At 66.5% G+C, this 56,068-nt stretch carries 51 protein-coding genes (1 of these 51 cut by a window edge); 30 read left to right on the top strand and 21 right to left on the bottom strand.

Annotated elements, in window-relative coordinates; genetic code table 11:
- A protein-coding gene (locus AC58D2_RS03960; protein ID WP_497387548.1) for a YoaK family protein crosses the window boundary here: on the top strand, nt 1–148 show its end. Its footprint begins 491 nt before the window's first position; only the last 148 of its 639 coding nucleotides appear in the window; its start codon lies off the left edge, out of view; its stop codon occupies nt 146–148.
- On the opposite strand, the gene AC58D2_RS03955 is transcribed toward AC58D2_RS03960, so the two are convergent.
- The 3 genes from AC58D2_RS03955 to AC58D2_RS03945 form a co-directional block, all read right to left on the bottom strand.
- Complete coding sequence (locus AC58D2_RS03955) at nt 145–465, bottom strand: DUF2218 domain-containing protein (protein WP_497387547.1); 321 nt, start codon at nt 463–465, stop codon at nt 145–147. The genes AC58D2_RS03960 and AC58D2_RS03955 overlap by 4 nt on opposite strands.
- A gap of 11 nt (nt 466–476) precedes the next feature.
- On the bottom strand, nt 477–1,085 hold the full coding sequence (locus tag AC58D2_RS03950; protein WP_497387545.1) for a PadR family transcriptional regulator: 609 nt from the start codon (nt 1,083–1,085) through the stop codon (nt 477–479).
- An 83-nt stretch (nt 1,086–1,168) separates the two neighbouring features.
- On the bottom strand, nt 1,169–1,597 hold the full coding sequence (locus AC58D2_RS03945) for a helix-turn-helix domain-containing protein (RefSeq protein ID WP_497387543.1): 429 nt from the start codon (nt 1,595–1,597) through the stop codon (nt 1,169–1,171).
- Between the two features lie 69 nt (nt 1,598–1,666).
- Here AC58D2_RS03945 and AC58D2_RS03940 point away from each other — a divergent pair, with 69 nt between their 5' ends.
- On the top strand, nt 1,667–2,506 hold the full coding sequence (locus tag AC58D2_RS03940; protein ID WP_497387541.1) for a class I SAM-dependent methyltransferase: 840 nt from the start codon (nt 1,667–1,669) through the stop codon (nt 2,504–2,506).
- Nucleotides 2,507–2,509: 3 nt separating this feature from the next.
- On the opposite strand, the gene AC58D2_RS03935 is transcribed toward AC58D2_RS03940, so the two are convergent.
- Complete coding sequence (locus AC58D2_RS03935) at nt 2,510–2,851, bottom strand: DUF4440 domain-containing protein (protein WP_497387539.1); 342 nt, start codon at nt 2,849–2,851, stop codon at nt 2,510–2,512.
- 45 nt (nt 2,852–2,896) lie between these two features.
- Nucleotides 2,897–3,343: a MarR family winged helix-turn-helix transcriptional regulator gene (locus tag AC58D2_RS03930; RefSeq protein WP_497387537.1), complete on the bottom strand. Its 447-nt coding sequence runs from the start codon at nt 3,341–3,343 to the stop codon at nt 2,897–2,899.
- Between the two features lie 77 nt (nt 3,344–3,420).
- Here AC58D2_RS03930 and AC58D2_RS03925 point away from each other — a divergent pair, with 77 nt between their 5' ends.
- The 3 genes from AC58D2_RS03925 (at nt 3,421) to rplL (ending at nt 5,091) form a co-directional block, all read left to right on the top strand.
- Complete coding sequence (locus tag AC58D2_RS03925) at nt 3,421–3,819, top strand: nuclear transport factor 2 family protein (protein WP_497387535.1); 399 nt, start codon at nt 3,421–3,423, stop codon at nt 3,817–3,819.
- Between the two features lie 320 nt (nt 3,820–4,139).
- On the top strand, nt 4,140–4,655 hold the full coding sequence (gene rplJ, locus AC58D2_RS03920) for a 50S ribosomal protein L10 (protein ID WP_089215026.1): 516 nt from the start codon (nt 4,140–4,142) through the stop codon (nt 4,653–4,655).
- Nucleotides 4,656–4,716: 61 nt separating this feature from the next.
- Entirely contained in the window at nt 4,717–5,091 is a 375-nt protein-coding gene (gene rplL / locus AC58D2_RS03915) for a 50S ribosomal protein L7/L12 (protein ID WP_089215025.1), read from the top strand.
- A 108-nt stretch (nt 5,092–5,199) separates the two neighbouring features.
- Here rplL and AC58D2_RS03910 read toward each other — a convergent pair whose 3' ends face one another.
- Complete coding sequence (locus AC58D2_RS03910; protein ID WP_497387532.1) at nt 5,200–6,255, bottom strand: hypothetical protein; 1,056 nt, start codon at nt 6,253–6,255, stop codon at nt 5,200–5,202.
- A 124-nt stretch (nt 6,256–6,379) separates the two neighbouring features.
- Nucleotides 6,380–7,882 (bottom strand): hypothetical protein, encoded by a 1,503-nt coding sequence (locus AC58D2_RS03905; RefSeq protein WP_497387530.1) that lies wholly within the window; start codon nt 7,880–7,882, stop codon nt 6,380–6,382.
- 134 nt (nt 7,883–8,016) lie between these two features.
- Between AC58D2_RS03905 and AC58D2_RS03900 the strand changes: the two genes are divergently transcribed.
- Both AC58D2_RS03900 and AC58D2_RS03895 read left to right on the top strand, forming a co-directional pair.
- Nucleotides 8,017–9,048, top strand: a complete 1,032-nt coding sequence (locus AC58D2_RS03900; RefSeq protein ID WP_497387528.1) for a D-alanine--D-alanine ligase family protein — start codon at nt 8,017–8,019, stop codon at nt 9,046–9,048.
- Nucleotides 9,045–9,905 (top strand): NTP transferase domain-containing protein, encoded by an 861-nt coding sequence (locus AC58D2_RS03895; RefSeq protein ID WP_497387526.1) that lies wholly within the window; start codon nt 9,045–9,047, stop codon nt 9,903–9,905. The genes AC58D2_RS03900 and AC58D2_RS03895 overlap by 4 nt, the downstream gene beginning before the upstream one ends.
- Here the strand turns inward: AC58D2_RS03895 and AC58D2_RS03890 are convergent.
- Nucleotides 9,826–11,268, bottom strand: a complete 1,443-nt coding sequence (locus tag AC58D2_RS03890; protein WP_497387524.1) for an 8'-apo-carotenoid 13,14-cleaving dioxygenase — start codon at nt 11,266–11,268, stop codon at nt 9,826–9,828. The two genes, AC58D2_RS03895 and AC58D2_RS03890, sit on opposite strands and share 80 nt — an antisense overlap.
- Before the next feature lie 81 nt (nt 11,269–11,349).
- Here AC58D2_RS03890 and AC58D2_RS03885 point away from each other — a divergent pair, with 81 nt between their 5' ends.
- Both AC58D2_RS03885 and AC58D2_RS03880 read left to right on the top strand, forming a co-directional pair.
- A complete protein-coding gene (locus AC58D2_RS03885) occupies nt 11,350–11,964 on the top strand; it encodes a TetR/AcrR family transcriptional regulator (protein ID WP_497387522.1) in 615 nt (204 codons plus the stop codon).
- A gap of 86 nt (nt 11,965–12,050) precedes the next feature.
- Nucleotides 12,051–13,838: a sensor domain-containing diguanylate cyclase gene (locus tag AC58D2_RS03880; protein WP_497387520.1), complete on the top strand. Its 1,788-nt coding sequence runs from the start codon at nt 12,051–12,053 to the stop codon at nt 13,836–13,838.
- A 62-nt stretch (nt 13,839–13,900) separates the two neighbouring features.
- Here AC58D2_RS03880 and AC58D2_RS03875 read toward each other — a convergent pair whose 3' ends face one another.
- Nucleotides 13,901–14,740, bottom strand: coding sequence for a hypothetical protein (locus AC58D2_RS03875; RefSeq protein ID WP_497387518.1), 840 nt, complete (start codon nt 14,738–14,740; stop codon nt 13,901–13,903).
- Nucleotides 14,741–14,917: 177 nt separating this feature from the next.
- Between AC58D2_RS03875 and AC58D2_RS03870 the strand changes: the two genes are divergently transcribed.
- The 4 genes from AC58D2_RS03870 to rpoC all read left to right on the top strand — a co-directional run bounded on the left by AC58D2_RS03870 (nt 14,918) and on the right by rpoC (nt 25,026).
- Nucleotides 14,918–15,580 (top strand): DUF4197 domain-containing protein, encoded by a 663-nt coding sequence (locus tag AC58D2_RS03870; RefSeq protein ID WP_497387516.1) that lies wholly within the window; start codon nt 14,918–14,920, stop codon nt 15,578–15,580.
- 195 nt (nt 15,581–15,775) lie between these two features.
- Nucleotides 15,776–15,976 carry a hypothetical protein gene (locus tag AC58D2_RS03865; RefSeq protein ID WP_497387514.1) on the top strand — a complete coding sequence of 67 codons (201 nt, stop codon included), beginning with the start codon at nt 15,776–15,778 and terminating at the stop codon, nt 15,974–15,976.
- Nucleotides 15,977–16,436: 460 nt separating this feature from the next.
- Nucleotides 16,437–20,615 (top strand): DNA-directed RNA polymerase subunit beta, encoded by a 4,179-nt coding sequence (gene rpoB / locus AC58D2_RS03860; protein WP_497387512.1) that lies wholly within the window; start codon nt 16,437–16,439, stop codon nt 20,613–20,615.
- 130 nt (nt 20,616–20,745) lie between these two features.
- Nucleotides 20,746–25,026, top strand: a complete 4,281-nt coding sequence (rpoC, locus tag AC58D2_RS03855; protein ID WP_497387510.1) for a DNA-directed RNA polymerase subunit beta' — start codon at nt 20,746–20,748, stop codon at nt 25,024–25,026.
- A 215-nt stretch (nt 25,027–25,241) separates the two neighbouring features.
- Here rpoC and AC58D2_RS03850 read toward each other — a convergent pair whose 3' ends face one another.
- Both AC58D2_RS03850 and AC58D2_RS03845 read right to left on the bottom strand, forming a co-directional pair.
- Complete coding sequence (locus AC58D2_RS03850) at nt 25,242–25,421, bottom strand: PspC domain-containing protein (RefSeq protein WP_497387508.1); 180 nt, start codon at nt 25,419–25,421, stop codon at nt 25,242–25,244.
- Nucleotides 25,422–25,481: 60 nt separating this feature from the next.
- Nucleotides 25,482–25,610 carry a hypothetical protein gene (locus tag AC58D2_RS03845; protein ID WP_497387506.1) on the bottom strand — a complete coding sequence of 43 codons (129 nt, stop codon included), beginning with the start codon at nt 25,608–25,610 and terminating at the stop codon, nt 25,482–25,484.
- 239 nt (nt 25,611–25,849) lie between these two features.
- Here AC58D2_RS03845 and recF point away from each other — a divergent pair, with 239 nt between their 5' ends.
- A complete protein-coding gene (recF, locus tag AC58D2_RS03840) occupies nt 25,850–26,959 on the top strand; it encodes a DNA replication/repair protein RecF (protein ID WP_497387504.1) in 1,110 nt (369 codons plus the stop codon).
- Here recF and rsmA read toward each other — a convergent pair.
- From rsmA to AC58D2_RS03820, 4 genes are all read right to left on the bottom strand, one after another.
- Nucleotides 26,948–27,823, bottom strand: coding sequence for a 16S rRNA (adenine(1518)-N(6)/adenine(1519)-N(6))-dimethyltransferase RsmA (gene rsmA, locus AC58D2_RS03835; RefSeq protein WP_497387502.1), 876 nt, complete (start codon nt 27,821–27,823; stop codon nt 26,948–26,950). The genes recF and rsmA overlap by 12 nt on opposite strands.
- Complete coding sequence (gene pdxA / locus AC58D2_RS03830; protein WP_497387500.1) at nt 27,820–28,839, bottom strand: 4-hydroxythreonine-4-phosphate dehydrogenase PdxA; 1,020 nt, start codon at nt 28,837–28,839, stop codon at nt 27,820–27,822. The genes rsmA and pdxA overlap by 4 nt, the downstream gene beginning before the upstream one ends.
- Entirely contained in the window at nt 28,839–30,182 is a 1,344-nt protein-coding gene (locus tag AC58D2_RS03825; RefSeq protein ID WP_497387498.1) for a peptidylprolyl isomerase, read from the bottom strand. Before AC58D2_RS03825 ends, pdxA begins: the two co-directional genes overlap by 1 nt.
- 202 nt (nt 30,183–30,384) lie before the next feature.
- Complete coding sequence (locus tag AC58D2_RS03820; RefSeq protein ID WP_497387496.1) at nt 30,385–32,709, bottom strand: LPS-assembly protein LptD; 2,325 nt, start codon at nt 32,707–32,709, stop codon at nt 30,385–30,387.
- Nucleotides 32,710–32,853: 144 nt separating this feature from the next.
- On the opposite strand from AC58D2_RS03820, the gene AC58D2_RS03815 reads away from it, so the two are divergent.
- The 4 genes from AC58D2_RS03815 to ndk all read left to right on the top strand — a co-directional run bounded on the left by AC58D2_RS03815 (nt 32,854) and on the right by ndk (nt 35,964).
- Nucleotides 32,854–34,308, top strand: coding sequence for a leucyl aminopeptidase (locus tag AC58D2_RS03815; RefSeq protein ID WP_497387494.1), 1,455 nt, complete (start codon nt 32,854–32,856; stop codon nt 34,306–34,308).
- Between the two features lie 148 nt (nt 34,309–34,456).
- Nucleotides 34,457–34,906: a DNA polymerase III subunit chi gene (locus AC58D2_RS03810; protein WP_497387492.1), complete on the top strand. Its 450-nt coding sequence runs from the start codon at nt 34,457–34,459 to the stop codon at nt 34,904–34,906.
- A 19-nt stretch (nt 34,907–34,925) separates the two neighbouring features.
- A complete protein-coding gene (locus AC58D2_RS03805) occupies nt 34,926–35,441 on the top strand; it encodes a hypothetical protein (RefSeq protein WP_497387490.1) in 516 nt (171 codons plus the stop codon).
- A gap of 100 nt (nt 35,442–35,541) precedes the next feature.
- Nucleotides 35,542–35,964, top strand: coding sequence for a nucleoside-diphosphate kinase (gene ndk / locus AC58D2_RS03800; protein WP_497387488.1), 423 nt, complete (start codon nt 35,542–35,544; stop codon nt 35,962–35,964).
- A gap of 58 nt (nt 35,965–36,022) precedes the next feature.
- Here ndk and cls read toward each other — a convergent pair whose 3' ends face one another.
- The 3 genes from cls to purM form a co-directional block, all read right to left on the bottom strand.
- On the bottom strand, nt 36,023–37,468 hold the full coding sequence (gene cls, locus AC58D2_RS03795; protein ID WP_497387486.1) for a cardiolipin synthase: 1,446 nt from the start codon (nt 37,466–37,468) through the stop codon (nt 36,023–36,025).
- A 66-nt stretch (nt 37,469–37,534) separates the two neighbouring features.
- Nucleotides 37,535–38,485, bottom strand: a complete 951-nt coding sequence (gene purN / locus AC58D2_RS03790) for a phosphoribosylglycinamide formyltransferase (protein ID WP_497387484.1) — start codon at nt 38,483–38,485, stop codon at nt 37,535–37,537.
- Nucleotides 38,486–38,599: 114 nt separating this feature from the next.
- Nucleotides 38,600–39,706: a phosphoribosylformylglycinamidine cyclo-ligase gene (purM, locus tag AC58D2_RS03785; RefSeq protein WP_497387482.1), complete on the bottom strand. Its 1,107-nt coding sequence runs from the start codon at nt 39,704–39,706 to the stop codon at nt 38,600–38,602.
- An 84-nt stretch (nt 39,707–39,790) separates the two neighbouring features.
- Between purM and AC58D2_RS03780 the strand changes: the two genes are divergently transcribed.
- The 4 genes from AC58D2_RS03780 to AC58D2_RS03765 are packed head-to-tail and all read left to right on the top strand — an operon-like array spanning nt 39,791 to nt 45,379.
- Nucleotides 39,791–41,077 carry a heavy-metal-associated domain-containing protein gene (locus AC58D2_RS03780; protein WP_497387480.1) on the top strand — a complete coding sequence of 429 codons (1,287 nt, stop codon included), beginning with the start codon at nt 39,791–39,793 and terminating at the stop codon, nt 41,075–41,077.
- A gap of 2 nt (nt 41,078–41,079) precedes the next feature.
- The gene (locus AC58D2_RS03775) at nt 41,080–41,739 is read left to right on the top strand and encodes an HdaA/DnaA family protein (RefSeq protein ID WP_497387478.1); all 660 of its coding nucleotides are present in this window, start codon (nt 41,080–41,082) and stop codon (nt 41,737–41,739) included.
- 6 nt (nt 41,740–41,745) lie between these two features.
- Nucleotides 41,746–43,917 (top strand): RNA degradosome polyphosphate kinase, encoded by a 2,172-nt coding sequence (locus AC58D2_RS03770; protein WP_497387476.1) that lies wholly within the window; start codon nt 41,746–41,748, stop codon nt 43,915–43,917.
- Nucleotides 43,910–45,379 carry a Ppx/GppA family phosphatase gene (locus AC58D2_RS03765; RefSeq protein WP_497387474.1) on the top strand — a complete coding sequence of 490 codons (1,470 nt, stop codon included), beginning with the start codon at nt 43,910–43,912 and terminating at the stop codon, nt 45,377–45,379. The genes AC58D2_RS03770 and AC58D2_RS03765 overlap by 8 nt, the downstream gene beginning before the upstream one ends.
- An 8-nt stretch (nt 45,380–45,387) precedes the next feature.
- Here the strand turns inward: AC58D2_RS03765 and rnd are convergent, their stop codons facing one another.
- Nucleotides 45,388–46,575 (bottom strand): ribonuclease D, encoded by a 1,188-nt coding sequence (rnd, locus tag AC58D2_RS03760; protein ID WP_497387472.1) that lies wholly within the window; start codon nt 46,573–46,575, stop codon nt 45,388–45,390.
- A 123-nt stretch (nt 46,576–46,698) separates the two neighbouring features.
- On the opposite strand from rnd, the gene AC58D2_RS03755 reads away from it, so the two are divergent.
- Both AC58D2_RS03755 and AC58D2_RS03750 read left to right on the top strand, forming a co-directional pair.
- Nucleotides 46,699–47,028: a hypothetical protein gene (locus AC58D2_RS03755; RefSeq protein ID WP_497387470.1), complete on the top strand. Its 330-nt coding sequence runs from the start codon at nt 46,699–46,701 to the stop codon at nt 47,026–47,028.
- Nucleotides 47,028–48,539 carry an FAD-binding protein gene (locus AC58D2_RS03750; protein WP_497387468.1) on the top strand — a complete coding sequence of 504 codons (1,512 nt, stop codon included), beginning with the start codon at nt 47,028–47,030 and terminating at the stop codon, nt 48,537–48,539. The genes AC58D2_RS03755 and AC58D2_RS03750 overlap by 1 nt, the downstream gene beginning before the upstream one ends.
- A gap of 9 nt (nt 48,540–48,548) precedes the next feature.
- Here AC58D2_RS03750 and AC58D2_RS03745 read toward each other — a convergent pair whose 3' ends face one another.
- Nucleotides 48,549–48,749, bottom strand: coding sequence for a hypothetical protein (locus AC58D2_RS03745; RefSeq protein WP_497387466.1), 201 nt, complete (start codon nt 48,747–48,749; stop codon nt 48,549–48,551).
- Nucleotides 48,750–48,924: 175 nt separating this feature from the next.
- On the opposite strand from AC58D2_RS03745, the gene aspS reads away from it, so the two are divergent.
- The 4 genes from aspS to AC58D2_RS03725 all read left to right on the top strand — a co-directional run bounded on the left by aspS (nt 48,925) and on the right by AC58D2_RS03725 (nt 53,048).
- Nucleotides 48,925–50,706 carry an aspartate--tRNA ligase gene (gene aspS / locus AC58D2_RS03740; protein WP_497387876.1) on the top strand — a complete coding sequence of 594 codons (1,782 nt, stop codon included), beginning with the start codon at nt 48,925–48,927 and terminating at the stop codon, nt 50,704–50,706.
- A 2-nt stretch (nt 50,707–50,708) separates the two neighbouring features.
- Nucleotides 50,709–51,596, top strand: a complete 888-nt coding sequence (locus AC58D2_RS03735; RefSeq protein ID WP_497387464.1) for an alpha/beta fold hydrolase — start codon at nt 50,709–50,711, stop codon at nt 51,594–51,596.
- Nucleotides 51,597–51,655: 59 nt separating this feature from the next.
- Nucleotides 51,656–52,441, top strand: a complete 786-nt coding sequence (locus AC58D2_RS03730) for a polyphosphate kinase 2 family protein (protein WP_497387462.1) — start codon at nt 51,656–51,658, stop codon at nt 52,439–52,441.
- 70 nt (nt 52,442–52,511) lie between these two features.
- On the top strand, nt 52,512–53,048 hold the full coding sequence (locus AC58D2_RS03725; RefSeq protein WP_497387460.1) for a J domain-containing protein: 537 nt from the start codon (nt 52,512–52,514) through the stop codon (nt 53,046–53,048).
- On the opposite strand, the gene ispG is transcribed toward AC58D2_RS03725, so the two are convergent.
- Nucleotides 53,045–54,196, bottom strand: a complete 1,152-nt coding sequence (gene ispG, locus AC58D2_RS03720) for a flavodoxin-dependent (E)-4-hydroxy-3-methylbut-2-enyl-diphosphate synthase (RefSeq protein WP_497387458.1) — start codon at nt 54,194–54,196, stop codon at nt 53,045–53,047. The two genes, AC58D2_RS03725 and ispG, sit on opposite strands and share 4 nt — an antisense overlap.
- 116 nt (nt 54,197–54,312) lie before the next feature.
- On the opposite strand from ispG, the gene AC58D2_RS03715 reads away from it, so the two are divergent.
- Entirely contained in the window at nt 54,313–55,059 is a 747-nt protein-coding gene (locus AC58D2_RS03715) for a TorF family putative porin (RefSeq protein ID WP_497387456.1), read from the top strand.
- A gap of 224 nt (nt 55,060–55,283) precedes the next feature.
- A complete protein-coding gene (locus AC58D2_RS03710; protein ID WP_497387454.1) occupies nt 55,284–56,012 on the top strand; it encodes a TorF family putative porin in 729 nt (242 codons plus the stop codon).
- The last annotated feature ends 56 nt before the right edge of the window (nt 56,013–56,068 follow it).

The following is a 56,068-nucleotide window of genomic DNA, read 5'->3' as shown; positions in this document are numbered from 1 at the left end:
CCACTTGCTGTTGTGGGCGGGCCTGGTGCTTGGCGCGGTTGCGGGCGCGTGGACGGTGCTGCGCGCGCCCGCGATCGGCTATGCGCTCGCGGTGGCGTTCGCGGCCGCGCTGACGCTGCGCGCGGCCACGAACGGCGCACCAGCCTAAACCGCCCGCCAGTCGAAGGTCAGCGGCGCCTCGCGAAAGGCGAAGCGGTCGAGGTGACGGGCGAGAACGCCCTTCAGCCCCTCGAGCTGCGCCTCGCTGCTCGCGTCGAGCCGCACCGCGAGCGCCTCGGCCCCCGCGTCGAGCGTCGCCAGCCCGTCGCCCGGCCAGTCGGCCCCGCGCGCATCCTTGGGGAAGGTCACGGTGCCGTGCTCCGGGGTGAATTCGACCGCCAGATTATGCTGCCAATGTTTGCAAAGCTGTTGGAGATATTTGCTCGCGTGCGCGGTCGGCACGTCGGCGATGGCGGAAATCGTCATTCGTCGTTCCCTTACAGCCGTTCGATTTTCTGGGCGGCTTCGTCGATCAGCGCGACGATCCGGTGCAGCACCTCTTCGTCGACTTCGCGGCGACCGAGGCGGTTGACCAGCACGTTGCGCAGATTGCCCATCGCGCGGCGTACCGATACGGCATCGGTGCGCTGCTGCTCCTCGCCCAGCGCGGCGAGACGCGCGAGGAGGGCCTCTATCCCGTCGGCGTTCGCGGCGAGTTCCGCCTCGCCGTCGGGGGTGATCGCGAACAGCTTTTTCGCGCCCTCGCTCTGTTGCGCCTCGATCTGACCCATGTCGTCGAGCATGGTCAGCGTCGGATAGATGACCCCCGGGCTCGGCGCGTAGGCGCCCCCGGTCAGTTCCTCGACCTGGCGGATCAGGTCGTACCCGTGGCGCGGTTCGTCGGCGATCAGCTTCAAAAGGACGAGCCGCAGCTCGCCGCTGTCGAACATGCGCCGTCGCCGGCCGCGCCCGTCGCCGTCGTGGCCGTGCCGGCCGCCGAAGCCGCGCCCGCCGCCGGGTCCGAAGCCGAACCCGCGTCCGCCGCGGTGCATCGCATGGCGCCGGCCGCAGCCGCGATCGCCATGCTCGTGGTGATGATAATGCATAAAAGCTCCTGTGAGTGAATCAAGATAGCTTTAAGATATATCTTAGATGCAATTTGGCAAGAGGCATTTTTTGCTGTCGGGCGTCAGCCGCGTCGCGGCGGTCGCCTGGGCGGTTCGAATGCGCCCTTTTGCGCGGCTCTCAGGATGCGGCGGAAGGTCGGGCATTCCATATGGCTGGGCGCGCGGCACGCCGCGGCGTGGCGCAATCCGTCGCGCATCGCCGCCAGGCGGGCGATGGTGCGATCGATGTCGTCGGCCTTTTCCGCCAGCGCGCGCCGGTCGATGCGCGGGGAGCCTTCGGACGTGAACATCGCCGCGATTTCGTCGAGCGTGAAGCCCGCCGCACGCCCGAGCGCGATCAGCGCGAGCCGGTCGAGAATCGCAGGACCGAACAAGCGCCGCAGCCCCCGCCGCCCGATCGACGCGATCAATCCTTTTTCCTCATAATAGCGCAGGGTCGAGGCGGGGAGTCCCGACCGCTGCGCGACCTCGGCTATATCGAGTACAGACATGGCTTGACCTCAAGTTGACTTGAAGTGGCAGACTGCCGCTATCGACTCGCGAAGACAAGGATATGCGCAATGATCGACAAAATTGCTTCTCCCACCCAGACCGAACTCTGGAACGGGCCCGCCGGCGAAACCTGGGTCGCCAAGCAGGGGCTGCTCGATGGGCTGTTCGAGCCGGTCGCCGCCTATCTCGCCGATGCGGTCGAGGCGGCCGGGGCGTCGCGCTTACTCGACGTGGGGTGCGGTACCGGCGCGACGACGCTCGGGGCGGCCCGCCGGCTCGGGCCGACAGGTTCGGCGCTCGGCATCGATCTTTCGGCGCCGATGATCGCGCGCGCCCGCGAACGCGCGGCCGCCGAGGCGCTATCGGCGCGGTTTGCGGTCGGGGATGCCGAAACGCACGATTTCGCCGCGAGCGCTTTCGACATGGCGATCTCGCGCTTCGGAGTGATGTTCTTTGCGGACAGCGTCCGCGCCTTCGCCAACCTCCGTCGCGCCATGGTGCGCGGCGGGCGCCTGCATGCAATCGCATGGCGCAGCGCGGAGGAAAATCCCTTCATGACCGCCGCCGAGCGCGCCGCGCGCCCGCTGCTGCCTGCAATGCCGCCGCGCGATCGCGACGCGCCGGGCCAGTTCGCCTTTGCCGACAGCGAGCGGGTGCTGGGTATTTTACGGGACGCTGGCTGGTCCGACAGCGCCCTTACACCGATCGATTTTGCCTGCAGCTTCCCGAAGGAGGCGCTCGCCGGCTACGTTGCCCAAATGGGGCCGCTCGGATTGCTTCTGGCGCAGATGGAGCGGGCCGAGCGTGACCGAATCGTCGCCGCGGTGCTGCCGGCGTTCGGCCGCTATGTCGACGGGGACGTCGTGCGCATAACCGCGGCATGCTGGTCGATCACCGCGCGCGCCTGATCGTCAGAGCGGCGTTTGCTGGTGCTGGACGAGTTTCCAACCCTCTTTGGTGTCGCGATAGGTCGAGGAGCACCAGCATCCATAGGCGTGACCTCCGTCGCGGTGCGCGGCAGCCTTGTATGCGAGGACGCAGATATCAGCGGCGGGGCGCGACAGGTGGTGCTCGCTCAGGTCGACCTCGGCCCAGCGCGGCGCTTGCCCGACTTCCTCGACGATCGCGCCATATTCCATCGCGCCGATCCCCGGAAACACCATCACGCAGCCGCGATCGACCGATCGCTCATATTGATCGGTGCCGCCAAGCCAGAGAGACTTTTCGATTGTCCATGCGGCATCCTCGTCCATGCCAACCTCCTGCTTTGCCAACCCGTCGCGGCAAGCAGGGTTGCGTCATATTTCGCGAACAGCCTCAAGCGCTTCGCAGAGATCGGCGCGCAACGCGGCGAGGCGCGCGGGGCTCAGGCGCGCAGAAATTTTCGCCTCCGCGTCCCAGCTTAACCGTTCCAGCAGCGCCACCGCGCCGCGTCCGCGCGTCGTGAGGGCGACGCGCTTGGCGCGGCGATCGTCGGGGTCGGGGCCGATCGCGACATAGCCGAGCTTGGTCAGGCTGTCGGTCAGATACGCCATGCTCTGCTTGGTCATCCCGGCGCGCTCGGCGAGCTGGACGACGCGCGATCCTGCGGGATCGATATGGCGCAGCACCGCCGAATGCGCCGGCCGCAGGTCGGGAAAGCCCTGCGCGGCGGCCTCGGCATAAACATGGTCGCGCAGCCCCTCGTACAGCGAACGGCAAAGGCGGGCGATGCGGTGGTCGGCGGGGATATTGTTGCGCGGCATGGGCACCCTCTTGACATAAGACAGTCTATCTGTCTATTGCCTCAATAGACAGTTAATCTGACTATTGAGGCAAGGCCATGAATATCGTCGAACGCAATCTCGCCGTCGCGGCCGAACATATCGAGAATGAGGGGCGCGATCCCGCGTCGGTGATGCCGCTCTATACCGATGACATCGTGCTGGAAATTCCGGGGCGCGGACTGATGTTCGAAGGGCGCGCGGCGATCGAAGCCAATTATCGCGCGATGTTTTCCTCGCTCGACGAGATCGCGATCGAACCGCTCGATCGTTTCGCGACCGAGGACCGGGTTGTCGACGACATGATCGTGCGCTTTCGCCTGGTGGGCGAAGGGATGGTCAACGCCCCGATGCCGGTTGGTTCGCGCGTCGCGCTTCGCCTGCTGCACGTGTTTCACATGCGCGAGGGCAGAATCGCGCGCGAGATCGTCCACGAACAATGGACGCGGCTCGGCTGATCCGCCGCACGCCTGCTTGACTTTGCGCGCCGCGACGCTATGAGCGCCCGCGTGTTGTCTGGGTTTCGGCCCCGGCAATTCCGTCCGAGACAGTTGGTGAAGGGGATTTGCCCTTCTTAATCTCCAACCGAGACGGGGAACAGTCTTTCTCGGTCGCCCGCCTGGCGTTTCAGGCGTTCGCGGCTTGACCGACCCCATCGGACATCGTTGCGCGTGGCACAGGCGGGATACGTCCCATGTCTGTCCGCGCGTGTGTTAGCCGCCCGGCGGCGTGCGTGCCTCGTGCGCGCTCGCATCCGGGCAAGAGTGGAGAAACAGGCATGGATCGTGCTGAAAAGGCCGAAGCCGTATCCGCGCTGAACGCTACGCTGTCGAATGCAGCCTCGGTTGTGATTGTTCGCAACCTTGGCCTTACCGTCGCCCAGTCGACGGTGCTTCGCCAGCAGATGCGCGACGCCGGCGCGAGCTTCAAGGTCGCGAAGAACCGCCTGGCCAAGATCGCGCTCGATGGCACCGCCTACACCGGTATCGGCGATCTGCTGACCGGCCCGACGGCAATCGCAGCTTCCACCGACGCGGTGGCAGCGGCGAAGGTCGCCGTGGAATTTGCCAAGACCAACGACAAGCTTGAAATCGTTGGCGGCGGCATGGGCGATGTCGTGCTCGACGTCGAAGGCGTGAAGGCGCTTGCCTCGCTGCCGTCGCTCGACGAGCTGCGCGCGAAGATCGTCGGTCTCGTCCAGGCTCCGGCCACGAAGGTCGCCCAGATTGCGGCGGCTCCGGCGGGCCAGCTGGCGCGGGTGTTTGGTGCCTATGGCGCCAAGGACGCGGCGTAAACTTACCTACCCTACCTGCAACAATTCACCGGCTTTGTCCGGCTTGAGATGGAGAATGAAAATGGCTGATCTTGCTAAGATCGTTGAAGACCTGTCGGCGCTGACCGTTCTGGAAGCTGCCGAGCTTTCGAAGATGCTCGAAGAAAAGTGGGGCGTTTCGGCTGCCGCTGCCGTTGCTGCTGCTCCGGCCGCTGCTGGCGCCGCTGCTCCGGCCGCTGAAGAAAAGGACGAGTTCGACGTCATCCTGACGGGCGACGGTGGTCAGAAGATCAACGTCATCAAGGAAGTCCGCGCGATCACCGGTCTGGGCCTCGGCGAAGCCAAGGCGCTGGTCGAAGGCGCGCCGAAGCCGATCAAGGAAGGCGCCAACAAGGCCGAAGCCGAAGAGATCAAGAAGAAGCTCGAAGCTGCCGGCGCGACCGTCGAACTCAAGTAATCGGGTTCGCGGAGGGGCCGTACCGGTTTCATCCGGCCGGCTTTGCGATGCAAAAGAAAAGGGCGGTGCCGCGAGGCACCGCCCTTTTTCCTTGGCTGTCGGAATCGCTCAACCCTTGGCGAAGCCGGGGCGCAGGCCGCGATGGCCGCGCGCGGGTTCGGGGCGAAGCACCTCCTGTTCGGCCGGCGCCGGTGCCGGGCGCTGCGCGATATCCCACGCGCTCGCGGGTTTGCGGCGCATATCCTTCTGGCCCGCGAGCAAGGCATCATATTCCATCCGCTCGCGGCGATCATAGAAGCGCGCCCGCTTCAACCGCTTCTTGAGAGTCAGGAAAGGATTGTCGCCGGTCGGCCCGGCCATCGCCATCGCTTCGTGCCGTCCCATGCTGCCGTGCGGCGCGGCGGCGAAAGCGGGCGTCGAGCGGGGCTGCGTCGGTGCTGGCACCGGGCGCTCTTCGCGGATCGCGGCCGCCGGGGCGATAGGGGCCGGTGCAAGATGACGCTCCTCGGCCATGACGAGGGGGGCTTCGCCGGCGACGGTACGACGGCGGCGGCTGAAGGCGAAGGCCGCGCCGCCGGCGATCAGCAGCACGGCGGCACCGCCAGCCAACTCCCAAGGGAAGGCGCTGTCCGCTGCGTCGGCGCGTTCGATCGGCGCCGACGTCCTGTCCGCCTGCGGCGAAACGATAGCGGGCGGCGGAACGGCATCGGCCGTTTCGAGAGCAGCGGCAGGTTCGCCCGCCGACAGCGGCTCTTCGGCTGCGCTGCGCGTCGCGACCGTTGACTTCACGACCGAAGGAGCAGGATTGCCGCGCTGTTCGGGCGCGCTGCGTTCGGTCTGCGCAGCCTTTTTCACCGGCGCTTCGGGCGTTTCGGCCGCCTGTGCCGGCGGCGTTTCGGGCTCAGGGTTCAGCGGAACACGGATCACGGGCGCCGTAGGCTGGACGGTTTGCGGCGCGGAGGTGGTGGCGGGGGCGTCGACCGTCGGAGCGACCGGGGGAACCATCACCGGCGGGGACATCTGGATGGCGGGATTCGCCTCTGTCGGCGTCGTCGGCGCCGCGTCGGCGGGCGCGGTCTGCGCGAAAGCCGCCGGGGTGGACAGGGCCAGGAACGCGGCAATCGCGCTCGTGGCGGGGCGGGAGAGGGGCAGTGTCTTCGTCATAGTGAAAGGCAAACGAACCGCCCTTCCAAACCGCTGCGAAAGGTGGCGATATTTCGCGATGAAGCGTTGCCGGTGAACGGTTGAACGAAGAATCCGGGCGGACTCCGCTGGTTCGATTCGCTCGTCAGGCGACCCGGCGTTCGTCCATCTCGTGCGATGCCGCCGCCGATATCGCGGCGCCGATCAGCGACAGGTCGCGGTTGAGGCGCGCATCGAGCGCCGCATCCGAAAGCGCCGCAAGCTCGCAAATGAGCGGCATCGACAGCGACAGGCGCAGGGTGCCCGCCGTGCGGCCGCACGGCAGGGCATGGGTCCTGACCGGCTGACCAAGACGAATTTCATGGCCGACCCAATGATAGGACCGATGCGCGATATGGCCGTGCATCGCGCGCGCGGTGTCGAAGTCGCAGGTGGGCCAGCGTGTCGACAGATCGAGAGTGCGCAGCGTTGCGCTGGCGAGACATGCGTCCGCGCCGCCCGCCACTTCCGCCAGCTCTAGTCGATCGGCAAGCCTGCGGACGTGCCGATCGAACCCTTCCGCGACGGCGGTGCGTCGTTCGGCGGGCAGGTCCGCGAACCTTTCGATCTCGACCAGGGCAGCCTCGATCCGCAGCAGAAGCCCGAAATTGCCCGAAGCGGGAAGGGCCTCGGCCCCGGGCCAATTGGCGGGCCATTCGGCGCGATTCGAAATTCGCCGGAAGCCGCCGGGCAGCGGGGTCGCCCTTTCGCGCAAGGAGTCCGGGACGAGCGCGATCCCGCTGAAGGGCGGGCCGCCGGCGAATTTGGACCCGGTCAGCAGAACGACACAGCCGAGCGCGAGGTAGCGACGGACCGCCTTGGGCGCGATACGCAACTGGCAGGCGTCGACCACGATCGTCGCGCTGTCCGCATAGGCGCTCGCGAGCCGTTCGACATCGCCGAGCGCGGGCAGGGTGAGGCCCGACTTCGAGCCGTGAACGACATGGATCACCGCGCGGCGCCCGCGCGACGCCGCATGATCGATATGCAGCGCCAGTTCTGCGGCAACCGCGGCCGAAGCGCGGGGCCGCCCGGCCGCGTCGCGGAGCGCGACATCGACGAGTTCGGTGCCGGCAAAGGCGGGGTCGATCGCGCGTCCAGGCGTTACGCTGGCCCCCTTCGCCGTCTCTTGCGCAAAGAATCGTCCGGCCGCGCTGTGAATGCAGCCACTTCCGACCTCGTCCCGCCCGAGCAGTACCGAGGTCAGGGGGCGGCCGTCATACGCCGCGGCCAGGCCGACATATTCGAGGTCCGTCCCGGATGCGGCAAAGACGATTGTCGTATCGGCCAGGTCGAAATGGCTGGCGATGCGCTCGCGCAGCGCCGCAAGACCGTCGGCATAGGCATCGGCCGCGAGCGGATGGTCGAGGCGGTGGCGCCAATTACGCAACAGCCTGTTGAAACCATGCTCGGATATGCTGTTGATCGTCGATGAGCCATAGGCGAGCGCGTTCGACGGCAGGACGCTTGCGTAATATGTGTTGCGGCCTTCGGCATCGGGACGAATGCGTGCGTCGCCGCCGCTCGCGAGGATCGTGGCGAGGCGCGACGCGTCGCGGTCGCGCGGCGTAATCCGGTCTAACGCGGGCGAGGTGGCAGTCAGGTGCATCGGCGCGGCCTTTCGGCAGGAGGGGAAGCCGGGCATCGGCTAGCGCGCCAAGATGACAGGGATTTTGCGCTTTCGTGTCAGCGCCGTCATCGAACGGTCACGGCGTTGCAACCTGATCGTGGTCGATAGGCGCCATGCGAACCACCGATCTTTTCCCGACCCGGCTGCCCGATCGCCTGCGCGATACGCAGCGGCTGCTTTTCGTCGCCAAACATGCGCGCTGGACGGGCGCGCTGCATCCCGAGGATGGCAACCACGCCGTATATCATCGCGAAGTCCGCGAAATCCTGGAACGGTTGGGCATCGGCTTGTCGGTTGCGGACAGCTATGCCGCGCTCTTCGACGCGCCCGACGCCGATTTCGTCTTTCCGCTGCTCAACCGCGGCGGCTTTTACAATTCCGAAATGCTGCTCCCGCTGCTTTGCAACCGGCTGGGGCTGCCATATGTCGGCGCATCGCCGATCGTGCGCGGACTGTCCGACGACAAGCATCTGACCAAGCTGGAAGCGGCGTCGCGCGGTGTGCCGACGGCCCCCTGGGCCCTTTTCCGCCGCGGCGCGCCCATCGACGTATCGCGCTGTCCGCCCGCGCGGCGTTGGGTGGTCAAGCCCAACAACAGCTCGGCATCGTGGGGCATTCGCGACGCGCATGATCGCGTCGAACTCGCACAAGCGATCGCCGAGGTACAGGCGCTCGACCATGACGCGCTGGTCGAACCGTTCATCGACGGCAGCGATGTCGAGGTGCCGGTCATCACGCTGAGCGGTGCCCCCGCCATGTTGCCGATGATGATCTTCGAGCAGTCCGATCCGACGCATCTGCGCACCTATCAGGAAAAGCGCGACCTGGTGGACCGCAGCGCGAAATACCGGCTGCGTCTGTTCGACGACCCCGCGCTGGCGGCTCGCCTCGCCGATTTGACGCGGCGAATGGTCGAGATTTTCCGGCCGTTCGATTACGGCCGTTTCGAGTTTCGCGTCGATTTCGCGACGAGCGAGATCCGCCTGCTCGAGGTCAACCTGAACTGCAACCTGTGGTCCGAAAAAGTCTTTGGCCGCGCCGCCGTCGCCGCGGGGTTCAGCCAGGCCGACCTCATCGAAACGATCGTCGCCGAAAGCATGATCCGCCAGGTCGGCACGGCCGGCACGCGAAGGGATGCCGCATGATCGGCTCGATCCTGATCCTTGCCGGACGGCGTCCGGGCGCGGTCGACGCGCTCGCGGCGGCGCATGGCGTTGCCGACAAATGCCTGGTCCCGGTGGCTGGGCGGCCGATGATAGCGCATGTGCTCGACAGCGCGGCGGCGAGCGGGGCGGACCGGATCTTCGTGTCGACCCACCACGCCGCTTTGACGGAGGATCTGACCGATCCCGTCGCTGCTGCGCTCGGCGATCGTCTGGTGGTCGTTCCGGCTGCCGGCAATTTGGCGGATTCGGTACTCGCGGTTGCCGAACGGGCCACGTTCCCGCTGCTGATCACGACCGCCGACAATTGCCTGCTGACCCCAGGCACCATCGCCGAGATCGGCAGCGAGGCGGCGCGGCTCGGCGCCGAGGCCGGCGTCGCGCTCGCGCGGCGCGAGGATGTCCTCGCGGTGCATCCCGAGGGACAGCGGCGCTTCTACGAATTCTCGGACGTCGCGGTGTCGAACTGCAATGCCTATTGGATCGGCGATCGCGCCGCGCTGAAAGCCGCCGAAGCCTTTCGGGGGGGCGGCCAATTCGTCAAGAAGCCCATGCGGGTCATGCAGGCCTTCGGGTTGATCAACCTGCTGCGCTTCCGCTTCGGGCTTGGGCCGATACACCATATATTCCGGCGCATTTCCCGGCAGCTCAAGGTGGACGTCGCTCCGCTACTGGTCAGCAACGGGGCGACGGCGATCGACGTCGACAACGACCGGTCGCTGCGCGTGACCGAGATGCTGATGCGGCGCGCCGGAGTTGTCAGTCCGCCACCCAGTTGCCGTGAAAGCCCGGCGGCACGCGATGCGGCAGATGCACGACCGCTTGCGGAGGTCCGCTGAAATCATCGGCATTCAGGATGACCAGATCGGTCGTCTCGCTGGTCATGTCGACGACAAGGCCGATCAGCCAGCCATCGTCTTCGGCCCCCTGCGCGCCGCGCGGCACGAATACGAACTCGCCGGGGTGGCGCCCGGCACCGAAATCGCGCGTCTCGGTCGTGCGCTTTTCAAGGTCGTGACGATAGAGGCGCGTATCGGCGATCGCCATTTCGACACAATCCTCGCTCGGCAGGGAAACGCTGTAAACATAGCGATAGGGCCGGGTCGTCAGCCGCTCGTCGTAGCGCGGGAATTCCTGATTGTGATCGTGAAGGACCGTCCGGACCGTTTCGCCGGCCGCCGGGTCGATCGTCCAGCGCTCCAGGCGCGAACGTTCGCTGTCCGGACCGCGTTTCGAGCGCGCGAACATCGTTTCGTGCGCGACGACGTCGACGACGACCTTGCCATCCTTCGTCTCGAACGCATTGGCAGGATGGAAGACGTAGCAGGGCTCCACCGGCACCCACCGGATGTCGCCGCCGCGGCCGGTCCTGGGAAGCAGCCCCACCCGCGCCGGATGCGCATCGTTCCACGCATAGGGAAAGCGATAGCCGGCGAGCAGCGACTTCATCGAAAAGGTCACGGGCAGGTCGAAGACGAGCACGTAATTTTCGGTGATCGCGCAGTCGTGGATCGACGGACCATCGGCGACGGCGACGGGTTCCTCGCGGATCACATGCGCGTCGGCATCGAGCACGATATGCCAGACGGTGCCGAACTGGTCGCCCTTATAGGTGATCGCGTGCGTCTCGTTCGTGAACGGGTCGTGGTGCGGATGCGCGGTGTAGGGGCCGGCGAGCGTGCCGTCGAAGGGGTTGTGCGCGATGGTTTCCAGCGTTTGCGACAGTTCAACGGGCTTCCCGCCCGCTTCGACGATCGCGAAAGTGCGGCCGGCGAGGCCGACGACGTTGGTGTTCGGCGCGTCGAAGCCCTCTTCGCGCGGGCCGGGCGGGATCGGTTCGCCTAGCTTCGCGCACGCTTCGGTGCCGCGCACCCAGCGGTTGCGATACCAGCGCGCCTTGCCGCCTTCGATGCGAATGCCGTGGACCATGCCCGCGCCGGTGAACCAGTGATAGGCGGCGGGGTCGGGGGGGAGAGCGGGGTTGGGTCCGTTGCGCAGGTATCGGCCGGAAAGCGCCGCGGGAATCTCGCCCTCGACCTCCAGCGTTTCGAGCGTCAGTTCTTCGCTCATCGGCTTATGGATGCCGGTAAGGAAGGGATGGGCGTCGGTGGGGCGGGGCAGGCGCTTGCGATTGAAATCCGCGACCTTGCCAATGCCCCTGGCGACCGCGCCGCGGATGAGGGTTTCGACGTTGCCGGTCATGGGATTCTCCTTGGGCGGAAGTTGGCGAAGGTGCCGCGTGGCTTGTGTTGGCGACTCGTTTATGTTTACGGTGAAAACATGATGGCGATCAAAGATAACAGTGTCAACATAAAAGCGGCGAAGACGAGCGCGGCGCGTGGCTATCACCACGGCGACCTGCGCGCCGCGGTGATCGCGGCGGGGCTGGAGCGCCTGTCCGAAGGCGACAGCGCCGAGCTGGGCCTGAGGGCGCTGGCGCGCGAGGTCGGGGTGAGCGCAACCGCGCTTTACCGCCATTTTCCGGACAAGGAGGCGCTGCTCGACGCGCTCGCCGACGAAGGGTTGCGGCGCCTGGGCGCGCGGCAGGCACAGGCGTGGCTGAAGGCGGGCGGCGGCCGCGCGGGCTTCCGGGCGACCGGGGTCGCCTATGTCCGCTTCGCCCACGACGAACCCGCGCTGTTCCGGCTGAGCTTCACGCGCCAGATGCCCGAGCGCAAGAGCGGCGACGACGAAGGCGATGGCGGGGAAGTTGCCTATAATCTGCTCCGGGCCGGGGTGAAGGACGTTTTCGCCGACCCCGCGACGATCGATACGGCGGCGCTGCACGCCTGGGCGCTGGTTCACGGGCTCGCGATGCTGATCCTCGACCGGCGCGTCGATTGGGACGAAGCAATGGTCGAGCGCGTCGTCGGCCTGACCTTTGGCGGGGTCGATTAACGGCGGAGCGCCCGCCGGATGCGACCGGTCGCGAGCGCAGCGCGACTATTAGCTATTTCTTTCCCGATTTGCGCTATGTCCGATCCATGACGCGTCCGCTCCCCCCGGCCACGGAAGCGATATTCTGGTCGCTGGCGACGGCGCTCGGCTATTTCCTGCTCGCCACCCTGTCGCTCGAAGCGACGAAAGGTGCCGACAATATCGCCGCGGTCTGGCCGCCGAGCGGCTATTTTCTGGCAATGCTGCTGCTGATGCCGGCGCGGGCACGGCCGTTCGCCTTTGCGGCCGCGGCGGCCGCGAGCCTGGCGTCGAACTGGTGGGGCGGGGCGTCGCTGTGGTTGGCGCTGTCCTTCACGATCGCCAATGCCTGCGAAGCCGCCGTCGCGCTGTGGGTCATCGAGCGCCGCGAGTCGGGCGATCTTTCGTTCATGGTCCCGCGCGCCGTGGCCAGCTTTGCGGTCGCCACCGTTGCGGCAAGCCTGACGAGCGCAGGCATCGCGACGCTGATGACCGGCGGCACCGTCGATTTCCTGCGGTCGTGGCTGACCACCGTTGCGCTGGGTATCGCGATCGTCACGCCGCCGCTGGTGATGCTGGCGCGGCTGGTGCGTTCCCGCGCGATGGCGAACACGACGCTGCGCATGCGCGTCGAAGCCGCGCTGCTGCTTACGGCGGCGGCGATGTTGACGGTGTTCGCATTTTCGCAGACCGCCTATCCGCTGACCGCCCTGCCGCTGGTCGCGGTGGTCTTCGCCTCGTTCCGGCTGGGACCCTTTGGCGCCGCGTCGAGCATCCTGATCGTTGCCGCGATCACCTCCTGGTTGACGGGGCAGGGCGAGGGACGCTTTGCCTCGCTGCCCGGCGGCGATGCGACGACCGTCCTGTTCCTGCAATTCTATCTGCTGATCCTGCTGTTCACCGCGCTGCCGCTTGCCGCGCTGATCGTTTCGCGCCAGCGGCTGATGGATCGGCTCGAGCAGAGCAACCGCCTGTTGTTGCAGGCCGAAGAGGCCGCGCTGGTCGGGCATTGGCGCGTCGATGTCCTCGACTGGACGATCCAGTGGTCGGATCAGGCGTATCGCATCCACGGGATCGAGCCGGGCACACCGGTCGGCGTGGAAAACAGCGGCGATCTTTACATGCCCGGCGATGGCGCAAGGCTGCGCGCGACTGTCGCGGAGGCGGTCCGCAAGGGCACCGATTTCGAATTTCATGGCCAGATCATCCGCGCTGACGACGACGAAGTGCGCGATATTGTGTCGCGCGGCTCGGTCGAGCGGAGCCGGACGGGGCGCGTCGTCGGCATATTCGGGACGATCCAGGATGTCACCGAAACGGTCGAGAACGCCCGCATGCTGGACGCCGCCCGCCGCGATGCCGAAGCGGCGGCGAACACCGACCAGCTGACCGGCCTTCCGAACCGCCGCCACACGCTCGCGTTTCTGACGAAGGCGCTCGCGGCATCGCGCGGCGGCGGCGCTCCGCTGGCGGTCGCGATTTTCGACATCGATCATTTCAAGGCGATCAACGACCGCTATGGTCATTCGGTCGGCGACAGCGTGATCCGCCGTGTCGGGCGGCGGGCGAAGGCCTCTTTGCGCGAAGAGGATATGGTCGGGCGCTATGGCGGCGAGGAGTTCGTCTGTGTGCTCCCCGGGGCAAGCGCCCACGCGGCCGCCGCCATGGTCGAGCGGGTACGGCAGGCGATCGAGGCCGACCCCGAGGGCGCCGAAGACGCGCCGAACGTGACGGTGAGCATCGGGCTGGCGGTCTATGCCGGCGAGGCGACGATCGAAGATCTGCTCCAGCGCGCCGACCAGGCGCTTTACGCGGCCAAACGCGGCGGCCGGAATCGACTGCAGGTCGCGGCCTGAAACGAAAAAGGCGCGAAAACCCTGGGGTTTCCGCGCCTGTTCCAATCGGTTGCCCGCAGGGTTTAGCTGGCGGGCTGTTCCGTCGCGGCGGCGTCACCGGCGGCCGTTTCGGGCGCCGGGGCCGGCTTGCCGGTCGCCTGGGCGACGGCGGCGGCGAATTGTTCGGGAGTATAGGCGGCCACGATGCCGGCGGTGCCCATGTTGAAGGCGCTACGCGGCAGCGCGACGTCGCCCGAGGCGGTCGCGATCACGACGTTGGTCGCATCGAACGACTTGACCGAACCGAGCACCGCGGCGCCGTTGATGCTGCGCACCTCGACGCCCGGCTTCAGCGCGGCGGCGACCGCCGCGTCGTCGGCGGCCGAGGCCTGGTTCGCCTGATTGACTGCGGCGGCGAACTGTTCGGCGGTGAAACTGGTAGCGAGACCCTGTTGCGAGACGAAGAAGGCATTCTTCGGCACCTTCACTTCGCCGGTCGGGGTCGTCACGACGACGCCGCTCGCGTCGACGAGCTTCACCTTGCCGAGGATCGCGGTGCCGCCGGCGCTATGCACGTCGGCGCCCGGCTGAAGCGCCGAGGTCAGCGCCGCGGCGTTGTCCGAAGCGGCCTTGTCGATCGCCGCGGTCAGCTGGGCGAGGGTGATGGTGATCGCCGGGCCCTTGTCGCCCTGGGTGAAGGCGTTTGCGGGCAGGGTCACCGGCTTGCCGTTCATTTCGACGACAATGTTTGCACCGTTAACACTCGAGATCGGGCCGATCTCCGTGCCTTCGCTGTCGTAAACTTTGGTACCCGCGGTCAGATTGGGGCCTGCGGCATCCTGCGCCGCTGCCATCGTGGGCGCGGCCGCGACGGCGGCGAGGCCAAGGGAAACAGAAGTCAGAAAAGCTGCGATCTTTCGCATCGCGTAATATCTCCTTGAGGAATGAATCCGGTATAGCGTTCGGGGTCTCAACGCACCGACACCCTGGATGGCTAATCAATTGCTGACGAACCGTGCATATCATGCGACGAACCGTTTGAGTGGCGTCGAAATGCCGTCTAGCATGGCGGCGGTGCCGATACGGGACGGGGGGATGCAATGGACGATGAAAATTTCGGACGCCGTAGGATATTGGGCGCGATGGCGGGCGCCGCCGCGCTGCTCGCGGTGCCGGCTGTCCTTGCCAAAAATCGCCGCAGCGGGGTGAAGGCGCTGATCGGCAATGCGTCCGACGGCGCGCTCGACAAGCTGGCGCAGCCGGGCGCCTTTTACGCCGACACCGCGGTCCGCATCCTGTTGCCGGGAGCGGGCGGAAAGCTGGCGTCGAAGCTGCTGGGTGCGGGCGATCGCCTGGGCCTGACGACCGGGCTGACCAAGAGCCTGAACGATGCGGGCGGCAAGGCGGCCGGCGAGGCCAAGCCGATCTTTCGCGCGGCGATCGACGATTTGAGCTGGTCCGACGCCCCCGCGCTGGTGACGAAGACCGACGGGGCGACGCGGTACCTGGAATCGAGCGCCGGCGATGTGCTGTACGACAAGGTCCATCCGCTGATCGGATCGGCGCTCGGCGAGGTAGGCGCGTTCGACCAGCTCGATCGGCTGGGCCAAGGCAATCCGCTGTTCGGCGCGGCGGGGCTGTCGCGCGACGGGCTGACCCAATCGGTGACGCAGCAGGCGTTGAAGGGCATCTTCCACTATATGGCGGGCGAGGAAGCCGCATTGCGCCGCGATCCGGCAAAATTGCTGAAGGGAATTTTCTGAGGGGCGCCCGCTGCCGCGAGTGGGGAGAGGGCGGCTTTCGATCGAAAGCGACCCTTCCTCTTCTCGTCACCCCGGACTTGATCCGGGGTCCATTAAGCGCAGCGTTGCATGAATGGATCCCGGATCAAGTCCGGGATGACGAATGGCGGTGAACCACCGATTGCGGACCTTCATCAAAGCTATAAAGTTGCACTGATGAAACTACCTCCCAAGACGCTCCAATCGAAAGAGCAGCTGCTTTTTGTATGCCTGATTGCATGGCTCGGCATCGCTGGGCTTTTGTATGAGCGCTTCCGCTATAGCCTTCCGGCTTGGCAGTCGATCGGAGCGGTCATGGCCTTTATGGCCTTCGGCTATGTCACCTATCTTGTAGCGCTTAGGGCCTTGAGGCGTTGATGCTCGTCTGCTTCCCACCCCAAAATCGCCATTCGCTACCGATCTGGATCGAAGGACCGGAAACGACCGGAGGTGGACCTTTACCTCATCGTCATCCCGGCGAAGGCCGGGATCTCGCCGGTGCCGAAATCCGCTAGCTTGAGATCCCGGCCTGCGCCGGGATGACGGATAGGGGACAGTCCGCTTCCCACCCCCTTTCCGTCATTGGCGGAGGAACCGTCGCAAGGGCAGCGGATCGGGGGCTGCCGCCGTTGACACTCTGCGGGCGCGATCCTATATGGCCAGCACACCCTTCCGTCCGGGACGGACCCGCCTTTGCGCAGCGGGTTCCATGAATGGGGCGTCGGGGATTTCGGGATGCGTGATGAAGCTGCGGTAAACCGGCAACGGTTGCTTGCGGCCTTTTTGCGTCTCTATCGCGCCCCGCGATTCGGAATTCAAGCAGGCGAGACAATCACATATGGCGACCAAGGCGACGTCGGTGGGCAAGGCCCTCGAAGCTACCGCGAAGAAGCGTATCCGCAAGCTGTTCGGTGACATCCACGAAGCCGTGGAAATGCCCAACCTCATCGAGGTGCAGCGCGAATCCTATGAGCAATTCCTGCGGTCCGACCCCTCGGTCGGCTATGTCTCCGGCCTCGAAAAGACGCTGCGCAGCGTTTTCCCGATCCGCGACTTCGCCGGCACCGCCGAGCTCGACTTCGTCCATTATGAACTCGAAGACCCGAAATACGACGTCGAGGAATGCCGTCAGCGCGGCATTACCTATGCGGCGCCGATGAAGGTCACGCTGCGCCTGATCGTGTTCGAGGTCGACAGCGAAACCGACACCCGCAGCGTCCTCGATATCAAGGAGCAGGACGTTTACATGGGCGACATGCCGCTCATGACCGAGAACGGCACCTTCTTCATCAACGGCACCGAGCGTGTCATCGTCAGCCAGATGCACCGTTCGCCGGGTGTGCTGTTCGACCATGACCGCGGCAAGACGCACTCGTCGGGCAAATATCTCTTTGCCGCGCGCGTGATCCCCTATCGCGGTTCGTGGCTCGATTTCGAATTCGACGCCAAGGACATCGTCAACGTCCGCATCGACCGCAAGCGCAAGCTGCCGGTGACGAGCCTGCTTTATGCGCTGGGCATGTCGAGCGAGGAAATCCTCAACTTCTTCTATGACCGCCTGGTCTTCGAGCGCGCCGAGGACGGCTGGAAGGTTCCGTTCGTCGCCGAAAACTGGCGCGGGTCGAAGCCGACTTTCGACGTCGTCGACGCGAAGACCGGCGAAGTCGTGTTCGCCGCCGGGCACAAGATCAGCCCCCGCCTGGCCAACAAGGCGGCGAAGGACGGTCTCGAAACGCTGCTGATCCCGACCGAGGAAATCTTCGGCCGCTATTCGGCGTACGACCTGATCAACGAGACGACCGGCGAAATCTATATCGAGGCCGGCGACGAAGTGACCGCCGAAAATCTCGAGAAGATGGACGCCGCGGGCATCGACAAGCTGGTGCTGCTCGACATCGATCACAACAATACGGGGCCGTGGATCCGCAACACGCTGAAGGCCGACAAGGCCGAGGACCGCGACCAGGCGCTTTCGGACATCTACCGCGTCATGCGCCCCGGCGAGCCGCCGACGCGCGAGACCGCCGAAGCGCTGTTCGACGGCCTGTTCTTCGACGCCGAACGCTATGATCTGTCGGCGGTCGGCCGCGTCAAGCTGAACATGCGACTTGGCCTCGACGCCGAGGACACGGTGACGACGCTGCGCAGCGAGGACATCCTCGCCGTGGTCAAGGAACTGGTGAACCTGAAGGACGGCAAGGGCGAGATCGACGATATCGACAATCTCGGCAACCGCCGCGTCCGGTCGGTCGGCGAGCTGCTGGAGAACCAGTATCGCGTCGGCCTGCTTCGCATGGAGCGCGCGGTGAAGGAGCGCATGAGCTCGGTCGACGTGTCGACCGTGATGCCGAACGACCTGATCAACGCGAAACCCGCGGTCGCGGCGGTGCGCGAATTCTTTGGTTCGTCGCAGCTTTCGCAGTTCATGGACCAGACCAACCCGCTGTCCGAAGTGACGCACAAGCGCCGCGTTTCGGCGCTCGGGCCGGGCGGGCTTACCCGCGAGCGCGCGGGCTTCGAGGTTCGCGACGTCCATCCGACCCACTATGGCCGCATCTGTCCGATTGAAACGCCGGAAGGCCCGAACATCGGTCTGATCAACAGCCTCGCGACCTTCGCGCGCGTCAACAAATACGGTTTCATCGAGACGCCGTATCGCCGCGTCGTCGACGGCAAGGTGACGAGCGAAGTCGTCTATCTGTCGGCGATGGAAGAGCAGAAGCACACCGTTGCGCAGGCGAACGCCGATCTGAACCCCGACGGCAGCTTCGCCGAGGAACTGATCTCGGCGCGCGAAGGCGGCGAGTTCCTGATGGCGCCGCGCGAGCAGATCACGCTGATGGACGTGTCGCCGAAGCAGCTCGTTTCGGTCGCGGCCTCGCTGATCCCGTTCCTGGAGAACGACGACGCCAACCGCGCGCTGATGGGATCGAACATGCAGCGCCAGGCGGTGCCGCTGCTGCGCGCCGAGGCGCCGGTCGTCGGCACGGGCATGGAAGGCACGGTCGCACGCGATTCGGGTGCGGCCATCGCGGCCCGCCGCGGCGGCATCGTCGACCAGGTCGATGCGACGCGTATCGTCATCCGCGCGACCGACCTCGTCGAACCGGGCAAGTCGGGCGTCGACATCTATCGCCTGCAGAAGTTCCAGCGGTCGAACCAGAACACCTGCGTCAACCAGCGTCCGCTGGTGAAGGTCGGCGACGTGATCCGTTCGGGCGACATCATCGCCGACGGTCCCTCGACCGAGCTCGGCGAGTTGGCGCTCGGCAAGAATGTGCTCGTCGCGTTCATGCCGTGGAACGGCTATAACTACGAGGACTCGATCCTGATCTCCGAACGTATCGTGAAGGACGACGTCTTCACCTCGATCCACATCGAGGAGTTCGAGGTCACCGCGCGCGACACGCGGCTTGGGCCGGAGGACATCACCCGCGACATCCCGAATGTCGGCGAGGAAGCGCTGCGCAACCTCGACGAAGCGGGCATCGTCTATATCGGCGCCGAAGTCGGCCCGGGCGACATCCTGTGCGGCAAGATCACGCCGAAGGGCGAGAGCCCGATGACGCCGGAAGAAAAGCTGCTGCGCGCGATCTTCGGCGAAAAGGCGAGCGACGTGCGCGACACTTCGCTGCGCCTGCCGCCGGGCGTGTCGGGTACCGTCGTCGAAGTCCGCGTCTTCAACCGTCACGGCATCGACAAGGACGAGCGCGCGATCGCGATCGAACGCGAGGAAATCGAGCGTCTGAAGCAGGACGCCGACGACGAACGCTCGATCCTGAACCGCGCGACCTTCTCCAGCCTGAAGGAATTGCTGGTCGGCCAGACCACCAGCGCGGTTCCGAAGGGCATGAAGAAGGGCGAGGAGCTGAGCGAAGATCAGCTCGCCGACCTCGACCGGGCCGACTGGTGGAAGCTTGCGGTCGTCGACGACAAGGCGCAGGCCGCGCTGGAAGCGATCAAGGCGCAGTATGACGACGCGATCAAGCGGATCAACGCGAAGTATGAAGATCGTGTCGAGAAGCTGCAGCGCGGCGACGAACTCGCTCCGGGCGTGCTCAAGATGGTCAAGGTCTTCGTGGCGATCAAGCGCAAGCTGCAGTCGGGCGACAAGATGGCCGGCCGTCACGGCAACAAGGGCATCATCAGCCGCATCCTGCCGCAGGAAGACATGCCCTTCCTGGAAGACGGGACGCCGGTCGACGTCGTGCTCAACCCGCTGGGCGTGCCGAGCCGCATGAACGTCGGGCAGATCCTGGAGACGCACCTCGGCTGGGCGTCGCGCGGCTTTGGCCAGCGGATCACCGCGGCGCTCGAGGACTGGCGCGCGGCGAACCCCGACGCCGAAGCGGGCGCGCCGCCCGAAGCGGTGCGCGAGGCGCTGCTCCATGCCTATGGCGACGATTATGCCGAGGAGATCAAGGCGCGGACGAGCGAGCAGGTCGTCGACCTGGCCGAGCATCTGAAGCTGGGCGTGCCGTTCGCGACGCCGGTGTTCGACGGTGCGCGCGAAGGCGACGTGTCGGCGATGCTGGAACGCGCCGGGCTCGACCGTTCGGGGCAGGTGGACCTTTACGACGGCCGCACCGGCGACCGGTTCGACCGCAAGGTGACGGTGGGATATATGTATATCCTGAAGCTCCATCACCTGGTCGACGACAAGATCCACGCGCGCTCGATCGGCCCGTACAGCCTCGTCACCCAGCAGCCGCTGGGCGGTAAGGCGCAGTTCGGCGGCCAGCGCTTCGGCGAGATGGAGGTCTGGGCGCTCCAGGCCTATGGCGCGGCGTACACGCTTCAGGAAATGCTGACGGTGAAGTCCGACGACGTGATCGGCCGCACCAAGGTTTACGAAGCGATCGTCAAGGGCGACGACACCTTCGAGGCCGGCATTCCCGAAAGCTTCAACGTGCTCGTCAAGGAAATGCGCTCGCTGGGCCTCAACGTCGAGCTGTCGTCCTATTCGGACGAAGACGACGACGAAGGTCCGGACGCGCTGCCTGAGGCTGCGGAGTAAGAAATCTCCCCTCCCGCTTGCGGGAGGGGCCGGGGGTGGGCGCGGGACAAGCCCACTTCCGAGTGACCCGATTGCCCACCCCTAACCCCTCCCGCAAGCGGGAGGGGAACTGGATCGAGGGACGAATAGAATGAACCAGATTACCAACTTCATGAACCCGGTCGCGAAGCCCGAGACTTTCGACATGATCAAGATCGGCATCGCGAGCCCCGAGCGCATCCGCTCGTGGTCGTTCGGCGAGATCAAGAAGCCCGAGACGATCAACTATCGCACGTTCAAGCCCGAGCGCGACGGCCTGTTCTGCGCGCGCATCTTTGGCCCGATCAAGGATTATGAATGCCTGTGCGGCAAGTATAAGCGCATGAAATACAAGGGCATCGTCTGCGAGAAGTGCGGTGTCGAAGTCACGGTGACCAAGGTTCGCCGCGAGCGCATGGGCCATATCGAGCTCGCCGCGCCGGTCGCGCACATCTGGTTCCTGAAGTCGCTGCCGTCGCGCATCGGCCTGCTCCTCGACATGCAGCTCAAGCAGCTTGAGCGCGTCCTCTATTTCGAGGCCTATATCGTCCTCGAACCCGGCCTGACGCCGCTCGAGAAGTTCCAGCTCCTGACCGAGGACGAGCTGCTCGACGCGCAGGATGAATATGGCGAAGACGCGTTCAGCGCCGGCATCGGCGCCGAGGCGATCCGCGTGCTGCTCGAGAATCTCGATCTCGAACAGGAGCGCACCGACCTGATGGAAGAGCTGGCGACGACCAAGTCGGAGCTGAAGCCCAAGAAGATCATCAAGCGCCTGAAGGTCGTGGAATCCTTCATCGAATCGGGCAACCGCCCCGAATGGATGATCCTGGAAGTGATCCCGGTGATCCCGCCCGAGCTGCGCCCGCTGGTGCCGCTCGACGGCGGCCGCTTCGCGACGTCGGATCTCAATGATCTCTATCGCCGCGTCATCAACCGCAACAATCGTCTCAAGAGGCTGATGGAACTGCGTGCGCCGGACATCATCGTCCGCAACGAGAAGCGCATGCTGCAGGAAGCCGTCGACGCGCTGTTCGATAACGGCCGCCGCGGCCGCACGATCACCGGCGCCAACAAGCGTCCGCTGAAGAGCCTTTCGGACATGCTGAAGGGCAAGCAGGGCCGCTTCCGCCAGAACCTGCTCGGCAAGCGCGTCGACTATTCGGGCCGCTCGGTCATCGTGACCGGTCCCGAGCTGAAGCTGCACCAGTGCGGCCTGCCCAAGAAGATGGCGCTCGAGCTGTTCAAGCCGTTCATCTATGCCCGCCTCGACGCCAAGGGTCTGTCGATGACCCTGAAGCAGGCGAAGAAGTGGGTCGAAAAGGAACGCAAGGAAGTCTGGGACATCCTCGACGAAGTCATTCGCGAGCACCCGGTCCTGCTGAACCGCGCCCCGACGCTTCACCGCCTGGGCATCCAGGCGTTCGAGCCCGTGCTGATCGAGGGCAAGGCGATCCAGCTGCACCCGCTGGTCTGCGCCGCGTTCAACGCCGACTTCGATGGCGACCAGATGGCCGTGCACGTGCCGCTGTCGCTGGAAGCGCAGCTCGAAGCGCGCGTCCTGATGATGTCGACCAACAACATCCTGTCGCCCGCGAACGGCAAGCCGATCATCGTTCCGTCGCAGGACATGGTGCTCGGGCTTTATTATCTGTCGCTCGAACGCGAGGGCGAACCGGGCGAAGGCATGCTGCTCGCCGACATGGCCGAGGTGCACCAGGCGCTCTATACCGGTGCCGTCACGCTGCACTCGAAGGTGATCAGCCGCGTCCCGCAGACCGACGAGCAGGGCAATGAGTATCTGAAGCGGTTCGAGACCACCCCGGGCCGCATGCTGATCGGCGAATGCCTGCCGAAGTCGCACACCGTGCCCTTCGACGTCGTCAACCGCCTTCTCACCAAGAAGGAAATCGGCGACGTGATCGACCAGGTCTATCGCCACACCGGCCAGAAGGAGACCGTCCTCTTTGCCGATGCCATCATGGGGCTGGGCTTCCGCCACGCCTTCCGTGCCGGCATCTCGTTCGGCAAGGACGACATGATCATTCCCGATGCGAAGGAAAAGCTGGTCGACGATACCCGCGCACTCGTGAAGGATTTCGAGCAGCAGTATCAGGACGGCCTGATCACGCAGCAGGAGAAGTACAACAAGGCGATCGACGCCTGGTCGCAGTGCGGCGACAAGGTCGCCAACGCGATGATGGACAAGATCAAGGCGACGCCGAAGCTCGACGACGGCCGGACCGCCCCGATCAACTCGATCTACATGATGGCGCATTCGGGTGCGCGTGGTTCGCCGGCGCAGATGAAGCAGCTGGCGGGCATGCGCGGCCTGATGGCCAAGCCGTCGGGCGAGATCATCGAAACGCCGATCATCTCGAATTTCAAGGAAGGCCTGACCGTCCTTGAATATTTCAACTCGACCCACGGCGCCCGCAAGGGCCTGGCGGACACCGCGCTGAAGACGGCGAACTCGGGTTATCTGACCCGCCGCCTCGTCGACGTGTCGCAGGACTGCGTCGTGATCGAAGAGGATTGCGGCACCACCCGCGGCATGGAAATGCGCGCGATCGTCCAGGGCGGCAGCGTGATCGCCTCGCTCGGCGAGCGTATCCTGGGGCGCACGACGCTCGAGGATGTCGTCGATGCCGACGGCAACGTGCTGGCGCCGGTCGGCACCCTGCTCGACGAACCCACGGTCGCGAAGATCGAGGAAGCCGAAGTGCAGGCGGTCAAGATCCGTTCGCCGCTGGTCTGCGAAGCGACGCTGGGCGTCTGCGGCAAATGCTATGGCCGCGACCTTGCGCGCGGTACGCCGGTGAACATCGGCGAGGCCGTCGGCGTCATCGCGGCGCAGTCGATCGGTGAGCCGGGCACGCAGCTGACGATGCGGACCTTCCACATCGGCGGTGCGGCGCAGGTCAACGAGCAATCGAACCTGGAAGCGATTTCGGACGGCACGATCGAATATCGCGACATGGAAACGATCGTCGACCAGCGCGGGCGCCGTCTGGCGCTGTCGCGCTCGGGCGAACTGGCGATCATCGACGCCGAGGGCCGTGAGCGCGCGACCCACAAGCTGCCCTATGGTGCGCAGATCATGCACAAGGACGGCGAGAAGGTGAAGAAGGGCGACCGGATCGCCGAATGGGATCCGTTCACCATGCCGCTGATCACCGAAAAGCACGGTGTCGTGAAGTATCAGGACTTGGTCGACGCGAAGACGCTGACCGAACAGGTCGACGAAGCGACCGGCATCGCGCAGCGCGTCGTCACCGAATATCGCGCCACCGGCCGCGGCAAGAAGGAAGACCTTCAGCCGCGCCTGACGCTGCTCGACGACGCATCGGGCGAAGCCGCGCGCTACCTGCTCGCGGTCGGCACGATGATCTCGGTCGAGGACGGCCAGGAAGTGCAGGCGGGCGACGTTCTGGCGCGCGTCAGCCGCGAAGCGTCGAAGACGCGCGACATCACCGGCGGTCTGCCGCGGGTCGCCGAACTGTTCGAGGCGCGCATCCCGAAGGATGTCTCTGTGATCGCGAAGCTTTCGGGCCGGATCGAATTCGTCAAGGATTACAAGGCGAAGCGCAAGATCGCGATCGTTCCCGAAGAGGGCGATCCGGTCGAGTATCTGATTCCCAAGTCGAAGGTGCTCGAAGTGCAGGAAGGCGACTATGTGAAGCGCGGCGACGCGCTGATCAGCGGATCGCCGAACCCGCACGACATCCTGGACGTGATGGGCGTCGAGGCGCTGGCCGAATTCCTGGTCGCAGAAATCCAGGAAGTCTATCGACTCCAGGGCGTGAAGATCAACGACAAGCACATCGAGGTGATCGTTCGCCAGATGCTGCAAAAGGTCGAGATCACCAGCGGCGGCGACACCACGCTGTTGCCGGGCGAACAGCTCGATTACCTGGAGATGATGGAATATAACGCCAAGCTGCCGAAGGGCGGCAAGCCCGCGGAAGGCCGTCCGGTCCTTTTGGGCATCACCAAGGCGAGCTTGCAGACCCGCAGCTTCGTTTCGGCGGCGTCCTTCCAGGAAACGACCCGTGTGCTCACCGAAGCCTCGGTGCAGGGCAAGATCGATTCGCTGATGGGCCTGAAGGAAAATGTCATCGTCGGCCGCCTGATCCCGGCGGGTACCGGCGCTGCCATGAACCGCGTCCGCGTCACCGCGTCGAGCAAGGATGCCGCGCTGCGCGCCGCGATGCGCGCCGCGAACGAAGCGCATCTGGTCGCGCCCGAAACCGCGGCGGAAGAGCATGAGGCCGAGCTGAAGCAGGGTGCCGAAGCCGCGATCGGCGACGACCCGCTGGGCGCCGTCGAAGGCGGAACCCACGGCACCGATGCCGATGCGGGCGATTACCTGATCCAGGGCGAAGAGGACTAAACCCCTCGCGCCGCCCCATCGGGCCGAACGAAAAGCGCCGTCGGAGCGATCCGGCGGGGCTTTTTCGTGGCGGTTGGAGGGAGGATTTCCCCTAGCCTGCAAGCGGCGAGCAACCGGCCATGAAAAAGGCCCGCCAGCGAGGCTGGCGAGCCCTTGGTCTGTGGAAATGTGCGGGCCGGTGCGACGTGCCTGGAAGGCGGCCGGCCCGGGCTGCGTTACGGTGCGAGGATCGCGACCGTCAGATAGAGCAGCAGCGGCAGGCCGAAGCCCAGCAATGTCAGCGCCACAAAGGCGATGCGCGTCCACAAGATGTCGAAGCCGAAATGATCGGCCATGCCCGCGCAAACCCCGAAGAGCATGCCGTCGCGACGATTCTTGCGAAAACCCTGTTTCATGTCTTTCCTTTCATGCCGGCCCCTGGCCGGCGCCTGTTCGAGGGGAGGGGCGGCCGCCGGTCAGATGACCAGGCGACCGAGTTCCGCGCCGTTCGGGCCGGCAGCGGCCAGGAACATCAGCGAGCAATAGAGCGAAGCAACCGCGGCGATCGCGTAGCTCTTGAGCGAGTCGGTGTTGAAATGAGCCATGATATATTCCTTTCGTGTCCTCCGATCCGGACCATCCGGCGGATGCCCCATACTTTGCAGGGACCGTGCCAAATTCGTTCAACCGCGGTTAATCGCCGTTTTTTGATTCTTGAAAGATAATTTCATCGCGAAAATTCCTCCTGAATGGGAAAAATTTCCATGATTGTGGGAAATTTCATTTTCTGCTGACGCGCTGCCCACTGGCGCCGCGGCGGGCGGTGCGGTAGGCGCGGGGTCGGATGAGTTTGCTGCGCCTCTCGCTGACCGATTTTCGCAATCATGCCGGCGCGGAGCTCGTCGCCGCGCCGGGGCTCGTCGCGCTGCACGGCGACAATGGCGCGGGGAAGACCAATATATTGGAGGCGATCTCGCTGCTCGCGCCCGGGCGGGGGCTGCGCCGCGCCCCGCTGGCCGAGATGGTCCGCGACGGGGCGAGCGGCGGCTTTGCCATTTTCGCCGAATTGCTGGCCGGCGACGATCTGGCGCCGGTCGCGCTGGGAACGGGGATCGAGCCCGCGCATCCGGGGCGGCGGCTGGTGCGGATCAACGGCAGCCCGGCGGCGGCGGCCTCGCTCGGCGACTGGCTCGCGGTGCTGTGGCTGACCCCCGCGATGGACCGGCTGTTCGTCGAGACCGCGGGCAATCGGCGGCGCTTCCTCGACCGGCTCGTGCTCGCGCTCGATCCGGGCCATGCCCAGCATGGCACCCGCTATGAAGCGGCGATGCGCGCGCGGACCAAGCTGCTCGCCGACCTGCCCGCGGCCGATCCGCAATGGCTGGCGAGCCTCGAGGCGCAGCTGGCCGAACATGGCGCGGCGATCGATATGGCGCGGCAGGCGGCGCTGGCGGCGCTGGCGGACGAGCTGGCCGGGCAGCCCGATGCGCCGTTCGCGCGTCCGTTGCTGGCGCTCGTCGACAGCGAGGGCGCGCCGCGTGAGGCGCCCTGGAGCGCCGAGGCGCTGCGCACGCTGTTCGCCGGACGGCGGCGGATCGACGCTGCGGCGGGCCGCGCGACCGCCGGGCCGCACCGCGACGACCTGTCCGCCGTCCACGCGGCGAGCGGGCGCGGGGCGGCGCGCTGTTCGACCGGCGAGCAAAAGGCGATGCTGCTCTCGCTCGTGCTCGCGCACAGCGACCTTGTCGAGCGGTTGCGCGGCGCGCGTCCGCTGTTGCTGCTCGACGAGGTTGCCGCGCATCTCGACCCGTTGCGCCGCGCCGCGCTTTACGAGCGGATCGCGGGACAGGGGGGGCAGGCGTGGCTGACCGGGACCGAGGCGGCACTGTTCGACGACATGCCCGGCGCGGTCACGCGCTTTCACATCGCCGGCGGGCGGATATCAACCGCCTAGCGTCGGGGCTCCGGGCGAACGATCCGCGGCTCCGCCCAGCAGCCGCGCGAGCGCGACCCATTCGGCGACGGCGACGGTCTCGGCTCGGCGCGTCGGGGCGATCCCCAGCGCCTCGAGTGCCGCGACGGCGCCCGGAACCGCCTTCAGGCTCTGTCGCAGCATCTTGCGGCGCTGGCCGAACCCCTTCTCGGTGAGGCGCGACAGCAGCGCCGGATCGACCCCGGCCGGCTCGTCGCCGGGTTCGACCCGGACGATCGCCGACATCACCTTCGGGGGCGGGGTGAAGGCCGAGCGGTGGACCTTCATCGCGATCTTCGCGCGCGCGCGCCACTGGGCCAGGACGGCGAGGCGGCCATAGGCGCCGGTGCCCACCGGCGCGACGATGCGCTCGGCGACCTCCTGCTGGAACATCAGCGTCAGCGAGCGCCAGCGCGGGGGCCAGGCGGCGGGTTCGAGCCAGCGCGTGAACAGCGCGGTCCCGACATTATAGGGCAGGTTGGCGGCGATGTGGTACGGCCCGTCGATCAGCGTATCGGGATCGAGCGCCATCGCATCGCCCTCGATCACCGTCAGCCGGCCGTCGAAGGCGTCGGCAAGCTCGGCGAGCAGGGGCAGGCAGCGCGCATCGCGCTCGACCGCGACCACCCGCGCCCCGGCGCGCAGCAGCGCGCGCGTCAGCCCGCCCGGGCCGGGGCCGACCTCGAACACCGTCGCGCCGTCGAGGTCGCCGGGCAGCGCCGCGATGCGGTCGAGCAATTGTTCGTCGAAGAGGAAATTCTGCCCGAGCGCCTTGCTGGCCGACAGTCCGTGCGCGCGCACCGTTTCGCGCAGCGGCGGCAGGCTGCGCGACGGGCCTCCGCTCACGCCGAGGGGACGCAGCGCGCCGCGCGGGCGGCGGCCAGGTCGGCGGCCATCGCGATCGCGGCGATCGTCGGGCCGGGATCGGCGCGCCCGGTCCCCGCAATGTCGAACGCGGTGCCGTGGTCGGGCGAGGTCCGCACGATCGGCAGGCCGAGGGTCAGATTGACCCCGTCGTGGAAGTGCAGCGCCTTGAAGGGTGCGAGCGCCTGGTCGTGATAGGGACAGAGCAGCGCATCATATTGGTCGCGGATGCCCGGCGCGAACAGCGCATCGGCGGCGAGGGGACCGTCGATCGCGATGCCGTCGCCCGCAAGCTGCGCGACCGCGGGGGCGATGATGCGGATCTCTTCATCGCCGAGCCGGCCGCTCTCGCCCGCGTGCGGATTGACCCCCGCGATCGCGATGCGCGGCGCGGCTATTCCGAAATCGCGCTTGAGCGCGCGCGCGACGATCCGCGCCTTGGCGACGATCAGGTCGGCGGTCAGTACCTCCGGCACGTCGGTCAGCGGGATGTGGACGGTCAGCGGAACGACGCGCAGCGATGGCCCGGCGAGCATCATCACGGCGTTGGTCGCGGTGACGCCGCAGCGTTCGGCGATGAATTCGGTCTGTCCGGGATGGGTATAGCCGATGCCCTGGAGAGCATGTTTCGATACCGATCCGGTAACGAGCGCCGCGCTCGCGCCGTTGCGCGTCAGGCCGATGCCGGTTTCCAGCGCATGCAGCGCGCAGGTCGCGCCCGCGGGCGTCGGGGCTCCGGGAGTCAGGGTTCCGCTGTCCTCGAGATGCCAGACCGGCAGCGCGTCGGCAAACGCCTCTGCAACCTCTGCCATGTCGCCGACGCGGGCGAGGGGGCCGTCCCAGACCGCCGCGACCGCCGCGGCGTCGCCGATCGCGACGAAGGGGGGCAGGGCGTGTTCGCGGCGCGCATCCCAGGCGCGCGCCGCCACTTCGGGGCCGACGCCGGCCGGGTCACCCATGGTGACCGCGATCGGGCGCCGCTTCGTTCCGTCAGTCATCAGCTATATTCGATCACGGCATCCCGGCGCAGGTCGCGCAGATAGCGCTGGGCCCGCTTGTTGACCTTTTCGTCGAGCAGCCGCTGTTCGATCTGCTCGGCGCTGGGCGTGCCTGCCGCCTGCGGCATGTCGCGGCCGCACAGCACGAGGACGCTGATCCCTTCATTCTCGGCCCCGAAGGGCTGGGTGCTGCGGCCGACCTGCATGTCGAGAAGCGTCTGCTGCAACGGCGCGGGAAGCTGGCGCATCGAGATATTGTCGCGCGACACGATCTGGGCCCCGAGTGACTGCGCGACCGCGTCGGCGGCGCCGCAACCCGAGATGTTGCTCGTCGCCTCGGTGAATTTGCTCGCCATTGCGGTTCCCTGTTCACGGGAGATTCCCGGCGGGAAATCGAGCGAAATCTGCTTGAGGCTGAGCACGGCGTCGCGCGGATCGGCGGTCAGGACCTGGCGGCGGTCGACCATCAGCATGATCGAGATGCCGCCCGGCACCGCGATCGGCCCGACGAGCTGGCCCGGACCCATTTGCGCCGCGGCTTCTGCCATCGACGCGGGGATCTGGCCCGCGCGGACCCAGCCGAGATCGCCGCCGACGACCGCGGTCGAGGCTTCGGAGAATTGCCGGGCATAGGCAGCGAACGATCCGCCGGCCTGAAGCGCCTGCATGATCTTGCGCGCATTTTCCTCGACCGCGGCGGCATTGTCCTGCGTCGCGGAGAGATAGATTTCGCCGAGGTGATATTCGTCCTGGCCCTTGGCCGCCTCAAGCCGCTTGAGCACCTGTTCGACCTCGTCGGTCGACACGTTGGTCGTCGACTGGATATTGCGCGAGAGCAGGCGGTCCCAGGCGAACTCGCCCCGAATCTGCTGCTTCACCGCCGCCGACGACGATCCCTTGGACGCCAGATATTTGCCGAACTGGTCCGGGGTCTGCTTGAAGCGCGCCGCGAGCTGGGCATATTGCTGGTTGATCAGATTTTCGTCGATGTCGATCTCGGCCTGCTTCGCGGCCTGGATCTGCAGTTTTTCGTCGATCAGGTTGCTGAACACCTGTTGGCGCAGGCGCTGTTCCTGTTCCGCCGACAATTCCATATCGTTGTTCGCGATACGGATCAGCGCCATGCGCTGTTCGATGTCGGTAGAGGTGATGATCTCTCCATTCACCGTCGCCGACGGGCGATAGACGTTGGATGGGGCATCGCCGTACAGCTTGACGTTGCCTGGGATGTCGAGGCTGGTGGTCGGCGTGCCGCCATCGTCGGGAACGGTCTGTGCGATCGCGCTGCCTGCGCCGACGGCCGCCACGGCGATCAGGCCGATCATGGTCGAAAATCTGGTCATCTTCACCCTATTCGTGAAACAGTGGCACGCTCCGTATCAGCGGATACGCCCGATGGTCCAGCGCAATCCGCCCTGAACGCCATTTGGTCGCCGGATAGCCCGTGGACGCTGAACCTAGGCTGAGCGAAGCCGGTTCGTTTTGGAGCGCCGAGCGGATAGGTCCCCCGTGGGGTAAGGATCGGCCTTCGGCCGCTTCCCGCCCTCAGAACCCCAGGTTGCGGAAGGCGACGCGGAACGAGAAGCTGTTGCCGCGACGCGCGTCGCCGGTGTCGATATAGTCGCGGCGCCAGGTCAGCGCGATCGACAGGCAATCGTCGTCATAGGCGATGCCGAGCCGGTGCCGGATCGGTTCCCACCCGTCGGTCGTCGTCGCCGGATCGTCGTCGGCCCCGGTCAGGTCGACGATCGCCGATCCGAAGATCGACCAGTTGTTCGTCACCGCGACGCGGCCGCCCGCGCGCACCTCTTCGCGATCCTGCAGATCCTCGGCAAAGCTGACGATGTCGCGATTGAGCCGCGAGTAGCCGAGCACCGCATAGGTCGACCGGCCGCCGATCGTCGCGTCGAATTCGTTGCGACGCACCGCGAGATTGTCCTTGTCGAGCCGGAAGCGGTGGGTGAGGCGCAGGAAATCGCGGTAGGCGACGGTCGTGCGCCCGACGATGTCGGAGGTGCGGTCGGTCAGCCCCGTGCCTTCGGGGAACAGCGTCGGCTTGTTCGACAGGCGATAGCTTTGGCCGACGACCGTGTTGATGGCGAAACCCGGCCGCGTGTAATTCCACTCGAAGCCATAGGTGATGCGCGCGCCGTCCTCGAACCGGTCATAGCCGTTGAAGCGGTTGATCGCGAAGAGGTTGCTGTCCTCCAGATCGAAGGCGCGCGAATCCTCGTTCGGGATGTCGAGATTCTTGATCGGCGGGGTGGCGACGATCTGGACGCGCGGGGTCAGCGTCTGGGTGCCGCCCAGAAATTCGCCGACAAAGGGCCAGCGCATGTCGGCCGCGACCGCCGCGATCCCGCGTCCCTGCCAGCCCGATTCGCCGCGATAGCCCGGAATGGCGGTCAGCAGGTTTTCGTCGCTGTGATAGACGTCGCCGCGCACCATCGCGGTCAGCGTGACCTCCTGACCCAGCCCGGTCAGCCGCCGAAGATCCCAGCGCGCGCCGGCAAAGGCGCGCTGCGTATCCTGTCCCGCGGTGCGCCCGATCGCGACGGTGTTGAGCTGAAGCTCGAACTGTCCGCCGAGCCAAGGATCGTCGAGCCGCTGGCGAAAATCGATGATCGGCAGCGCGACGGGCTGTTGTCCCTGTTCGTCGTTGACGCGCAGCGTCTGCGTCGCCCAGCCAGCGATCGACAAATAGCTCTGGCTGCCGATCCGTTCGACCTCGAAGGTCGAACGCAACCGGTCGTCGCGGCTGATGTCGTACCGGCGCATGAAGGTGCGGTCGGTCGCGATGCGGCCCGAATAGCTGACGCTCCAGCGCGGATCGATCTGGAACTTGCCCGCGCTTTCCAGATAGCCGCGAAACTCGTCGGTCGACGTCGGCGCGGTGCCGGTCAGCGGTACGACCGAGCTGTAGGTCGCATAGCCGTTGATGCGGAACGACCCGAAATCGGTGAGCGCGCGGAATTCGCCCTCCAGCATCGGTGCCGCTTCGGTATAGACATGCGGGGTCAGCGTCAGGTCGCGGTTCGGCGCGAGCCGCAGATAATAGGGAAGCGCGACCTCGAACCCGTTGGTGCGGTCGAGCCGGACGTTGGGAACCAGCAGGCCGCTGCCCGCCTCGCTCGTCGCCGGATGGCTGAGCCCCGGCAGCGGGATTAGCGGCAGGCCGAACACCTCGACCCGCGCGCCCTTGTACTTGATCTTGTTCTTTGCGCGGTCGTACATCACGCGCACCGCGCGGATCTGCCAGCTCGGCTTTTTCGGGCAACCGGCGTCATCGACGACGGGGCAGGGCGTATAGGCGGCATTTTCCAGCGAAATATTGCCGTTTTCGTACCGCTCGCCGCGCACCGCGGCCATTCGCGCACCATTTTCGAGCACGACGAGCAGATTGTCGATCACCCCGTCGCGCAGCGTATCGGTCAGCTCGACACGCTCGCCGTAGGCCGTGTCGCCCTCCGGGTTGCGGATCGCGACATCGCCCTCGGCCACGACCTGGCCCGACGTGCGGTTCCATGTCACCGTGTCGGCGCGCAGCGAAATCGCGTCGCGGTTCATCTCGACATTCCCCGACGCGACGACCACGTCGGCATCGCTGTCGTAATGAAGATTGTCGGCGGCGAACCCGATCTGGTTGTCATCCTCGACCCTGGGCGCGTCGACCGCGACCGGCGAGACATCGGGGGTTTGCAGATTCGGCTCGCCCGGAGGAACCGGGTCGGGCGCGAGCGTCGGCACGACCGGCGGCACGGCGACGTCGCCCGGAACGGCTTGCTGGGCGAGCGCCGGGCCTGCGACGAACGCCAGCGCGCTCGCCGTCGCCAGCCACAGGGGTCGCGCACCGCTTGTACGACGGGACAAAGCCCAGCTCATTTGATCAACTTTGTCCTATACCTATATTGCGCCCACCCGGATTGGACCCGTGGCTTTGTTTTTGCAACTCGCAGGCGAAACCCCTATCGGTCCGGCACGTTGCAATCAATCATCGCATAAGAAAGTTAAGGCATGGACATTCAGTTTGTCGCGCAAATCGACGCATCCGCCGATGTCGTCGCCCTCCCGGTCCGCAAGGGCGAGGTCGCGAGCATCGCGGGCGATCACGCCGCGCTGCTCGCCGCCGCGGCGACGCAGGCCCGCTTCGAGGGTGCGGCCGGCGCGGTCGCCGAGACGGTGGCGCTCGACGGAGACACGCCGAAGCGGCTGTTGCTCGTCGGCATCGGCGAGGGCACGGTCCATGACCTCGAACGCGGCGGCGCGGCGCTGACCGCGCGGCTCCAGACGAGCGGCGTGCAGGCGGTCGCGGTCGACTTCACCGGCGCGGCGGCGGATGCCGACGATGTGCTGGCGTTCGCGATGGGCGCAAAGCTGAGGAACTGGCGGCTCGACACCTATCGCACCCGCCTGGCCGAAACCGCGAAGCCCAGCCTGCGGACGATCAGCATCGCGTCGGGTGCGGGCGACGTGTCGGTGCGCTGGGCCGGCCTGTCGGCGGTCGCCGACGGCGTCGCGCTGACCCAGACGCTCGTCGCCGAGCCGCCGAACATCCTCTACCCCGAAACCTTCGTCGAACGCTGCCAGCACCTGACCGAACTCGGCGTCGAGATCGAGGTGCTCGACGAGCGGCAGATGAAGGCGCTCGGCATGGGCGCGTTGCTCGGCGTCGCGCAGGGCTCGACGCGCCCGCCGCGGCTGCTCGCGATGCGCTGGAACGGCGGCAAGGACGGCGAGGCGCCGGTGGTGTTCGTCGGCAAGGGCGTGACCTTCGACACCGGCGGCATCAGCCTGAAGCCCGGGCCGGGCATGGACATGATGAAATGGGACATGGGCGGCGCGGGCGCCGTCGCGGGCGCGATCAAGGCGATCGCCGGGCGCAAGGCGAAGGCGAATGTCGTCGGCGTCGTCGGCCTGGTTGAAAATATGCCCGACGGCAACGCGATGCGCCCCGGCGATATCGTGACCACCATGTCGGGCCAGACGGTCGAGGTGCTCAACACCGACGCCGAGGGGCGGCTCGTGCTCTGCGACGCGATCGCCTGGGCGCAGAAGAGCTATGATCCCAAGGTTATCGTCGACCTGGCGACGCTGACGGGCGCGATGGTGATTTCGCTCGGCCATGAATATGGCGGCATGTTCGCGAACGACGACGACCTTGCGGCGAAGCTGCTGGGCGCGGGCGAGGCGAGCGGCGACAAATTGTGGCGCTTCCCGCTGTCGCCGGCCTATGACAAGCTGCTCGACAGCCCGATCGCCGACATGAAGAATATCGGCCCGCGCGAAGCCGGGTCGATCACGGCGGCGCAGTATCTGAAGCGGTTCGTCAACGACGGCGTCGCCTGGGCGCACCTCGATATCGCGGGCATGGCGTGGCACGACAAGGAAGGGCCGACCTATGCCAAGGGCGCGACCGGCTATGGCGTGCGCCTGCTCGACCGGCTGGTCGCCGATAATTTCGAGGGGTGATGCTTCGCCTTTCCGCTTGCTCCTTCGTCATGCCGGACTCGATCCGGCATCCATTCGGCGCTGCGCCTGATGGACCCCGGATCAAGTCCGGGGTGACGGGGAAAAGGCGCGTTGCGCTCGATGGCGCACGCGTGCCCGGAGCGCTCGCATGAGCCGCGTGGATTTCTATCGGTTGATCCGCGACCCGGTCGAGCGCGTGCTGCCCGCGATCGCGGCGCGCATCCTGGCGGCGGGCGACCGGCTGTTGATCGTCGCGGCGCCCGCGATGCAGCGCCAGGCGATCGACGCCGCATTATGGGCGCAGCAGCCCGCGAGTTTCCTGCCGCACGGCATGGCCGAAACCCCCGATGCCGCCGACGAGCCGATCCTGATCGCCGGCGCGCTGGACGGGCCGGCGGCGAACGGCGCGCGGATGCTCGCGCTCGCCGACGGTGAATGGCGCGAGGAGGCGTTGGGGTTTGACCGCGCCTTCCTCTTCTTCGATAACAGCCGCATCGACGACGCCCGCGCGACCTGGCGAACGCTGGGCGCAGCGGACGGCGTCGAACGGCATTTCTGGAAGCAGGACGACCGTGGTCGCTGGTCGGAGGGCCCCTGAGGACGCAAAGGACAGGATGATGCGGACATTGGTTTTGGCGGCGGCGGCAAGCCTGCTTCTCGCCGCGTGCGGCTCGAAATCGGATACCGAAATCGCCAGCGGGACGGTGACCGATCCCGATACCGGCGAAAAGACCGATTACAAGGTTACGACCGACGGCGATCAGGGAAATATCAGCATCAAGACCGAGGATGGCGAGATGCAGTTCGGCAGCGGCGCCGCCAACGCCAGGCTTCCCGACGGCTTCACGCCCTATCCGGGCTCGAAGATGACCGGCGGCTTCACCGCCTCTGGCAAGGACGGGCGGGGCGGCATGGCGAGCTTCGAGGCGCCGGGCAAGGCCGAGGACGTCATCGCACATTTCCGCAAGCAGGCCGAGGCGGCGGGGCTGACCGTCAAGACCGAGGTCAAGGCGGGCGAAACGCTGATGATCGGCGCCGAACGCCCCGACGACAGCAAGTCGGGCGTCCAGATCACCGCGACGCAGGACGGCGACAAGGTGACCGGCAGCGTGAGTTACGGCATGGGCGGCTGATCGCCGGCGGGGGCGTTGCTTCCTTCTGTTCTTGCGGTGGGACGAAAGCGCGGCTAGAGGCGCGCGCAGCCCAATCCAAGCACATACAGGAGCTTCCCCCATGGCGGTTACCCGCACCTTTTCGATCATCAAGCCCGACGCGACGCGCCGCAATCTGACCGGCGCCGTCACCAAGATGCTGGAAGACGCCGGCCTGCGCGTCGTCGCGTCGAAGCGCATCCACATGACCCGCGAACAGGCCGAGGGCTTTTACGCGGTCCACAAGGAGCGCCCCTTCTTTGGCGAACTCGTCGAATTCATGACCTCTGGCCCGGTCGTCGTCCAGGTCCTGGAAGGCGAGAATGCGATGCAGCGCAACCGCGACGTGATGGGCGCGACGAACCCCAAGGACGCGGCGCCCGGCACGATCCGCAAGGAACTCGCCGAAAGCATCGAGGCGAACACCGTCCACGGATCGGACAGCGACGAAAATGCGGCGATCGAAATCGCCTATTTTTTCAAGCCCGAAGAAATCGTCGGCTAACCGCCGCGCCGCGAGGCACAGGAAGGGCCGCCGGAGCGATCCGGCGGCCTTTTTCGTTTCAGAGCAGCGGGCTGAGCATCGCGAGCAGATTCTGCCAGGCCCGCCGCGCGGTCCCGACCCCGGCGAGCGTCGCGGCGGTCACCGCCTCCGAATCGGCGCGATACGCCAGCTGTCGTGCCCGCACCTCCGCGGCAAAGGCGGGATCGGCGAACAGGATATTATTCTCGAAATTGAGCTCGAAGCTCCGCCGGTCGAGGTTGGCCGACCCGACGAGCGCGACCTCGCCGTCGACCGTGATCGTCTTGGCATGGAGCAGGCCGGAGCGAAATTCATAGAGCCGCACTCCCGCCGCGATCAGGTCGTCGTAATAGCTGCGACTCGCCCCCGCGACGATGCGGCTGTCATTGCGACGCGGCAGGATCATCGTCGTTTCGACCCCGCGCCGCGCCGCGTCGAGCAAGGCGAAGACAAGCTGTTCGTCGGGCACGAAATAAGGCGTGGTCACGATCAGCTCGCGCCGCGCCGAATGGATCAGCGCGCTGAAGCAGGCGGGCATCGCCGGATAGGGCAGGTTCGGCCCGGTCGCGATCACCTGCGCCGCGATGCCCGGCTCGGCGGCGGACGGCGGCGCGGCGTCGGGCCGCAGCAGGCCATCGACATCGTCGCCGCGCTCGCTTTCCCAGTCGGCGGCGAACACGAACTGGCATGCCTGCACCACCGGTCCCTCCCAGCGCGTCATGATGTCGACCCACGGCGCATAGCGCGCCTTCACGCGAAATTCGGGATCGCCGAGGTTCTGGCTGCCGCACCAGGCGATGCGATTGTCGACGATCAACTGCTTGCGGTGGTTGCGCAGGTCGAAGCGCCCGCGGATCAGCGTCCAGACGAGGCCGCCGATCGGCAGCGCGATCCGCGCGTCGATCCCGGCATTTTCCATCTCGATCCAATAGGCCGAGCGAATGAAGCCGCGCGACCCGAGCGCATCGGCGAGCACGCGCACCGCGACCCCGCGCTTCGCCGCGCGGACCAGCGCATCCTTGATGCGGAAGCCGTTGTTGTCGGCGAGCCAGATATAGAAGCACAGGTGCACGCTCGTCCGCGCCGCGTCGATATCGTCGACCATCATGCGGATCGCGGCGTTGCTGTCGGGCGCCAGCGTCGCCCGGTTGCCCGCGGTCGGGGGCAGGCGGTTCACCGTCTCGGCCAACGCGAACGGCGCCGCATAGGGCGTTTCGCGCAGGCTGGCGCGCACCGGCTCGTTTTCCCCCGGATGCGGCAGATGCTCCTCGATCGCGCGGTATCGCGCGCGGCGTCCCGCGCTGATCCGCGCTTCGCCGAGCAGCAGATAGGCGACGACGCCGACGACCGGCACCGCGATGGTCGCGATCAGCCAGGCGATGCGCGAGGCGGGTTCGCGCTGCGGGCGCAGCAGCACCCGGCCGATCACGACGATATAGACCGCAAAGGACAGGATCGAGAGCGCAAGGGCGACGTCGACATTCACACCGCCTTTTCACCCGGCCTTGCCCGGAATTACCAGCGGTAATCGGCGCGGAGAGGAAATGCGCCCTTAAAAGTCGTCCGCTGCCGCCATCAGTCCCGCGAGCTTCTTCGGGGCGACCGCGCGCCAGCTTTTCGCGATCCAGCCCGCCAGATGCTCCCAGTCGTTGTCGCCAAGATCGAGGCGGATCGCGATCCAGCCGTCGCCGTAATAGGCGGGCCGGAAATAGCGCGCCGAATCCTGTTCGATCAGCATCGCCTGTTCTTCCGCGCCGCTGATCTTGACGAGCAGGGCGGTACGCCCGTCGCCGTGATGGTCGGCCGAAAACCACGCGAACTTCTTGCCCTTGACGATTCCGAAGCAGGGCATGCCGTGCGACAGCGTCTCCTCGGCCTCGGGCATCGCCATCGCGGCCTCGCGCACCCGACCCAGCCAATAGCCAGGCGTGCGTTCGCGCAGGACGAACGCGGCGAGCGTCGGCGGATAGAGTTGGTGTTCGGCGATCCGCACCCGCGCGGCAAGACTGTCGGCGGTATCGCCGGGCGCGATCGCAACCGGCGTCTGCGCGAGCACCGGGCCGTCGTCGAGTGCGGGCGTGACGACATGGACGCTGCACCCGCCGAAACGGTCACCGGCGTCGATCGCGCGCTGATGGGTGTCAAGCCCCTTGTAGAGCGGCAACAGACTGGGGTGGATGTTAAGCATCCGATCCGTCCAGCCGGCGACGAAATCGTCGCTGAGGATACGCATATAGCCCGCAAGCGCGACATAGTCGGCGCCAGCGGCACGCAGCCGTTCGTCGACCAGCGCGTCGAAGGCGGCGCGCGACATTCCCTTGTGCGACTGGGCCCAGATCGCAATGCCTTCGGCCGCGGCGACCGCGAGGCCCGGCGCTTCCGGGTTGTTGCTCGCGACCAGCACGAGTTCATATGGGCAGTCGGCGGCTTTCGCGGCATAGAGCAGCGCCGCCATATTGGTCCCGGCGCCCGAGATGAGGACGGCGACTTTCGCTTTCGTCACGGCGCCACCCTTTCAATCCGTTCGTGCTGAGCTTGTCGAAGCACTGTTCTTCTCTTTCAAGGCCCAAAGGGAAGGACGGCCCTTCGACAAGCTCAGGGCGAACGGAAATGTGCGTCAGCTGTGGTGCGTGGCGCTCCACGCACCCATCGCGCTCCACGTCTCCGCGCCGCCCGTCACCGTGCAGCCCTTCGCGCCTTCGGCGATACGACCGATGCGGTGCACCGTCTCGCCCGCCGCCTCGAGCGCCGCCGTCACGTCGGCGACATCCTCCTCTGCCACCACGACCGCCATGCCGATACCGCAGTTGAAAGTGCGCGCCATTTCCTCCGGCTCGATATTCCCCTGGGCCTGCAGAAAGGCCATCAGCCGCGGCTGCTCCCAGGCGTCGGCATCGACGTGGGCGTGGAGCGTTTTCGGCAGGATGCGCGGAATATTCTCCAGCAATCCGCCGCCGGTGATGTGGGCAAGCGCGTGGACCCGGCCGCTCTTCACCAGCGGCAACAGGCTTTTCACATAGATGCGCGTCGGCGCCATCAGGGCGTCGATCAGCAAGACGGTCTGGTCGAACAGCGCGGGGCGATCGAGTTTCCAGCCCTTGTCCGCCGCAAGCCGGCGCACGAGCGAAAAGCCGTTCGAATGCACCCCCGACGAGGCGAGGCCGAGAATGACGTCGCCCGCCGCGACCTTGTCGGCGGTCAGCACGTCGCCGCGCTCGACCGCACCGACGCAGAAGCCGGCGAGGTCATAATCCCCGTCCGAGTACATCCCCGGCATTTCCGCGGTCTCTCCGCCGATCAGCGCGCATCCCGCCTGCTTGCACCCCTCGGCGATGCTGGCAACCACCGCGGTCGCGACATCGTTGTCGAGCTTTGCCGTCGCATAATAATCGAGGAAGAAGAGCGGTTCGGCGCCCTGGACGACCAGATCGTTGACGCACATCGCGACCAGGTCGATCCCGACGCCGTCATGGCGTCCCGATTCGATGGCGAGCTTCAGCTTGGTGCCGACCCCGTCGTTCGCCGCAACGAGCAGCGGGTCGTCGAATCCCGCGGCCTTCAGGTCGAAAAAGCCGCCGAAGCCGCCAAGGTCGGCGTCGGCGCCGGGGCGCCGCGTCGCGCGGGCCAGCGGGGCGATGGCACGGACCAGCGCGTTGCCGGCGTCGATCGACACGCCGGCCCCGGCATAAGTGTAGGAGGCGGGCTCGTTGGGCTTGGAATCCATGACAGGCGCGACTAACGAGTTCAGCCGACAAATGCCATGATTTCCTTGTCCGGGCCCGCGCTTTTGGGCAGAGCATAAAGAGACATGATAGCCGCTCTTACCCCGTCCGCCGCCCGGCGCTCCGCTTTGCGCCCGTTTCCGCTGTCCGTGCTGCGTCGCGACTGGCGCCCGTTCGCGTTCGCCGGCCTGCTGCTCGCGCTGCTCCTCGCGGGAATCGTGCAGGGTCAGATCGCGCGCGGCGATCGCGGCATCACGCCGATCAACAGCAGCGGCGATTTCCTGGCCAGCGGCATCGCCGTCGACGTGACCGCGAAAAACGGCGAGGAGGCGCGCGAACTCGGCTGGCGCGAGGCTCAGCGCAAGGGCTGGGCGCAGCTCTATCGCAAGACCAACGGCAGCGACGGCCCGGCGCTGTCCGATTCGGTGCTCGACGGCATCGTCACGGCGATCGTCGTCGAAAAGGAACAGGTGGGACCGCGCCGCTATGTGGCGACGCTGGGCGTCCAGTTCGACCGTGTGCGCGCCGGACAGATATTGGGGGTCAGCGGCCGGACGCTGCGCTCGCCGCCGTTGCTCGTGATTCCGGTCTTCGCGATCGACGGCATCCCCCAGGTCTTTGAACAGCGCAGCGAATGGCAGCGCGCCTGGGCCGAATATAATACCGGCGCGAGCGCGATCGACTATGTCCGCACCGCGGGCACCGGCGCCGACACCTTGCTCCTCAATCCGGGGCAGACCGGACGGCGCGGCCGCGTCTGGTGGCGGATCATCCTGGACCAATATGGCGCCGCCGACGTTCTGATGCCGACCGCGCGGATCGAATACAGCTATCCAGGCGGCCCGATCACCGGGCATTTCGCGGCGCGCTTCGGTCCCGACGACGAATTGATCGACACCTTCACCATGACCGGCCCCAGCGTTCGCGCGCTGCCCGACATGATGGAAAAGGCGGTGGCGCGGATGGACCGCATCTACACCGACGCGCTTGCCGCGGGCACGCTGAAGACCGACCGCTATCTGGTGCTGGAAAAGCCGGTCGAGATCGAAGACCTGCCCGACGAGACCGCCGACAGCGACACGCCGGTGGTCAGCGAGATCGACGTCAGCGTGCTGCCGCCGGCCGCGCAGCCCGGCGTATCGAGCTTCAATGTCCAATATGCCTCGCCCGACGTCGAATCGGTCTCGGCCACCGAACGGGCGATCGGCGCCGTGCCGGGGGTCCAGTCGGCATCGACGAGCAGCCTTGCGCTGGGCGGGATGTCGGTGATGCGGGTCAGCTACCGCGGCGATATCGGCGCGCTCAAGGCGGCCCTCGAAGCGCGCGGTTACAAGGTCCAGCAGGGTGGCAACACGCTGCGGATCAGCCGCTGATAGTGGGAACGAACCCCCGCCAGATCGCCCTGCCGCTCGACTGGAGCGCCGGAGGCACCAACGACGGGCCGCTGATCGTGGGCGCGAGCAACGCCGACGCGGTGCGCTACCTGCGGCATGTTTCGACGTGGCCGGTCCGTTCCGCCGTCCTGACCGGCCCGGCGCGATCGGGGCGCAGCCTGATGGGGCGCCTCTTCGCGCGCGAAAGCGGCGGGCGCGTGATCGACGGGGCGGACAGCGTGTCCGAAGAAGCGATGTTCCACGCATGGAACGCGGCGCAGGCGAGCGGGGCACCGCTGCTCGTCATCGCCGATACGCCGCCGTCGGCGTGGACCATCGCGCTTCCCGACCTCGCCTCGCGGCTGCGCGCCGTGCCGGTGCTGACGATCGGCGAGCCCGACGACTGCCTGGCGCGCGACCTGATCGAGGCCTTGTTCGCGCAGCGCGGCATGGCGCTCGCGCCCGAAGTGCCTTCCTATATCGTGCCGCGGATGGAGCGCAGCTATGCGATGATCCACCGCATCGTCGATGCGCTCGATGCCGCCTCGCTCGAACAGGGGCGGCGAATCGGCATTCGTCTCGCGCGTGAAACATTGCTGTCACAGGGGCTGATCGACCCCGATTTGCTGGAGCAGGATTCGCGCTCCCAAACGACAGGATGAGTGCCCATGTCGCCGAACGAAACGCCGTTGCACGCTGATTTCGAACCCGATTCCGCCCCGGCCGCCTTTGGCCCCGACCGTTTCTTCAACCGCGAGCTGTCGTGGCTCGCCTTTAACCGCCGGGTGATGGAAGAGGCGCGCAACCCCGCGCATCCGCTGCTCGAACGGCTGCGGTTCCTGTCGATCTCGGGCAGCAATCTCGACGAATTCTTCATGGTCCGCGTCGCGGGGCTGAAGGGCCAGCAGCTTCAGGGAATCGACGATCCCTCCGCCGACGGCCGCTCGCCGGGACAGCAGCTTGCGGAGATCGAGGCGGAGGTGAACCGCCTCGTCGACCAGCAGCAGTCCGAATGGCAGCTGCTCCACCGCCTGCTCGCCGACCAGGGGATTGCGGTTCATGGCGACGGGTCGGACGTGGCCGCGTTGCGCGCGTCGTTGCGGCAATATTTCGTCGACCAGATTTTCCCGATCCTGACCCCGCAGGTGCTCGACCCCGCGCATCCCTTTCCGTTCGTTCCCAACCGCGGGCTCGGGATCATCTTCGACCTCGAGCGCAAGGCGACGGGGGACACGGTCCGCGAACTGGTGCTGATCCCGGCGTCGCTGCCGCGCTTCGTGCCGGTGCCGGGGGAGGGGGCCGGTTTCGTCCCGGTCGAGTATCTGATCGAGATTTTCGGCGACCTGCTGTTTCCCGGATACACGATCCGCTCGCGCGGGGTCTTCCGCGTCATCCGCGACAGCGATATCGAAATCGAGGAGGAGGCCGAGGATCTGGTGCGCCTGTTCCGCACCGCGATCCGCCGCCGCCGCCGCGGGCGCGTGATCCTGCTCGAACTCGCCGCCGACATGCCGGGCGAGCTGGCCGCGGTGCTCCATGCCGATATCCAGGGGCACGAGGCCATCGTCGCCAAGATCGCCGGTTTCGTTGGGCTCGCGGCGCTGTCGGCGATCGTCGACGTCGATCGCCCCGACCTGAAATTCCCCGCCTATTCGCCGCGCTTCCCCGAACGCATCCGCGAACATGGCGGCGATTGTTTTGCCGCGATCCGGTCGAAGGACATCGTCGTCCACCATCCCTATGAGAGTTTCGACGTCGTCTTGTCGTTCCTGCGCCAGGCGGCGGCGGATCCCGACGTCATCGCGATCAAGCAGACGCTCTATCGCGCCGGGAACCAGTCGCCGGTGATCCGCGCGCTGATCGAGGCCGCGGAGGCGGGCAAGTCGGTGACGGCGGTGGTCGAGCTGAAGGCGCGCTTCGACGAGGAGCAGAATTTGCTGTGGGCGAACCAGCTCGAGCGCGCCGGCGTGCAGGTCGTCTATGGCTTCATCGAGTGGAAGACCCACGCCAAGATTTCGATGGTCGTGCGCCGCGAGGGGCAGGGGTATCGGACCTATTGCCACTTCGGGACCGGCAATTACCACCCGGTCACCGCGCGCATCTATACCGATTTGAGCTTCTTCACCGCCGACCCGCGCGCGGGGCGCGACGCGGCGCAGCTGTTCAACTATATCACCGGCTATGTCGAGCCCGACCATCTCGAAATGATCATCATGTCGCCGCTTAACATGCGGAAGAGCCTGTGCAACCTGATCGAGGATGAGATCGCGTCGGCGCGCGCGGGGCGGCCGTCCGGGGTGTGGGCCAAGATGAACAGCCTTGTCGATCCCGATATCATCGACAAGCTGTACGAGGCGAGCATGGCAGGGGTGCCGATCGAACTCAGCGTGCGCGGCATCTGTTGCCTGCGCCCCGGCGTTCCCGGCCTGTCGGAGACGATCCGCGTCAAGTCGGTGATCGGCCGCTTCCTCGAGCACAGCCGCATCTGGGCGTTCGCGAGCGGCGCCGCCCTGCCGCACCAGCGCGCCAAGCTATATATTTCGAGCGCCGACTGGATGCCGCGCAACTTCGATCGCCGCGTCGAATATATGATTCCGATCGAGAACCCGACCGTCCACGACCAGATCCTGGACCAGGTTCTCGTCGCGAACTTCATCGACAATGAACAAAGCTGGGAACTTCAGCCCGACGGCACCTTCATTCGCGTAACTCCGGGCGACAAGCCGTTCAACCTGCACCATTATTTTATGAACAACCCCTCGCTCTCGGGGCGCGGCACCGCGCTCCATCGTCGCCAGGACGTCCCGACGCTCGCCTTCAATATGCGCGAAGATGGATAAATTGCGCCCCCACCGCTCGGCCGTCATCGACATCGGCTCGAACTCGGTTCGCCTGGTCGTCTATGAAGGCCCGGCACGCGCGCCTGCGGTGATCTTCAACGAAAAGGTCCCCGCCGGCCTCGGCCGCGGCCTGTCGATCGACGGCCGCATCGCCGACGAGGACGCGACGCGCGGCCTCGTCGCGCTACGCCGCTATGCGCTGCTCGCGCGACACATGGAGGTCAAGGACCTGCAGTGCGTCGCGACCGCCGCGGTGCGCGATGCAACCAACGGACCCGACTTCATCGCCGGCGCCGCCGAAGCCGGCCTGACGATACGCCTGCTCTCCGGCGAGGAGGAAGCCGAAGCGGCCGGATGCGGGGTGCTGTCGGCGATCCCCGACGCGCATGGTATCGCGGTCGACCTGGGCGGCGGTAGCCTGGAACTCGCCGAGGTCGCGCACGGCGAGGTCGGGCGCTGCGTCTCCTTTCCCCTTGGCGTTCTGCGCCTGCCGGCGCTTCGCAAGGACGGACCGCAGGGGTTCGAGCGTGCGGTGCGCAAGATGCTGCGTTCGGCGGGTTGGCCGGGAAATCTGGTCGGGCGCCCGCTCTATCTGGTCGGCGGATCGTGGCGGGCGCTTTCGCGTCTCGACCTCGAGCTGACCAAGGACCCGCTCGCCGTCCTCGACCAGCATCGCCTGCCGCGCAGCGCGCTGCGCCGGCTGCTCCGCGCCACGAAGCGCATGAGCTATGACGAGCTGAAGGCTATCCCCGGAATGGCATCCAACCGCGCCGCGACGCTCCCCGATGCGGCGGCGCTGCTCGCGGCGCTCGTCAACATCATCGACGCGCCCGAAATGACGGTGTCCTCGTCGGGCCTGCGCGAAGGTCTGCTCTTCCAGTCGCTCGACCGGAAGGTGCGCGCACAGGACCCGTTGATCGTCGCCGCCGAGTTCGAGGGCCGCCGCCTCGCGCGGTTCGCCCCGCACGGCCGCGCGATCGCCGACTGGATCGCGCCGCTGTTCGCGGGCGAAGCGCCGGGCGACAGCCGCATCCGGCTTGCTGCGAGCCTGCTCAGCGATGTCGCCTGGTCGGCGAACCCCGACTTCCGCGCCGAGCGCGGGACCGAGATCGGCCTGCACGGCAATTGGCGCGGCATCGATATTGCCGGACGTATCCTGCTCGCCCGCGCGCTGCACGCCGGTTTTGGCGGGGCAGACGCCGATTTTCCGGCAATGGGGCCGCTGGTCGATGAAGAGCGGCTGGCCCGCGCGCGCCAATGGGGTCTCGCGATCCGGCTCGCGCAGCGCCTGACCGGCGGGGTCGAGGCGCCGCTGAAGGCCAGCGCGCTAGGCGAGGTCGACGGCAGGCTGACGCTCAGCCTCGATCCCGGCTGGCACCATCTGGCGGGGGAGTCGGTCGAACGCCGTCTGCGCTCGCTGGCGCAGGCGCTCGATCGGAAACCCGACCTGAAGCTGCTTTGACGGTGGTTTCAGTCGGCGTCGGCGGGAACGGCGTCGATCTGGCTCATCACCAGCTTGCCGTGCTTGACCGCAAATCCCATGCGCCCCTCGACGAGATCGAGTGCGGCCTCGCCGAACACCTCATAGCGCCAGCCGGTCATCATCGCGATCTCGTCGCGGCGTCCCGCCGCCAGCGCTTCGAGGTCGTCGCTGCGCGCGATCAGGCGCGCGGCGACATTGAGTTCGCGCGCGCGGATCTTGAGCAGCAGCTTGAGCAGGTCGGCAACGAGCGCGCCTTCCTTTCCTAGCCCCGGGCCGCGCGGGGCGCGGTCGGGCATATCCTCTTTGGACAGGGCCCTGGCACCCGCGATCGCATCCATCAGCCGGCCGCCGATGTCGTTCGATTTCCACGTCGCCGACAGGCCGCGGACGCGACCGAGGCCATCCTGGTCCCTGGGCGGATGCGCCGCCAGATCGGCGAGGGTTTCGTCCTTGACGATCCGTCCGCGGGGCAGGTTCTTGCTCCGCGCCTCGCGCTCGCGCCATGCCGCAAGTGCCTGTAGCCGGCCGAGGACGTCGGGCTTGCGCGACGGCATCTTGATCCGTTGCCACACCTTGTCCGGGTCGATGTTGTAATTGGCGGGGTCGGCGAGCTTTTCCATCTCTTCGTCGAGCCAGTGGCCGCGGCCGGTCTTGACCAGCTTTTTCAGCATCATCGGAAAGATCTTGGCGAGATGGGTGACGTCGCCGATCGCATAGTCGATCTGGCGCTTGTCGAGTGGACGCCGGCTCCAGTCGGTGAACCGCGCGCCCTTGTCGAGATGGACGCCGAGCCACGCTTCGACCAGGTTCGAATAGCCGACCTGTTCGGCCTGACCGAGCGCCATCTGCCCGATCTGCGTGTCGAAAATCGGGTGCGGCGTCTTGCCGGTCATGTTGAAGATGATCTCGACATCCTGCCCGCCGGCATGGAAGACCTTCAATATCTCTTCATTGGCGACCAGCAGGTCGAGCAAGGGGGCAAGGTCCATCCCGGGGGCCATCGGGTCGATCGCCGCGGCGTGGTCGCTGTCGGCGACCTGGATCAGGCAGAGTTCGGGCCAGAAGGTGTTCTCGCGCATGAATTCGGTGTCGACGGCGATAAAATCGCTGCCGCGGATCAGGTCGCAAAATTCGATGAGCGCTTCGCTGGACTCGATTAACGGATGGACTTGCATGCCGCGCCTATACAGCTAGTTGAGGGATACGGGCAGGAAAAATTGCCCGGTCGGGGTCAATCCAGAATCTCTTCGGGTCGCGCAGCCGGAATACCGGCATCGGGTAAACAGAAGGGGTTTGTCATGCTGTGGGTCGGATGGGCGCTCGCCGCGCTCGCACTCGCGCTGCTCGCGGGGCAATATGCCGCGGGGCAGGCGGACATGTTCGTTTCGATCGCCAATCCGCGCCCGCTCGACGAAGAGCGGATGATCGTCACGCTGAAGGGATGGGGATTCGCGGTCGCCTCGGCGCAGCCGTTCATCGCGTCGGCGTCGGACCACGGGCTGTCGGACGTGCGCGTCTTTGCGACGCGGCGGCAGATGCTGGTGTCGATCGCGAGTTTCGGCTTCCTGCGCCCGGTCACCGTCGCATGGCGCGCGCATGCGGGGATCCTGCCGCTGGGCGACGCCTGATGCCGATCGTGCAACTGGGCGAAGCGGGGCGCTGGACCAATTATCACGGGACCGGCGTCTGCGAGGACGTCACGCGCTTTGCCCTGCGCAGCGGCGATGCGCAGCGCGGCCGCGACGAACTCGCGATCGCGGCGGGCGCGGTGCGCGACTGGCTGGCGCGCGCGAAGGCGGCGGGCAAGCGCGCCCGGCCTCTCGGCGCGGGATGGTCGCCCTCGAACATCAATATCTGTGCCGACGGCTGGCTGCTCCATACCCGCCGCTTCAACCGCTGCTTTCGGGTCGCACCGGTCGACGTGCGGCCCGCGGTCGATGCCCGGGCGCTGATGCTCGTCGAAGCCGGGGCGCTCGTCGACGAGGTATCGGACAAGCTGGAGGAGCAGGGACGCTCGCTGTGGACGAGCGGTGCGGGCAACGGGCAGACGTTCGCGGGCGCCTGCGCGACGGGCACGCACGGGTCGATGATCGCACGCGGCGGCATCCAGGATCATGTTCGCGCGGTACAGATCGTCACCCCGGCCGGCGTCTTTTGGGTCGAGCCCGAACAGGGCGTGATGAGCGATGGCTTCGTCGCCGCGACAGGTTCGACCTTGCTGCGCGACGACGACGTCTTTGCCGCGGTGCGCCTGCCGGTCGGGTCGCTGGGGGTCGTGACCGCGATGGTCGTGGACAGCGTGCCGAAATTCCTGGTGCGGCCGATCCAGAATCTGCGCACCGTTCGCCGCGAAGCCCTCGACTGGCTCGCGGCGGGTGATTTTCGGCGCTTTTCGGCGGCCTATGCGCTCGATCGCGATCCCGATTTCGTGCAGATGATCGTCAACCCGTACAAGCCGTTCAAGCGGCCTGCGATGTTGCGCTTCCTCTATCGCGAGCCGTGGCGCACCGACTATGCGCGCGCGGCGCCGGGCGAACTGGGGGCGGGATATGACGCGCTCAGCCTGCTTGGGCGATTGCTCGACGATTATCCGTTCGCGCGCGGCGCCTTGCTCCAGTTCGCGATGAAGCTGGGCTATGCGAGCGGGCCCGATGTCGACGACCCGCCGGTCTATGGAAGCTGGGGCGAGGGACTCGATACGCACCGGCCGCTTGCCGACCTGTTCAACGCGTCGGTCACCATCGACCGCGCCGACCTGCCGCATGTGTTCGAACTGGTCTGCCGGGCCTATGCGCGGCACGGCGGCTCGACGGTGATGACGGTGCGCTTCATGGAGCGCGCCGAGGGCTTGCTGGCGCCCGCGCGCTTTCCCCACAATGCGGTCATCGATTTCGACGGGCCGCGCAGCGCGCGCACCGCGGACGCCTATGCTGCGGTGGTCGACCTGCTCGATGCCGAGGGCGTAGCCTTTACGCGTCACTGGGCCAAGAGCTGCCAGCTCGACGCGGCGCGCGTCGCCGCCGACTATGGCGAGGATTTGCAGCGATGGTGTGCGGCGCGGGACCGGTTGATCCCCGATCCGGCCGATCGCGCGGTGTTTCGCAGTCGGGTCCTGGACGGGCTGGGCCTGACCTGTTGAACCCGTGCGTCAGCGCAGGCGGCGGATCAGGCGCTTCACTCCCGCGGCGAGCAGGCGCTGTGCCGCGATGCTGAGCACCACGCCGGCAAGCTTGCGTCCGGGATGCGAGGATTTGGGCGATGTCGGGGCGGACGCGGGCGTCATCGCGTCCTGCCCGGCCGGTCCGTCGGTCTTTGCTGGCGCGTTGGTCCTCTTGGCGGGTTTCGCCATTGCCACCCCCTTCATTCTCGGCACCACCCATCGAACCGCCTCGCGGCGTTGCTGTCAACCGCGACGGGCCAAAAATCCCTTTGCGCCCTTGACAAATGGCGGTTTGCGCTGCCTTAGGCGCGGCATGTCCGCGCGCTGATCGTCCGCGCGTCTCCAGCACATGAAAGACCCGAAAATGCATGCCTATCGCACCCACACTTGCGGCCAGCTTCGTGCCGGAGATGTCGGCCAGACTGTACGTATCTCGGGCTGGGTGCATCGCAAGCGCGACCATGGCGGGCTGCTCTTCGTCGACCTGCGCGATCATTACGGGCTGACCCAGATCGTCGCCGACAGCAGCGATCCGGCTTTCGCGACGCTCGATGCGCTGCGCTCCGAAAGCGTCGTCACCGTCACCGGCGATGTCGTCGCGCGATCGGCAGAGACGGTCAACGCGGGCCTGCCGACGGGCGAGATCGAAGTGCGTGCGCGCGAGGTGTCGGTGCAGTCGTCGGCGGCCGAACTGCCGCTGCCGGTCGCGGGCGAACAGGAGTATCCGGAGGATATTCGCCTGAAATACCGCTTCCTCGACCTGCGCCGCGAACGGCTGCACGCGAACATCCTGCTGCGCTCCAACGTGATCGCGAGCCTGCGCCGCCGCATGACCGAACAGGGCTTTACAGAATATCAGACACCCATCCTGACCGCCTCGTCGCCGGAAGGCGCGCGCGATTATCTGGTGCCGAGCCGCGTCCACCCCGGCAAATTCTATGCGCTGCCGCAGGCGCCGCAGATGTTCAAGCAGTTGCTGATGGTTGCGGGCTTCGACCGCTATTTCCAGATCGCGCCCTGTTTCCGCGACGAGGATGCGCGCGCCGACCGCTCGCCCGGAGAATTCTATCAGCTCGATTTCGAGATGAGCTTCGTCACGCAGGACGATGTGTTCAACGCGATCGAGCCGGTGCTTGCGGGCGTGTTCGAGGAGTTTGCGAACGGCAAGTCGGTGACCCCGGCGGGCAGCTTCCCGCGCATTCCCTATCGCGAATCGATGCTGAAATATGGCAACGACAAGCCCGACCTGCGCAACCCGCTGATCATCAGCGACGTGTCGTCGCACTTCGCCGGATCGGGCTTCGGCCGCTTTGCCGACATCGTGGCGGCGGGTGATGTGGTCCGCGCGATCCCGGCGCCGGGAACGGCCGAGAAAAGCCGCAAATTCTTCGACGACACGAACAGCTGGGCGCAGGGCGAAGGCTTTGCCGGGCTGGGCTATGCGACGCGCAAGGGCGGCGAATGGGGCGGCCCGATCGCCAAGAACCACGGGCCGGACAAGATGGACGCGCTCGCCGCAGACCTCGGCCTCGGCCCCGACGACGGCCTGTTCTTTGCCGCGGGCAAGGAAGCGGTCGCCGCGAAGCTCGCGGGCCTGGCACGCACGCGGGTCGCCGAGCAGCTCGAGCTGATCGACGCGAGCCGGTTCGAAATGTGCTGGATTGTCGACTTCCCGATGTTCGAGGCCGACGAGGATACTGGCAAGATCGATTTCAGCCACAACCCGTTCAGCATGCCGCAGGGCGAGTTGGAGGCGCTGGAGACCAAGGACCCGCTCGACATTCTGGCGTGGCAGTATGACATCGTCTGCAACGGCGTCGAACTGTCGTCGGGTGCGATCCGGAACCATCGCCCCGACATCATGTACAAGGCGTTCGAAATCGCGGGCTATAGCCAGGCCGAGGTCGATGCCAATTTCTCCGGCATGATCAACGCCTTCAAGTTCGGCGCGCCGCCGCACGGCGGATCGGCGCCCGGGGTCGACCGCATCGTGATGCTGCTCGCCGACGAACCGAACATCCGCGAGGTCGTGGTCTTCCCGATGAACCAGAAGGCCGAGGATCTGATGATGGGCGCGCCCGCGCCGGTCAGCGACAAGCAGTTGAAGGAATTGCACATCCGCCTGGTGGACGGCCCGAAGGGCTGAGCATGGGCGCGGCCCCGGACGAACACCGGCTCGCGACGCCCGACGGCGACATCTGCTGGTTCGAATGGGGCACGCCGGGGGCGGGGCCTTCGCTGCTGCTGCTCCACGCAACGGGCTTTCACGCGCGGCTGTGGGACCGGGTGGTCGCAGCCTTGCCAAGGGACGCGCATGTGGTCGCGCCCGACCATCGCGGACACGGGCGCAGCTTCAAGCCGGCCTCGCTGTCCGACTGGACGGGCAACGCCGCAGCGTTGCTGCCGCTCCTCGACCGGTTCGCCGGGCGTCCGTTTGTCGGCTGCGGGCACAGCATGGGCGGTCATGTGCTCTCGCGGCTGGCGGCCGAGCGCCCCGGTGCCTTTCGCCATCTGGTCCTGATCGACCCGGTGATCATGGCGCCGGCCCTCTATGCCGGCGGCGCCGACGTGCCGATACCCGACCCGATGGAGCATCCGGTCTCGCGCCGCCGCAACCATTGGGACAGCGCCGAGGCGATGCGGGCGCGCTTTGCCGGCCGCGCGCCCTACAACGGCTGGCAGGCTCCGGTGCTCGCCGACTATTGCACCTACGGACTGCTTCCTGCGGCGTCGGGCGAGGGGTATGAGCTTGCCTGTCCGCCCGCGCTCGAAGCCTCGATGTACCAGAATGCCCTGCGCGCCGACCCCTATGCGTGGCTTGGCCGGCTGGACGCACCGGTAACGCTGATCCGCGCCCCGTCGGGAGAGCGCGGCGGCGACCTCGACTTCTCGCAAAGCCCGACATGGAGCGGGCTCGGCGCACACATCGGTGCGGTTCGCGACGAGCTATGGGACGGGAACAGCCATTTCATTCCGATGGAGAATCCCGAACGCGTTGCGGCGTCGCTCGCCAGAGTGGCGTCCAATCAGGGTTAACCGCGTCGCATCCATCGCGCCGCTGTGATAGCAATGCCGCGGACCCAAGAGGACATGCGATGACGATCGACCTCGCCGACTATGAATCCGGCGCCAAATATGACGGAAAATATGGCGACGAGCTGGAGGCGCTCCAGGAGCGGCTCGAACGCGTGCAGGCCGCGCACATCACCCACCGGCAGCGCAGCGTCATCATGCTCGAGGGTTGGGACGCGGCGGGCAAGGGCGGCATCATCCAGCGGCTGACCGCGCAGCTCGACCCGCGCTATTTCGAAGTGTGGCCGATCGGCGCACCGACCGACGAGGAAAAGTCGCGCCATTTCCTGTGGCGCTTCTGGAAGCGGTTGCCCGGCGACCGGGAAATCTCGATCTTCGACCGAAGCTGGTACGGCCGCGTCCTGGTCGAACGCGTCGAGGGCTTTGCGACCGAGGCCGAGTGGCGCAAGGGCTATGACGAAATCAACGAGTTCGAGGCGCAATTGACCGGAAGCGGCACCAATCTGGTCAAGCTGTTCGTCCATGTCACGCAGGACGAGCAGGACAAGCGCCTGGCCGACCGGCTCGACGATCCCTGGAAGCGTTGGAAGACGGGCGCTGAGGATTATCGCAACCGGGCGCGCCGCGTAGATTATCTCGCCGCGATGCACGAGATGTTCGCCCAGACCGACACGCGCTGGGCACCGTGGACGGTGATCGACGGCAACAACAAGAAGGCGGCGCGCATCGCGGCGCTGAGCCACGTCGCCGGGGCGCTGGAAGCCGCGGTGCCGATGACGCCGCCGGAGCGCGATCCGGCCGTCGTCAAACTTGCGGCCAAGGCGTTCGGATACAAGCCCAAGGATTAGGCCCCCGGCCGCCTGGGTTTTTCCCGCCGCTCGGCTAGCAAATCCGCGCACCGGTTGTTACATGGGTTCGATGAGCCGCGCCAAGAGATCCGACGACTGGGGATTTCCCCGCTGGCGCGCCTATGGCGCGTCGCGGGAAGCGCAAAAGGTCCGCCTCTGCGATCGGCACGGGTGCGCGGAGCCGGGCAATTGTCCTGCGCCCAAATCGCCAAACAGTCCCGACCGCTGGTATTTCTGTGAAACCCACGCCGCCGAATATAACCGCGGCTGGGACTATTTTGCAGGGTTGAACGCCGAAGAGGCGGCGGAGCGTGCCGCCGACGAGGCGCGGGGCGCGCGCAGCTATGCCCGTGCGCAGCATTATGGCTGGGGCGGCGAGGGCGATGGAAGCCGCAGCGCCGACGAAATGCGCGCGCTCGACGTCCTCGGCCTCGATCCCGATGCCGATTTCGACGCGACCAAGAAGGCGTGGCGCGCCTATGCCAAGGAATGCCACCCCGACGTCAAGCCCGGCGACGCCGACGCCGCGAAACGCTTTGCGGCCGGCCAGGCGGCGTTCGAGGTGCTGAAGCAGGCCGAAGAACGGAAAAGCTGGAAGCCCGCCTAGGCGGCCTTGCCGTGCGTCACGTCCATGCTCACCGCTGTGCCCGCGTCGATCTCCGCGGCCTTCGCTTCGACGAGCTTGACGATATGGTCGATCATGTCGGCGTCGGCGACATGGTGGTCGGTGACGCCCGACAGATAGACCATATGCTTGCCGCCGCCGCCGCCGGTGATGCCGATGTCGGTTTCGCGCGCTTCGCCGGGGCCGTTGACGACACAGCCGAGGACCGAGAGCGACATCGGGGTCTTGATATGCTGGAGTGCGTCCTCGAGTTTTTGCACCGTGCGGATCACGTCGAAGCCCTGCCGCGCGCAGCTGGGGCAGGACACAACGCGGACGCCGCGGGTCCTGAGGCCGAGCGATTTCAGGATTTCGTAGCCGACGCGCACTTCCTCCTCGGGCTCGGCCGACAGGCTGACGCGGATCGTGTCGCCGATCCCGGCCCAAAGGAGATTACCGATCCCGAGCGCGCTCTTCACCGTGCCGCCGATCAGGCCGCCCGCTTCGGTAATGCCCAGGTGGAGCGGGCAGTCGACCGCTTCGGCGAGCTGCATGTAGGAGGCGACCGCTAGGAACACGTCGCTCGCCTTCACCGCGACCTTATACTCGTGAAAATCATGGTCCTGGAGCAGTTTGATATGGTCGAGCGCGCTTTCGACGAGCGCCTCCGGGCAGGGCTCGCCATATTTTTCGAGCAGGTCCTTTTCGAGGCTGCCGGCGTTGACCCCGATGCGGATCGCGCAGCCATTCGCCTTGGCCGCGCGCACCACTTCGCCGACGCGCTCCGACGAACCGATATTGCCGGGGTTGATGCGCAGGCAGGCGGCACCCGCATCGGCGGCCTCGAGCGCGCGCTTATAATGGAAATGGATGTCGGCGATGATCGGAATGCGCGCCGCGCGCACGATCCGGCCGAGCGCCGCGGTCGAATCGGTGTCGGGACACGATACGCGGATCAGGTCGGCGCCGGCCTCTTCGCAGCGGCGGATCTGGTCGATCGTCGCGACCGGGTCGCTCGTCGGCGTGTTGGTCATCGTCTGCACCGTGATCGGCGCGCCGCCGCCAACGGGGACGTCGCCGACCATGATCCGACGACTTGTCCGCCGCGCGATGTCGCGCCAGGGGCGCAGGCCGGGATTGTGATCGCTCATGTTGCATGCCAGATAAAAGAGGAGCCGTGGCCGCTCTTTAGACGCCCGGTCGCCGCTTGGCAAAGGCCATGCGGACGACGGGCCGGCGGCCCGCCGCATTTGCGAGAGGAGTTTTCATGCAGTTTCCGGCCAAGGCGTGTTTCGGCGCGCTGCTTGCCCTGTCGGTCGTGCCAGCTGGCGCACAGGCGCAGGATATCCCCAGCGGCCCGCTGTCGGTGTCGGGCAGCATTTCGGTGGTTTCGGATTATCGCTTTCGCGGACTGTCGCGTTCGGACGGCAAGGTCGAGGTCCAGTCGACGATCACGGTAAGTCACCAGAACGGCCTCTATGCGGGTGTATGGGGATCGGGACTGCCCGACACGCCGCGCCGCGGGCAATATGAACTCGATCTCTATGGCGGCTATGCGACCGAAATCGCGCCGGGCACCTCGCTCGACCTCGGCGCGACCTGGTTCGTCTTTCCCGGCAATCGCGCGGCAGCGGGGCCGAGCGACTATGCCGAGGTCGCTGCGCGGCTGTCGCACGATCTGGGGCCGCTGTCGGCGACCGCAACCGCCGCCTATGCTCCCGAGCAAAAGGCGCTGGGCGGGGACGACAACCTCTATCTGGGCCTCGACCTGTCGGCCGGGATTCCCAATACGCCGGTCACGCTCTCGGCGTCGGTGGGGCGCAGCGACGGCGGGCTCGGCGCGCTCGCGGGCGAGCGCCGCTATGTCGACTGGTCGCTGAGCGCAAGTGTGGTCCACGGCCCCGTCACCCTGTCGGCGCGCTATGCCGACACCGACATCCGCAAGACCGGCGTCAAGGCGGTCGACCGACGGTACGACCCGACGCTGATATTGGGAGTCGGCCTATCCTTCTGAAAGTCGGCGTAACAATATTTCTTATGTAACCGGTTCGACGTAAGGTAGTTGTTGCATATTTGTCACATAGCCCATTTTTTAGGCAAGGTCGGCGCTTTCCCCATTGTGCAGCGCAGCGAGTCTGTGAAAGAGGAGGGCTCGTCTGAAGGGACTGGCCCGTAAAAGAGGCCGGCCGTCAGGCAGCAGGCAGGGACGATCCGTTTATCTGTTCAGAGGATCTGTCCATGAAGAATTTCTCCCGCGCGTGCCTCGGCATGCTTCTCGCCGCCGTAGCGATCCCGTCGACCGCCTACGCTCAGGATGAGGATAGCGACGGCATCACGATTTCGGGTAGCGCCACCGTCGTCAGCGACTATCGCTTCCGCGGTTTCAGCCAGTCGAACGAGGAAGCCGCGATCCAGGGCGGGTTCAGCATCAGCCATGACAGCGGGCTGTATGTCGGAACCTGGGGATCGAGCATCGGTTTTGCCAACGGCACCGAAATCGACGTCTTCGGCGGCTATTCGAAAGAAGTCGCGCCCGGCCTGACCGCCGACATCGGCGCGACGCTCTATCTTTATCCCGGCACGTCGAACAGTTCGATCATCGAGCCCTATTTCTCTGTGTCGGGCGACCTTGGCCCCGCATCGCTCAAGACCGGCATCGCCTGGGCTCCGGGCGGTCAGGATTCGCTCGGCGACGACAGCGGCGTCTATCTCTACACCGATGCCGGCGTTGCGATCCCGAACACCCCGTTCAGCGTGAACGGCCATATCGGCTTTGCAAAGAGCGACAGCTTTCTGGGCGGTGCCGACGGCGAAGTCATCGACTATTCGGTCGGCGTTTCGGCCAGCTGGAAGGCGCTGACCGGCAGCGTCGCCTATGTGAACACCGATGCGCCCAAGGCGCTCGGCTACAAGGAAGGCGTCGGCGCCGACGGTGCCGTGATCTTTACGCTCGGCGTTTCGTTCTGACGCCGGGCCGGGGGCGGCTTCTGGGGGGAGGCCGCCCTTTCCTTTCGGCGTAGCGG

The sequence above is a fragment of the Sphingopyxis sp. CR5 genome, assembly GCF_059693785.1.
This window is presented reverse-complemented; position numbering and strand designations above follow the sequence as displayed.

What these genes read in the sequence shown, in the direction of transcription:
- AC58D2_RS03955 (WP_497387547.1), bottom strand. Translation starts at nt 465, where the DNA reads ATGACGATTTCCGCCATCGCCGACGTGCCGACCGCGCACGCGAGCAAA.
- AC58D2_RS03950 (WP_497387545.1), bottom strand. Translation starts at nt 1,085, where the DNA reads ATGCATTATCATCACCACGAGCATGGCGATCGCGGCTGCGGCCGGCGC.
- AC58D2_RS03945 (WP_497387543.1), bottom strand. Translation starts at nt 1,597, where the DNA reads ATGTCTGTACTCGATATAGCCGAGGTCGCGCAGCGGTCGGGACTCCCC.
- AC58D2_RS03940 (WP_497387541.1), top strand. Translation starts at nt 1,667, where the DNA reads ATGATCGACAAAATTGCTTCTCCCACCCAGACCGAACTCTGGAACGGG.
- AC58D2_RS03935 (WP_497387539.1), bottom strand. Translation starts at nt 2,851, where the DNA reads ATGGACGAGGATGCCGCATGGACAATCGAAAAGTCTCTCTGGCTTGGC.
- AC58D2_RS03930 (WP_497387537.1), bottom strand. Translation starts at nt 3,343, where the DNA reads ATGCCGCGCAACAATATCCCCGCCGACCACCGCATCGCCCGCCTTTGC.
- AC58D2_RS03925 (WP_497387535.1), top strand. Translation starts at nt 3,421, where the DNA reads ATGAATATCGTCGAACGCAATCTCGCCGTCGCGGCCGAACATATCGAG.
- rplJ (WP_089215026.1), top strand. Translation starts at nt 4,140, where the DNA reads ATGGATCGTGCTGAAAAGGCCGAAGCCGTATCCGCGCTGAACGCTACG.
- rplL (WP_089215025.1), top strand. Translation starts at nt 4,717, where the DNA reads ATGGCTGATCTTGCTAAGATCGTTGAAGACCTGTCGGCGCTGACCGTT.
- AC58D2_RS03910 (WP_497387532.1), bottom strand. Translation starts at nt 6,255, where the DNA reads ATGACGAAGACACTGCCCCTCTCCCGCCCCGCCACGAGCGCGATTGCC.
- AC58D2_RS03905 (WP_497387530.1), bottom strand. Translation starts at nt 7,882, where the DNA reads ATGCACCTGACTGCCACCTCGCCCGCGTTAGACCGGATTACGCCGCGC.
- AC58D2_RS03900 (WP_497387528.1), top strand. Translation starts at nt 8,017, where the DNA reads ATGCGAACCACCGATCTTTTCCCGACCCGGCTGCCCGATCGCCTGCGC.
- AC58D2_RS03895 (WP_497387526.1), top strand. Translation starts at nt 9,045, where the DNA reads ATGATCGGCTCGATCCTGATCCTTGCCGGACGGCGTCCGGGCGCGGTC.
- AC58D2_RS03890 (WP_497387524.1), bottom strand. Translation starts at nt 11,268, where the DNA reads ATGACCGGCAACGTCGAAACCCTCATCCGCGGCGCGGTCGCCAGGGGC.
- AC58D2_RS03885 (WP_497387522.1), top strand. Translation starts at nt 11,350, where the DNA reads ATGGCGATCAAAGATAACAGTGTCAACATAAAAGCGGCGAAGACGAGC.
- AC58D2_RS03880 (WP_497387520.1), top strand. Translation starts at nt 12,051, where the DNA reads ATGACGCGTCCGCTCCCCCCGGCCACGGAAGCGATATTCTGGTCGCTG.
- AC58D2_RS03875 (WP_497387518.1), bottom strand. Translation starts at nt 14,740, where the DNA reads ATGCGAAAGATCGCAGCTTTTCTGACTTCTGTTTCCCTTGGCCTCGCC.
- AC58D2_RS03870 (WP_497387516.1), top strand. Translation starts at nt 14,918, where the DNA reads ATGGACGATGAAAATTTCGGACGCCGTAGGATATTGGGCGCGATGGCG.
- AC58D2_RS03865 (WP_497387514.1), top strand. Translation starts at nt 15,776, where the DNA reads ATGAAACTACCTCCCAAGACGCTCCAATCGAAAGAGCAGCTGCTTTTT.
- rpoB (WP_497387512.1), top strand. Translation starts at nt 16,437, where the DNA reads ATGGCGACCAAGGCGACGTCGGTGGGCAAGGCCCTCGAAGCTACCGCG.
- rpoC (WP_497387510.1), top strand. Translation starts at nt 20,746, where the DNA reads ATGAACCAGATTACCAACTTCATGAACCCGGTCGCGAAGCCCGAGACT.
- AC58D2_RS03850 (WP_497387508.1), bottom strand. Translation starts at nt 25,421, where the DNA reads ATGAAACAGGGTTTTCGCAAGAATCGTCGCGACGGCATGCTCTTCGGG.
- AC58D2_RS03845 (WP_497387506.1), bottom strand. Translation starts at nt 25,610, where the DNA reads ATGGCTCATTTCAACACCGACTCGCTCAAGAGCTACGCGATCGCCGCG.
- recF (WP_497387504.1), top strand. Translation starts at nt 25,850, where the DNA reads ATGAGTTTGCTGCGCCTCTCGCTGACCGATTTTCGCAATCATGCCGGC.
- pdxA (WP_497387500.1), bottom strand. Translation starts at nt 28,839, where the DNA reads ATGACTGACGGAACGAAGCGGCGCCCGATCGCGGTCACCATGGGTGAC.
- AC58D2_RS03825 (WP_497387498.1), bottom strand. Translation starts at nt 30,182, where the DNA reads ATGACCAGATTTTCGACCATGATCGGCCTGATCGCCGTGGCGGCCGTC.
- AC58D2_RS03815 (WP_497387494.1), top strand. Translation starts at nt 32,854, where the DNA reads ATGGACATTCAGTTTGTCGCGCAAATCGACGCATCCGCCGATGTCGTC.
- AC58D2_RS03810 (WP_497387492.1), top strand. Translation starts at nt 34,457, where the DNA reads ATGAGCCGCGTGGATTTCTATCGGTTGATCCGCGACCCGGTCGAGCGC.
- AC58D2_RS03805 (WP_497387490.1), top strand. Translation starts at nt 34,926, where the DNA reads ATGCGGACATTGGTTTTGGCGGCGGCGGCAAGCCTGCTTCTCGCCGCG.
- ndk (WP_497387488.1), top strand. Translation starts at nt 35,542, where the DNA reads ATGGCGGTTACCCGCACCTTTTCGATCATCAAGCCCGACGCGACGCGC.
- purM (WP_497387482.1), bottom strand. Translation starts at nt 39,706, where the DNA reads ATGGATTCCAAGCCCAACGAGCCCGCCTCCTACACTTATGCCGGGGCC.
- AC58D2_RS03780 (WP_497387480.1), top strand. Translation starts at nt 39,791, where the DNA reads ATGATAGCCGCTCTTACCCCGTCCGCCGCCCGGCGCTCCGCTTTGCGC.
- AC58D2_RS03770 (WP_497387476.1), top strand. Translation starts at nt 41,746, where the DNA reads ATGTCGCCGAACGAAACGCCGTTGCACGCTGATTTCGAACCCGATTCC.
- AC58D2_RS03765 (WP_497387474.1), top strand. Translation starts at nt 43,910, where the DNA reads ATGGATAAATTGCGCCCCCACCGCTCGGCCGTCATCGACATCGGCTCG.
- rnd (WP_497387472.1), bottom strand. Translation starts at nt 46,575, where the DNA reads ATGCAAGTCCATCCGTTAATCGAGTCCAGCGAAGCGCTCATCGAATTT.
- AC58D2_RS03755 (WP_497387470.1), top strand. Translation starts at nt 46,699, where the DNA reads ATGCTGTGGGTCGGATGGGCGCTCGCCGCGCTCGCACTCGCGCTGCTC.
- AC58D2_RS03750 (WP_497387468.1), top strand. Translation starts at nt 47,028, where the DNA reads ATGCCGATCGTGCAACTGGGCGAAGCGGGGCGCTGGACCAATTATCAC.
- AC58D2_RS03745 (WP_497387466.1), bottom strand. Translation starts at nt 48,749, where the DNA reads ATGGCGAAACCCGCCAAGAGGACCAACGCGCCAGCAAAGACCGACGGA.
- aspS (WP_497387876.1), top strand. Translation starts at nt 48,925, where the DNA reads ATGCATGCCTATCGCACCCACACTTGCGGCCAGCTTCGTGCCGGAGAT.
- AC58D2_RS03735 (WP_497387464.1), top strand. Translation starts at nt 50,709, where the DNA reads ATGGGCGCGGCCCCGGACGAACACCGGCTCGCGACGCCCGACGGCGAC.
- AC58D2_RS03730 (WP_497387462.1), top strand. Translation starts at nt 51,656, where the DNA reads ATGACGATCGACCTCGCCGACTATGAATCCGGCGCCAAATATGACGGA.
- AC58D2_RS03725 (WP_497387460.1), top strand. Translation starts at nt 52,512, where the DNA reads ATGAGCCGCGCCAAGAGATCCGACGACTGGGGATTTCCCCGCTGGCGC.
- ispG (WP_497387458.1), bottom strand. Translation starts at nt 54,196, where the DNA reads ATGAGCGATCACAATCCCGGCCTGCGCCCCTGGCGCGACATCGCGCGG.
- AC58D2_RS03715 (WP_497387456.1), top strand. Translation starts at nt 54,313, where the DNA reads ATGCAGTTTCCGGCCAAGGCGTGTTTCGGCGCGCTGCTTGCCCTGTCG.
- AC58D2_RS03710 (WP_497387454.1), top strand. Translation starts at nt 55,284, where the DNA reads ATGAAGAATTTCTCCCGCGCGTGCCTCGGCATGCTTCTCGCCGCCGTA.